General features: G+C 50.9%; 43 protein-coding genes and 1 riboswitch (2 of these 44 cut by a window edge). Of the genes, 9 read left to right on the plus strand and 34 right to left on the minus strand.

All coding sequences use genetic code 11. The features are described 5' to 3' along the window. From R2103_RS11200 to R2103_RS11300, 21 genes are all read right to left on the minus strand, one after another. On the minus strand, window positions 1-267 hold the 5' portion of the coding sequence (locus tag R2103_RS11200) for a hypothetical protein (protein WP_317531481.1). Its footprint begins 105 nt before the window's first position; 267 of the gene's 372 nt are visible here — the first part of the coding sequence; it begins with the start codon at window positions 265-267; its stop codon lies beyond the left edge, outside the window. Between the two features lie 36 nt (window positions 268-303). Further along, window positions 304-918, minus strand: coding sequence for a class I SAM-dependent methyltransferase (locus R2103_RS11205; RefSeq protein ID WP_317531482.1), 615 nt, complete (start codon window positions 916-918; stop codon window positions 304-306). A gap of 51 nt (window positions 919-969) precedes the next feature. Next, window positions 970-3,579: a hypothetical protein gene (locus R2103_RS11210; RefSeq protein ID WP_317531483.1), complete on the minus strand. Its 2,610-nt coding sequence runs from the start codon at window positions 3,577-3,579 to the stop codon at window positions 970-972. Between the two features lie 7 nt (window positions 3,580-3,586). Next, window positions 3,587-4,930 carry an ATP-binding protein gene (locus R2103_RS11215; RefSeq protein ID WP_317531484.1) on the minus strand — a complete coding sequence of 448 codons (1,344 nt, stop codon included), beginning with the start codon at window positions 4,928-4,930 and terminating at the stop codon, window positions 3,587-3,589. A gap of 34 nt (window positions 4,931-4,964) precedes the next feature. Next, window positions 4,965-10,568 (minus strand): contractile injection system tape measure protein, encoded by a 5,604-nt coding sequence (locus R2103_RS11220; RefSeq protein WP_317531485.1) that lies wholly within the window; start codon window positions 10,566-10,568, stop codon window positions 4,965-4,967. Between the two features lie 4 nt (window positions 10,569-10,572). Beyond that, window positions 10,573-13,677: a hypothetical protein gene (locus R2103_RS11225; protein ID WP_317531486.1), complete on the minus strand. Its 3,105-nt coding sequence runs from the start codon at window positions 13,675-13,677 to the stop codon at window positions 10,573-10,575. After that, window positions 13,664-13,993, minus strand: coding sequence for a hypothetical protein (locus R2103_RS11230; RefSeq protein WP_317531487.1), 330 nt, complete (start codon window positions 13,991-13,993; stop codon window positions 13,664-13,666). Before R2103_RS11230 ends, R2103_RS11225 begins: the two co-directional genes overlap by 14 nt. After that, entirely contained in the window at window positions 13,994-14,821 is an 828-nt protein-coding gene (locus R2103_RS11235; protein WP_317531488.1) for a hypothetical protein, read from the minus strand. Continuing rightward, a complete protein-coding gene (locus tag R2103_RS11240; RefSeq protein ID WP_317531489.1) occupies window positions 14,794-18,633 on the minus strand; it encodes a baseplate J/gp47 family protein in 3,840 nt (1,279 codons plus the stop codon). Before R2103_RS11240 ends, R2103_RS11235 begins: the two co-directional genes overlap by 28 nt. Window positions 18,634-18,646: 13 nt before the next feature. Then, entirely contained in the window at window positions 18,647-19,072 is a 426-nt protein-coding gene (locus tag R2103_RS11245) for a GPW/gp25 family protein (RefSeq protein WP_317531490.1), read from the minus strand. Window positions 19,073-19,087: 15 nt separating this feature from the next. Then, complete coding sequence (locus R2103_RS11250) at window positions 19,088-19,387, minus strand: PAAR domain-containing protein (protein WP_121167321.1); 300 nt, start codon at window positions 19,385-19,387, stop codon at window positions 19,088-19,090. A gap of 48 nt (window positions 19,388-19,435) precedes the next feature. After that, a complete protein-coding gene (vgrG, locus tag R2103_RS11255; protein ID WP_317531491.1) occupies window positions 19,436-21,226 on the minus strand; it encodes a type VI secretion system tip protein VgrG in 1,791 nt (596 codons plus the stop codon). A gap of 8 nt (window positions 21,227-21,234) precedes the next feature. After that, window positions 21,235-21,936, minus strand: a complete 702-nt coding sequence (locus tag R2103_RS11260; RefSeq protein ID WP_317531492.1) for a hypothetical protein — start codon at window positions 21,934-21,936, stop codon at window positions 21,235-21,237. Continuing rightward, window positions 21,937-22,101 (minus strand): DUF5908 family protein, encoded by a 165-nt coding sequence (locus R2103_RS11265; RefSeq protein ID WP_176776388.1) that lies wholly within the window; start codon window positions 22,099-22,101, stop codon window positions 21,937-21,939. A gap of 18 nt (window positions 22,102-22,119) precedes the next feature. Then, complete coding sequence (locus R2103_RS11270) at window positions 22,120-22,590, minus strand: phage tail protein (protein WP_090318285.1); 471 nt, start codon at window positions 22,588-22,590, stop codon at window positions 22,120-22,122. Window positions 22,591-22,623: 33 nt separating this feature from the next. Next, window positions 22,624-23,082 carry a phage tail protein gene (locus tag R2103_RS11275; protein ID WP_090318288.1) on the minus strand — a complete coding sequence of 153 codons (459 nt, stop codon included), beginning with the start codon at window positions 23,080-23,082 and terminating at the stop codon, window positions 22,624-22,626. Window positions 23,083-23,159: 77 nt separating this feature from the next. Next, a complete protein-coding gene (locus tag R2103_RS11280; RefSeq protein ID WP_317531493.1) occupies window positions 23,160-24,815 on the minus strand; it encodes a phage tail sheath family protein in 1,656 nt (551 codons plus the stop codon). 191 nt (window positions 24,816-25,006) lie between these two features. Continuing rightward, window positions 25,007-28,378, minus strand: coding sequence for an EAL domain-containing protein (locus R2103_RS11285; RefSeq protein ID WP_317531494.1), 3,372 nt, complete (start codon window positions 28,376-28,378; stop codon window positions 25,007-25,009). A gap of 2 nt (window positions 28,379-28,380) precedes the next feature. Next, window positions 28,381-28,803 carry a response regulator gene (locus R2103_RS11290; RefSeq protein WP_317531495.1) on the minus strand — a complete coding sequence of 141 codons (423 nt, stop codon included), beginning with the start codon at window positions 28,801-28,803 and terminating at the stop codon, window positions 28,381-28,383. Between the two features lie 17 nt (window positions 28,804-28,820). Beyond that, complete coding sequence (locus tag R2103_RS11295) at window positions 28,821-31,988, minus strand: ATP-binding protein (RefSeq protein WP_317531496.1); 3,168 nt, start codon at window positions 31,986-31,988, stop codon at window positions 28,821-28,823. Next, entirely contained in the window at window positions 31,957-32,448 is a 492-nt protein-coding gene (locus R2103_RS11300; protein ID WP_317531497.1) for a PAS domain-containing protein, read from the minus strand. The genes R2103_RS11295 and R2103_RS11300 overlap by 32 nt, the downstream gene beginning before the upstream one ends. A 224-nt stretch (window positions 32,449-32,672) precedes the next feature. On the opposite strand from R2103_RS11300, the gene R2103_RS11305 reads away from it, so the two are divergent. Beyond that, complete coding sequence (locus R2103_RS11305) at window positions 32,673-34,106, plus strand: hypothetical protein (RefSeq protein WP_317531498.1); 1,434 nt, start codon at window positions 32,673-32,675, stop codon at window positions 34,104-34,106. A 49-nt stretch (window positions 34,107-34,155) separates the two neighbouring features. Here the strand turns inward: R2103_RS11305 and R2103_RS11310 are convergent, their stop codons facing one another. From R2103_RS11310 to R2103_RS11335, 6 genes are all read right to left on the minus strand, one after another. Then, on the minus strand, window positions 34,156-35,016 hold the full coding sequence (locus R2103_RS11310) for a hypothetical protein (protein ID WP_317531499.1): 861 nt from the start codon (window positions 35,014-35,016) through the stop codon (window positions 34,156-34,158). A gap of 51 nt (window positions 35,017-35,067) precedes the next feature. Next, complete coding sequence (locus R2103_RS11315) at window positions 35,068-35,637, minus strand: DUF4255 domain-containing protein (protein ID WP_317531500.1); 570 nt, start codon at window positions 35,635-35,637, stop codon at window positions 35,068-35,070. Window positions 35,638-35,796: 159 nt separating this feature from the next. Continuing rightward, a complete protein-coding gene (locus R2103_RS11320) occupies window positions 35,797-36,147 on the minus strand; it encodes a hypothetical protein (RefSeq protein WP_317531501.1) in 351 nt (116 codons plus the stop codon). Further along, window positions 36,144-37,517, minus strand: a complete 1,374-nt coding sequence (locus R2103_RS11325) for a C13 family peptidase (RefSeq protein WP_317531502.1) — start codon at window positions 37,515-37,517, stop codon at window positions 36,144-36,146. The genes R2103_RS11320 and R2103_RS11325 overlap by 4 nt, the downstream gene beginning before the upstream one ends. Window positions 37,518-37,795: 278 nt before the next feature. Then, the gene (locus R2103_RS11330) at window positions 37,796-38,083 is read right to left on the minus strand and encodes a DUF190 domain-containing protein (protein ID WP_317531503.1); all 288 of its coding nucleotides are present in this window, start codon (window positions 38,081-38,083) and stop codon (window positions 37,796-37,798) included. Between the two features lie 129 nt (window positions 38,084-38,212). Continuing rightward, entirely contained in the window at window positions 38,213-38,413 is a 201-nt protein-coding gene (locus R2103_RS11335; RefSeq protein WP_317531504.1) for a hypothetical protein, read from the minus strand. A 336-nt stretch (window positions 38,414-38,749) separates the two neighbouring features. On the opposite strand from R2103_RS11335, the gene R2103_RS11340 reads away from it, so the two are divergent. The 3 genes from R2103_RS11340 to R2103_RS11350 all read left to right on the plus strand — a co-directional run bounded on the left by R2103_RS11340 (window position 38,750) and on the right by R2103_RS11350 (window position 41,502). Next, the gene (locus R2103_RS11340; RefSeq protein ID WP_317531505.1) at window positions 38,750-39,664 is read left to right on the plus strand and encodes a LysR family transcriptional regulator; all 915 of its coding nucleotides are present in this window, start codon (window positions 38,750-38,752) and stop codon (window positions 39,662-39,664) included. A gap of 166 nt (window positions 39,665-39,830) precedes the next feature. Beyond that, on the plus strand, window positions 39,831-40,763 hold the full coding sequence (locus R2103_RS11345) for a 5'-nucleotidase (protein WP_317531506.1): 933 nt from the start codon (window positions 39,831-39,833) through the stop codon (window positions 40,761-40,763). Between the two features lie 265 nt (window positions 40,764-41,028). Then, complete coding sequence (locus tag R2103_RS11350; RefSeq protein ID WP_317531507.1) at window positions 41,029-41,502, plus strand: DUF4145 domain-containing protein; 474 nt, start codon at window positions 41,029-41,031, stop codon at window positions 41,500-41,502. 138 nt (window positions 41,503-41,640) lie between these two features. On the opposite strand, the gene R2103_RS11355 is transcribed toward R2103_RS11350, so the two are convergent. From R2103_RS11355 to R2103_RS11365, 3 genes are read right to left on the minus strand one after another with little or no spacing between them, the layout of a single operon-like run. Continuing rightward, window positions 41,641-41,979 carry a hypothetical protein gene (locus tag R2103_RS11355; RefSeq protein ID WP_317531508.1) on the minus strand — a complete coding sequence of 113 codons (339 nt, stop codon included), beginning with the start codon at window positions 41,977-41,979 and terminating at the stop codon, window positions 41,641-41,643. Between the two features lie 35 nt (window positions 41,980-42,014). Beyond that, a complete protein-coding gene (locus R2103_RS11360; RefSeq protein WP_317531509.1) occupies window positions 42,015-42,404 on the minus strand; it encodes a hypothetical protein in 390 nt (129 codons plus the stop codon). A 38-nt stretch (window positions 42,405-42,442) separates the two neighbouring features. Then, window positions 42,443-43,963 (minus strand): helicase HerA-like domain-containing protein, encoded by a 1,521-nt coding sequence (locus R2103_RS11365; protein ID WP_317531510.1) that lies wholly within the window; start codon window positions 43,961-43,963, stop codon window positions 42,443-42,445. Window positions 43,964-44,127: 164 nt separating this feature from the next. On the opposite strand from R2103_RS11365, the gene glk reads away from it, so the two are divergent. The 3 genes from glk (at window position 44,128) to R2103_RS11380 (ending at window position 49,356) form a co-directional block, all read left to right on the plus strand. Next, the gene (glk, locus tag R2103_RS11370) at window positions 44,128-45,123 is read left to right on the plus strand and encodes a glucokinase (protein WP_317531511.1); all 996 of its coding nucleotides are present in this window, start codon (window positions 44,128-44,130) and stop codon (window positions 45,121-45,123) included. A gap of 117 nt (window positions 45,124-45,240) precedes the next feature. After that, on the plus strand, window positions 45,241-47,796 hold the full coding sequence (gene glgP / locus R2103_RS11375) for an alpha-glucan family phosphorylase (RefSeq protein WP_317531512.1): 2,556 nt from the start codon (window positions 45,241-45,243) through the stop codon (window positions 47,794-47,796). Between the two features lie 246 nt (window positions 47,797-48,042). Next, window positions 48,043-49,356, plus strand: a complete 1,314-nt coding sequence (locus tag R2103_RS11380; RefSeq protein WP_317531513.1) for a porin — start codon at window positions 48,043-48,045, stop codon at window positions 49,354-49,356. A 107-nt stretch (window positions 49,357-49,463) separates the two neighbouring features. On the opposite strand, the gene R2103_RS11385 is transcribed toward R2103_RS11380, so the two are convergent. Then, a complete protein-coding gene (locus R2103_RS11385; RefSeq protein ID WP_317531514.1) occupies window positions 49,464-49,919 on the minus strand; it encodes a hypothetical protein in 456 nt (151 codons plus the stop codon). Between the two features lie 561 nt (window positions 49,920-50,480). On the opposite strand from R2103_RS11385, the gene R2103_RS11390 reads away from it, so the two are divergent. Further along, on the plus strand, window positions 50,481-50,861 hold the full coding sequence (locus tag R2103_RS11390; RefSeq protein ID WP_317531515.1) for a VOC family protein: 381 nt from the start codon (window positions 50,481-50,483) through the stop codon (window positions 50,859-50,861). Window positions 50,862-51,071: 210 nt separating this feature from the next. After that, window positions 51,072-51,157: riboswitch (cyclic di-GMP riboswitch) on the plus strand. 257 nt (window positions 51,158-51,414) lie between these two features. Then, complete coding sequence (locus tag R2103_RS11395; RefSeq protein WP_317531516.1) at window positions 51,415-53,208, plus strand: S8 family serine peptidase; 1,794 nt, start codon at window positions 51,415-51,417, stop codon at window positions 53,206-53,208. Window positions 53,209-53,269: 61 nt separating this feature from the next. Here R2103_RS11395 and R2103_RS11400 read toward each other — a convergent pair whose 3' ends face one another. The 3 genes from R2103_RS11400 to R2103_RS11410 all read right to left on the minus strand — a co-directional run. Next, the gene (locus R2103_RS11400; RefSeq protein WP_317531517.1) at window positions 53,270-53,746 is read right to left on the minus strand and encodes a hypothetical protein; all 477 of its coding nucleotides are present in this window, start codon (window positions 53,744-53,746) and stop codon (window positions 53,270-53,272) included. A 37-nt stretch (window positions 53,747-53,783) separates the two neighbouring features. Beyond that, the gene (locus tag R2103_RS11405; protein WP_317531518.1) at window positions 53,784-54,116 is read right to left on the minus strand and encodes a hypothetical protein; all 333 of its coding nucleotides are present in this window, start codon (window positions 54,114-54,116) and stop codon (window positions 53,784-53,786) included. 153 nt (window positions 54,117-54,269) lie between these two features. After that, window positions 54,270-57,671, minus strand: partial view of a DUF11 domain-containing protein gene (locus tag R2103_RS11410; RefSeq protein WP_317531519.1) — the 3' portion only. 3,453 nt of this gene lie beyond the right edge of the window; the window shows 3,402 of its 6,855 coding nt (coding positions 3,454-6,855); its start codon lies beyond the right edge, outside the window; its stop codon occupies window positions 54,270-54,272.

Raw genomic sequence — 57,671 nt, forward strand, 5'->3', positions numbered from 1 at the left:
CACCAGCAGAATAGGTGACAGTTGAATTCCTGCCTGTATTTTCTGCTGATTCTTCTGCACGTGGGTATTGCTGATCCCAAGTAACGATAAGCCGGACGATCTAAAAATATCCTTGGCTTTAAATTGCGACATCGCCGCTTGCTTCAAATTACCCACATGATGGGCAGCCGTTTGTTCATCGTAAATCAAACATAAGTACGATAAAGCCGCCGGATAATTATGCGCTTCAGATTCGCTTAACCATTTAATCTCGGTTTTCTTCGCCATAAGTAACAGAAATCCTCTGTGTCACCACAAACAACATTATCCGTCGTTCCGATACATCAACACCGTAAAATCATCTTCCAAGTAATCATTGAGGCATTCTACGCGCGGCGACAGTACCCGGCAAAGTGTCAGAATTTCTTCCCGGTCATGTCCGATCAGTAAATCATGCTGCGGGAAGCGGCTTTTATCCAGCATGTTAAAAGCCAGCGCGATCCGGGCGCTGTTATACAGTTTGCCGATCATGGCGGTATAAAAACTGTCATCTTTACAGCGGTATCCCAATACGCCGCTGGCGATGACGTAATCGACCTGCGGTAACTCGGCGGTGCTGAAGTCGGTTTGATAAAAAGTTGTCCGTTCGATACCTTCAAAGCGCTTCCGGGCTTCGGCGATAAACTCCGGCATTTGATCGATGCCGATATAATCGAAGCCGGAGAAATGCTGGTCCAGAAATGCTTTTAAATCGCCATATCCGCACCCGGCATCGAGTATCGTCTTACCACTCAAGTTACCCACTTTAGCCAGCACTTGGTAGCGCACTTGCTGGCTATGTGCGCCGCGCCATCCCAGTGATTCGACCGTGCCGTGTTGAAATTCGGCAATGCGATGGCGGTGATAGTGCATGACGGTCGCTTTTTCAATCAAGTCCATTGTGTCTTTCCTATAAGGATCGATCCTCTGCGCTCCAAATCCATACCCGGCCTAATCGCTGATTCTAGGCCGCGATGGCTTGCGCATTTGTTTTTTCCGCCGCTGGTAAACAACAATCGCGGCCGCGATACCGCCGAAAACAACCAAAATCAACGGCAAATTGCCCGCAGAAACAGGTTCCAGCACGGGATCATAGGTTAGCAGCAGCAATCCCGTAATCAGTGCGGGCAGCAGAATAACCAGCAGATAAATCACATAAAAGTTACTGATTTTCTTATGGATGCGGCATGAATACAGATACAAGAGGGTGAATAACAAACATAACAAGCTCAGCGCAATCCATGCCAACCGGAAGTACACGCGATTTTCGCAAACCATTTTTTCCAGTATCGACTCCGGTTCGCCATGCCAAGTGGTATTTTGGAAATATCTCACCAGGCAACCGCTGACAAAATTAATTTCATCGCAGCGGAATGGCATTTCCTCGACCACCTCCGGCTCGTTGGCCCATAAAGGCCAGAACCCGATTCCGCCGAAGTTATCTTTAAAGTAGACAATATCGTCTTCCAGCTGCTTCCAATCCCTGCCGTCGAATTCGATGACCGGAACGATATGTCTAAGCAATATGCCGCGTTCGATGCCGTGCAGTTCGCCATTTTCAATATCCAGTCGCAATTTCTTCTTGGAATCCGTAGTCGGTTCCTCAATCAGAATCAGAATCTTGGTTCTCACGTCAGAACGCGCATTGGTTGCAAACGATGTATCCGCGCTGCTGGAAGGCTTGGTATTATCAACCCAGGCAAATAAATTGGCATAGCGGTAAACACCGCTGCCCAAGGCGGATTGGGGCACCAGGATATTGACAAAATAGTCGCCTCCCTGCGCAAACAATCTTTTCTGCAACTCGGTAAAAAAGCGGTTGAACAATTCAACCGACTCGCGATCGTCCGGGAAACCATCGAAATACAGCGTAATGCCATCGCCCAGCGCGGGCGGCGGAATCATGCCGAAGGTTATATTTTGCCGTATTGTGCTGAAACGATCGGTTAATTGGCTGGTGAGCAGATTCACGATATTTTCCGTCAGCGTCTCAAAAACCGCAGCTTTGGACAGATTGGACAGTTTCTTCCAGCGCTCCCAGTAGGATTTATCATTGCGGATGACCCAGTCGACTTTGCTGTTGTGTTTGCGGGCAGCCTGAATAAATGCAGTTTGCGCATCCCGGCCTGCATCACCCAGCGATAAAATCGTGCTTTCGTTATGTACATTATTCGCGTGCTTGATGATGCCGTCTTCATCAAACGAAAGCCCGTAATAAGCGACTCTGGACAGCACGCTGAAATTGACCGTTTGCTTCTCTCCAGCCAGCCAGAACGGGTAAAAACCGTACACCGTGCCGGACAAATCATCCAGCACACAACCGCAGCCGCTGCCATCCCATTGAACCGGCGATGCCGCGCGATAAACCGGGCTTTTCTTGTACAACGGTGCGATGGCAGGCTGAACCACCTGCGTATACAACCCGGCGACGAATTCATCGATCAATGCCAAATCATGGTCTTCGCAATCCTCCTTGGGATGCAGGCGCAATAAATCAATTTCCTTCAACTGCTGAGAAAAATCGCGCATTCCCTGATAGGGGCCGGTCAGCAAGTCCTCGGTCAATTTTTTAAAATCGTCATCGCTGATTTTTAACCCGGACACATAGGCATTCTGTTTATTCACATCCTGGCAGGCGCCGATGCCTGCATAAATTTTCGACTTTGCCGCCTGCTCAAACAGATGTTTATCGGGATAGGTGACACCTTTTAATGACTTATCCAGCAACGCAACGAGAACACCGTTGAGCGAAGTAAACAGCGCATCGCCCATCAGCACATCGAGAAAACTCTGACTGATGACGGCATCGGCATAGCGGTAATATTGCTGGATCACCGGCATCAATTTATCCACCAGGTCGGGATAATCCTTAAGCGCTTCGGCGATGGCCGCTTGCAAAGCTGCTACGTTATCGAATTTCTTATTGACCAGCTTGGACAATTGCGCATAGATCTGGCCTTTACCTTGCAGTATTTTGAAATCTTCCGCCGCCAGCTGATAGAAATTGATCATCGGTTGATTTTTATTCACCGTTATCGATTCCGGCTGTGGATCAATCACTTGTAGATAGAGGTACACGAGATCGAGCAGCGCTTGATCGGTTCCGCTGCGCCGCACCTTGTAATAACTATTCTTCTGCACTTCCGGCAGATCGCCGTTCCACAAGGCAAAATCGGCGCTGATCAGCACTTTTGCCTCTTCCGGAAACATATTGGCGAAGGATGCGATACGCTCCAGACGGTTTTTGGTTTCATTGACATATTGGCCGATCGGCTCAATCTTGAAATCGTGGATAAACCGTTGCAACCAATACAACGTGACCGGCCCCATTCTCCCATCTGTCAGCGGCTGCCTGCTCTGCGCAACATCCTTTTTCCAATCGCGATCGCCTTGATAAATCAACGCCAGATTGCGCTGCATGCCACTGACAGTGGATTTATCCAACCGCTTGAATTTTTCCTGATCAAGCAGGCGATCGTACTGCGCGTCCACTGCCAGCGCAGCAGAAACGCCGCAGCTTAAAAAAATGCACACCATCCAGCAAAGGAAATATTTTTTCATCGCATACTCACAGTGTTCGGCCTTCTTTTAGCAATTCTTTTATCACGCCTTTGATCAGGTCATCCTGAATAATCACATCGCGCTTCATCCGTATCGCTTGAATGGCGGCATAGCGCACCGCATTGGTAATAGCGCCGCCTGAAAGCTCATAGCTTTCCGCCAGCTTGGCCAAATCGGCGTCCGCCGCCAGCAACCGGCTGCCGGCAAACATACCTTGCCACAATCTTAAACGCTGGTCGGCATCCGGCATCGCAAAATGCACCGAGGTCTGGAAACGCCGCGCAAAGGCTTCGTCGATATTGGTTTTCAAATTGGTCGCCAGAATCACCACACCGGGATAATCCTCAACGCGCTGCAATAAATACGATACTTCCTGGTTCGCGTAGCGGTCATTCGAGCTGCTGGTTTGCGTTCTTTTACCGAATAACGCATCCGCCTCATCGAAAAAAAGAATCCAATTCTTGTTTACCGCTTGATCGAACACATTCGCCAGATTCTTTTCGGTCTCGCCGATATATTTGGATACCACCATCGACAGATCGATACGGTACACATCGACGCCGATGCTCGACCCGATCAAAGTGGCCGTCAACGTTTTTCCCGTGCCGGGCGGGCCGTAAAATAACGCGCGGTAACCCGGCTTGATATTTCGGCCCAGATTCCATTGCTGCAAAATGGTGTGCGAATGCCGCAGCCAGGTGTTGATATTGTCGATTTCATCCATCACTTCCGGATCCAGCACCAGATCGTCCCAAGTCAACGACGTGCTGATCAGCTTGGCCGGAAAATGAATACCGTAATCGGGTTTATCGTGACGCCCCAGCGTCAACCGGTTCAAATACTCCACCGTCATCATCAACATGGCGCTCAAAAAAGGCTCGCCGCTGGCGATATGTTCCACCTTGATAATCTGCTGTTTGGACAAGTAGTGATCGGGCTGAAACAGGCGCATCACGTCAAAACGCTTTGCCAAATCATCTCCCGCCAGAATAAAAACAGCCGTTTCGCAAGTGGGTAAAAATCCGCTGTGTCCCTTCCCTTTCCATCCGCCAAATTCGGTAAAACCGCGCGCGGTTTCCTGGTTATTGAGCAGGAATGTATCCAACACGTGCGGTTGAATATGCGGTAGCAGCGCTAGAATGATCACCAGGCGTTCATCGAATCCCATCGCATATTCCCGCACCAGCTGCGCGTATTCCGATTGCTCCTGAGTAATATCCGGTGGCGGTAACTGATGAATATCTTCAATAGCGCCTTCCCGGCAGAAATAAATATCACAGCGTGCTGCCAGCACCGCCTTGAACCAGGCTATTTCTTTTTCCAGCGCAGCTGCGTTTGCACGACTTTCCATCGCTGACTATGCTTCCCTTGTAAGACTCATCCGATTAGCGCCAGGTGACATGAACCGCACGCTCCATCCAGCTGTGCTTGATGACGGAAAAACTCCACGGCAAACTATCCAGCAGCATATCAAACACGCCGGGCTCGACCGTCAAATACCACATGCCATCCTCTTTTAATTGCAACTTCCCTTTACGCCGCAGGAATGTCTCGCGTAAACCGCTGATGGAGGTATTACCGATGGTTTTCCAGTTCTGAATCATGCCGCGGATCAGCCCTTCGATCGTTTCCTGTTCCTGCGCACTGATAGCGATTTCCCGGCAGATTGGAATGCCGGTCGATACGCCGCATAGAATTTTGTTCAGTGTCAGCTGATATTCCGGCGATTGCGTTTGCTCGTTGACCATGAACTGCAGCAAATGCACCGCACGCTCGGCTGCTTGGCGATCGGCAAAAGAGCCCTCCTCGGCCAGTTTCAGCATGCTGAAAAGCCGCGGCAAATACGGTGCTGCCAATACCTGCCCGGCATTATCGATATAAATTTCCTCGGTGACACCGGTCGATTCAGTTCTATTCAGCAAGGCATCCCAATCGATGGCCGCTGCTTGCTCAACCGTCAACGGTGGATTGACTCCGGTTTCGGCCAGTGGATTTTCCTTTCCGCTGTACGGCGACTCAGCCGGGGTTTCGATCACTGTCTGTAACAATAAATGAATCGCAGCAGCAGTTTTATTCCCTGCCAGCGCTTCATACCAAGTTCGTAGCGAGATCTGCGCATCGGTTTCGTCCGATACGCCGTGTGCGAGCGCCTGCAAGTAGGCCGCCGGTGTGATCTCAGCGGCATCCAGAGTCAGCAGATAACGCAGGCTGGCGGCCCATAAGCGCTGTTGCCACTGTTTCTGATTTTTTTGTCCGCTTAACCCGCTCACCCGGTAAAGCTTGTCTGTCTGCGCCAGCAAGTGCTCATTCAGCACGGCCGCTTGTGGCGCCAACAGGTAAGCAATATCCATCCGTATGGATTGCGGTAGTTTATCCACCCAGTCGGGTACGGCAATCGTGCGCAATATGCTGCGTAATCGTTGCCTGCGTTCAGCCGGTTGAATGCTTGTTTCTATGGCTGCGCGATGGGCATCGATCAGTTGTGCCTCGTACAAGGCTGCGAGTACTGTTGCGTACAGTGTTTCGTCGCCTGGCCGGGAATGTTGTTTCGTTGATTGCTGCGAAGCTGATCCGGTTGCTGATTCCGCTTCCGCTTGTTTGGCTTGTTTGGCTAGTTCGTTCCAATCTTCACCGGTATTACTGAGCCGGGAGGGTGCCTGCTGTGATTGGATTGCAATCGCTTCCAAGTCGATTTCCCGGTCGTGCAATAACTCTTCCAGCAGCAACCGGTAGTAGGCTTGCCGGTTACTGACGCGATCCGCGTGCTGCTCTATCGCTTGCAGAAAAGTGAGCCGGTCGGTAGTGTCACCGGCGGATTCCAAGTGCAGTAGTTGTTCAATCAGGCTGTGCAACTCGAATGCATCCAGTTGCGCCGGATAATTGGTTGCGAAGCGTTGCTGAAGCTGCCGGTAAACAGCGTTTGCTTCGCTTTCCGGGTTCAGCGCCTGAACGGAATGCGGGATTTCTTCTACTGTCCGCTGCCGTGCCGGTGCGCCGCCGATGAGGGTTCGCAATAACGTCGCTATCGCGCCGCCGGTTTCGCTGTGTTCCAGCGCTGCGTACCAGGCACGGAGCGTTGTATGTAAGTCAGTTTCTTCCGGAGAAACAGCGCGCACAAGCGCTTGCAAGTAGGCGGACGGATCGATCTCTGTGCCGGTTCCGGACAACAGATAATCCAGACTCGCGCCCCACAGCCGCTGCTTCCAGTGTTTCTGCATTGTTTTTTGGGGCGATCCGGGCAGCCGGTACAGGACTGTGCTATGCGCCAGCAGGCGTTCGAATAGCAGCGCCGCAGGCGGCGACAGCCAGTAGCTGATATCGAGCAGAACTGGTTGCGGCAATTCAAGCAGCCGGGGTTTGATTTGCGGCGATTGCAGCAAACGTTGCAACCGTTGCTGCCGCTCCACCATTTGCAGCCGCAGCACGCTCGAAGCAAAGCCTGCGTCGATCAGCTTCACCTGTTGCAGCGCTAATAGGATGCGGGAATACAGTTCCTCATGCACCGGCTGGGATCGTTTTGCTTCAGCGGGTTGTGCAGTGATCTGCGGCAATCTGGTTTCTTCTATATTTTCAGTTTCTCTTGCCGCCTGCGGTTTTGCCGGTTCACGGTGTACCGTGTCCGTTTGCCCCTTTGCCTGAGTGCTCACAGTGAGGTCTCTCAGTAGTGTATGCAACGCACCGGGAGTGTTACGCTGCGCCAGTGCTTCATGCCAAACCTGTAGCGTGATCTGCGCGTCGGTCTCACCCGATACATCGCATGCGAGTGCATGCAAGTAAGCCGCCGGTGTGATCTCGGCGGTGTTCAGGGTCAACAAATAACGCAGGCTGGCCGTCCATAAGCGCTGTTCCCATTGCTTCCGGCTGCTTTGTTCAATCCAGGCAGCCGCCCGGTATAGCGTATCCGCGTGCGCCAGTAGATGTTCATTCAGTACTGCCGCTGGCGGGGCTAACAAATAGACAATATCCATCCGGGCCGATTGCGTCAGCTGATTCACCCAGTCGTGTACGGCTATCGCACGCAATGCAGTCAGTAACCGTTGTCTGAGGTTCGCAGGCTGAATACCTTCTTCCATAACCGCGAGACGCTCATGAATCAGCCCTATTCTGCGCAGTTCCGCCATGACGGTGACATACAGTGTCTCAAAACCGGTTCGGGATTGCGGCGCCATTGGTTGGAAAGTTGGTCCGGTGCTCACCGGTTCGGCTGTGATCGGCTTATCCTGATTTTTATGGGTAGGATCGTTTTCAGGCAATGTCTGCTGCTGTAACGCTGCAATCGCTTTCGGATCAATTTTCCGTTCTTCTACCCGGTTTTCCGGCAGATGCTGAAAGTCAGCCGTTTGCGTTTTATCATCGGCTTCGCCTTGCGCCAACGCTTCATACCAAGCCCGTAGTGTGATCTGCACACCAGTCTCATCCGATACGCCGCGTGCGAGTGCCTGCAAGTAGATCGCCGGTGTGATATCAGCGGTGTCCAGGGTCAACAGATACCGCAGGCTAGCGGCCCATAAACGCTGTTGCCATTGCTGCCGGTTATTTTGTCCGGTTACCCGGTAAAGCTTGTCTGTCTGCGCCAGCAGGTGTTCATTCAGCACCGCCGCTTGTGGCGCCAGCAGGTACGCGATCTCCATCCGTATGGATTGCGGCAGTTTGTTCACCCAGCCGGGTACAGCTATCGTGCGCAGTGTCATGCGTAACCGTTGCCTGAGCTCAGCCGGTTGGTCGTCTGTTTCAACTGTTACATGACGCGCGTCGATCAGCTGTGCCTCGCGCAAGGCTGCGATTACTGTTGCATACAGTGTTTCGTCGCCTGCCGGGAAGGGTTGTTTGGTTGATTGTTGTGCAGTGAATCCGGTTGCTGATTCCGTTTCGGTTTGCTTGTCTTGCTTGTCTTGTTTGTTCCAGTCTACCGGGGTATCACTGAACCGGGAAGGTGTTTGCTGCGACTGGATTGCAATCGCTTCCAGGTCGATTTCCCGGTCATGCAGTAGCTCTTCCAGCAGCAACCGGTAGTAGGCTTGCCGGTCACTGACTTGATCGGCATGTTTCTCTATCGCCTGCAGGAAAGTGCGCCGGTCGGCAGTGTCGCTGGCGGATTCCATCCGCAGCAGATGTTCAACCAAGCTGTGCAATTCGATTGCGTCCAGTTGCGCTGCCGTTACATCGTAGCGGCGGCTGCGCAGGTCTTGATACAGTTGCCGCAGTTGCGCCGGGTAACCGGTTGCTAACGTTTCCAGCAGCGTGCGTAGGCTGTACTGCCCAGCAGCCGGTTGACCGGTCGCGAAACGTTGCTGGAGTTGCCGGTAAGCAGCATGTGCTTCGCTTACTGAGTTTAACTCCTGAACGGAATGCGGGGTTTCTTCTGCTGTCTGCTGCCATGCCGGTGTGCTGCTGATGAGCGTTCGCAATAACGCCGCTATCGCGCTGCCGGTTTGGCTGCGTTCCAGCGCTACGTGCCAGGCGCGCAGGGTTGTCTGTAAGTTCGCTTCTCTTGAAGAGACAGCGCGCACGAGCGTTTGCAAGTATACGGCCGGATCAATCCCTGTCGCGGTTTCGGACAACAGATAATCCAGATTCGCACTCCATAGCCGCTGCTTCCACTGTTTCTGCGTTGTTTTCCCGGACGATCCGGGCAGCCGGTACAGGGCGGCGCTGTGCGCCAGCAGACGTTCGATCAGCAACGCCGCTGGCGGTGACAGCCAGTAGCCGATGTCCAGCAGAACCGGTTGCGGCAACTGGAACAGCTGGGGTTTTATTTCTGGCGATTGCAGTAAGCGCTGCAACCGTTGCCGCCGTTCAGCCGCTTGCAACTGCAACACGCTCGAGGCAAAACCTGCGTCGATCAGCTTCGCCTGTTGCAGCGCTGCTATGATGCGAGAATACAATGCTTCATGCGCCGGCTGGGTTTGTTTTACTTTAGCGGGTTGTGCAGTGCTCTGCGAGTGTTGTGCCTCTTCTTGCCTGCACCCATTTTCTGTTCCTTTTATCTTGTCTCGTGCCGCATCCTGATGATCATTCCGGCGCGCTGGCAAGACCGAGCTTTCCGTGGAATCTGTATGCAAATTCCTTGCATAGGCATTTTCCATGGCCAGCAATGCGTCATACAGTAAGCTGCCGGTTTTCCCTTCGTTACGAGACTGCGCGGCGAATTGACGGATTCTTTTCAGCAGGGAGAGCGATTCTCGCGCTTGCAGCGGTGCAATTTCCCGGAAAAGGCGATCCAGCACAGTCACCCCATTATCCGCAGGCTGGCCGTGTTGCAGCAGTATTGCCAAGAGCTTTTCCCATACGGCATTGACCGCCTGTGTTTGAGCGGCTGGCATGGCATCCATGTCTGATATTGCCCGTTGATATAGCCGCAGGAAATCCAGCAGCGGATGCGCATGATCCGGCGTGATACGGCTTAAAACATCCTCCAAGGCACGGTGCGGAAACTGCGAAACCAAGCGGTTAATCACTACTGTTCTTTCCGCCGATGGCAAGCGTTTGAGCAGATGTACCCAAGCTGCGCTGGCGCTGTGCTCGCGCAGTATTTGCTGGAGCATTTTTTCGTGCGCATGCCGGTCCGCCGTGTCCATATACCAAGGCATCCGGCCCGTCAGCAAAAAATCCTGTAGTTTTTCCAAATCCGTCTGGATTGTACTTAACCGCTGTACCGGTAATTGCGCTGGCAACGTCTTGACCGGCATCGATCCGGATTGCGCCAAATTGCTTTGCAGCGCACGCAACTGATCACTCAATTCTTCCTGCACGCGCTGAACCAGCTCAGCATAAAAATCCACGCCGGGAATATCGCCCAGGTCAATTTCCACCCGATCCAAGCGCCAGACCGCACCGGTTTCATCGAATTCATCCAGGATTGAATCGATGGCGGGCAGCAACTTTACTGTCAGGAAAGCATTCATTTCCGGCTCGTGTTCATTGGCTAACGAGAGAGAATCGAACGAACAGTCAAAAATAAATTCATCAATGCGGTGCGCTCTCGACATAGTATTAAAGCCAGCATTCACAATCTGCTTCTCCTCTGTTCTTCAGCAGAAAAGAGATGATTCGTTCCGATGCTCTGTTTAATGGCTTGAAATTATCCTGATGATGATCGAGGTTCGCCTGCTGCAAACAAAATAACCAAGTTTTATAGCGTTGCTCGAAATCCTGCATAGGGACAAAGTCGAGCCAGTAAAACTCGGGGAGAATATGCGCGGGGAGATTCTTGATCACCGTTTCCTCGGCAAATTTACGGAATGCCGTATTTGCAAACCTTGCTGTCCAGGATGGAAAGATCACGCTGACGCGGAAATCAAAAAAATCTTCAGTGCCGGGGATACCGGCCACAACCTCTTCCCCCCGGGGCCGCAGCAGCACGTGTTCGATCATATGAAAACTCTCGCACGCGATATTCAACTGTGTGATCGCGTTGCAGAACTCATGCGCGTACCGAACCGCTTCATCCCGGTTGCGTTTGCGGCTCAGCGGCCACAAGCGGGCATTCTGTCCGGACTTCAAGCACACGGCGGTATATTCCCTGGTGCTGATCAGGCGGAAATTTTTTATCTCGACTCCATCCTTAAAAACGCCGTAACCAAACGGCGGGAGCTTTGCGGGAATGGCAATTCCGGCAAATTTTTCTTGCTCGAACACGATCGGAATCGCACGATCTTCCATTTTCTCCGGTAAAAATTGCACATGTTCCGCCAGAATATGATCGGGAATCAGACGGCTGTTTCTTCCAATGAGAACATCGGTAATCAATGCAATGCGATCGAATGACTGCAATCCCAGCAGAATACTGATCCGTTTATGCGCACCGGCGAGATTCTCTTCCAGCTCACCATGATGAGCGTGCAATACCGGTTTCAAGTAGTTAAAACCCTTCGCCCGGTCACGCGTGATTTCCCGGATGCATTTCAGATAATTGATTTTGTTTTCGATCACCCACTTGCCTGGATCGGCGCGCCGGTAACAATCGAATTGCTGCAATGAGCGTTGCGGATATTGCTCGCCATACATCGCCAATACCGTATCCAGCACGCGATTCCTGCGCTCAGAAAAGTCATCATGATTCGCCAGAATACCGGCAAGAACGGTTTGGCTATACTGCTTGCCGCCCGCATACAGCGATTCGATACCGGGAATATTCCGGTCATCGAGAAACTGGGAAAAATAGGACTGTTCCAGCCCGGAATCGAGCGAAAACAAGCGCGGCATTTCTTGCAGATGCTTCAAGTAATCCGCCATCAATTGCTCGTACGGAAAGAGATATGCTTTGAGCTGCTTTGCCTTTGCTTTTACGCCGGGTGATTCCGATTGCGGAATACCGTAACGGTTAATCCCGTAAATGGCCGGAAAATGATTCTGAATCGAGTAATAATCGGGCGATACCCGCCGCTCTCCTTTGGGTAGCGGAATTAAATGCGCAAACGACGGGCGGTTATTTCTGAATGCATGGTATGCAAAAATTAATTTTTTCAGTTCCAGACGCGTTTCTTCCAGCAACGCTTCGTCTTGCGCATTCTCGTAGGGCGTAAACCCCGCCTTGCCGTCATGATTCTTGCGGCTCACATCCTGAGGAAGCACCAGCCGCAATAGTTGTTTCGGTTTGCCGGATTTGGGGAAGCACAAATCGGGAAATTCGTAGCGCGATGAGTCATAGGAAATACTGGTGAACTTCTTGTTTTCCTGGTTAATCAGGTACAAATCGTGCACCTTGTTCACACCGTCGATTTGACTGATCAGGGCAATCAAATCGACTACGCTAAGAATCTCCTCCGCGCCTTCAAAGCACCGGTCGCTGATAAAACCGTGCCGTGTCAGCGGGCCGGAAAAAATCTGCTCGTAATTGCCCGCCTGGCTCAGAATCGATTCATAGCGGTCAATCTGAATGCCGGAAGAAATATAGTGGGCGCATTGGAGGAAGATTTCGGCATAAATTTTGGCGCGATTGTGAGCCGGTTGTATTTCGATCTCGCCCGCCAGAAAATAGGGTATCGTGTGGATAATTTCGGCGCGATGAATATCTTCGCAAAGATTGCGATGCGCGGCAAAAACAGAGTGGATTTTTTGTATGACCGCCTTTTCATCGAGTTTCCCGGTGCGTTGATCCGGCGTATCAATTTCCGAAAACAAGCCGTCGCCGATTCCCGCCAATATGTTATCCAGTCTGGATAACACACCCTCGAAGCGCGACAAGGGAATGGCCAGCTTCGCCAGCAACTCGCCGCCATTGGCTATCCAATCATCCGGGTTTGATTCGATCGCAGCCAGGATATTATTTAACGCATCGTTGAGTTTCGCATAATGGAATACCGCATCCAATTTGAACAACACTTCGTTCAACCGGCTACTCAAATCCGCGCTGAGCGATGAGTCCATCATGACCGACCAGATGGAGCCGATCTTGCTCCAGATATCGTCGACACTCGATAAACTCGCATCCAGCTGATGCAGGATATCGCCTATTTGCTCAGCCAGTTGCTCGGATGCCGGGAACGGCAAGTCAATATCAGCCGCAAAATCGTACCCACGTTTCAAGTTTTCGTGGCAGGCATCCAGTTGATGGCCGAGTTGATCCAGCAGCGAACGGACATGCTCCGAAGCGGCATTGATCCGTTCCAGCTTACCGGATAGTTCGCTCAGACTCTCGCTCTGTTTGGGTGGATCCGCCCGGCTTTGAATCAGCTCATCGTCAAGCTTCACAAATATGGTGTAAAGACCTGCATTCTCTTCCGTTGCGCTGGGTTCGAGCCAGACATAATCGATTTCCGGAATAGCGTCGTAGAGAATTTTTTGATAATCGATTCCGGTTACTGCGGCGCTGGGAAGAATTTCTTCCGGCGAGTAGAGCGCTTGCTGCTGATAATCGATCGTTCCTTTTTCACCGGTCAAATAATCCGGGACGGTAAATCCGGAACGGTAAGACAGATCGGTCAACCCATAGCAGAGTTGTTCCAGAATCGTGACGCCGGGATCATGCAGGTTATAGTCGGTCCAGATGTCACCGGATAATTCCTGCACCTTACCGATGGCTTCCTTGCGTAACGTTTCAAAATCCAATCCATCGGGATCGATCCGGATACGCGGTATTTGCTCAGAGGCCGGCATACTCTTGCGAAGCTGCGAATGAATGCGGGTTGCTCAATTGCGCTTGGATTTGCTGATTTAAACCGGTCAGCAATGCATGGACGCGATGATAAGGCAAATTTCCCAATGCCTTGATGGCCAGTGACAGTTCCGCTTCGGCAAACACAAAGCGCTGCGGTTCCTGCGGCGCGATACCCGGCGCAAACAATGCATTGGCTTGCTGATTTAATTTACCGATCAGTTCGAATACGGATTTGAACGGCAGCTCGGCCAGCGCTTCCAGCAGCAGATTACCTTCCTGCAAGCTCAAATGAATGACTAGCATGCGCGCGGACATTTATTTGTCTTCCTGTCTTTTGCGTAAAACCTTGGGGTACGCCGATTCCGGCTCTTTTTCGCTTTCATACATCACCGGGTCATACCATAACCGGGTAATGTAATAATTCACCCAGATCTTGTCACCGTATGACGATTCCACACGAAGTTGCAGCGTGTATTCAAAGTTTTCGATATTCGCGCCGCGCTCCCAGCGTAATTCCAAGCGATTGCACTTTGCGCCATAGTGCGCCTGATGATAGGTGATGTGGCTCTTGTCGTTATAGGCATTGAGCGCAAAAGCATGCATCAAGGCGTACTTGCCGTCGGCATCCTTACCACCGACACCGGCCATCACTTCGAAGGCCTGACAGCCGGTCAGCGTTTCGGTGATATCGTGCCAGTTTCCATCCGCGGGTACCGGCAGCTCTCCGCGGCGTCCGACTCTGCCATGCGAAGCGATGGTACCGGCGACATCCAGTTCAAAGCGGGGATTATCGGTATTGATACCGACACCGGCTTTTACCGCATCGCCGGACTCGGCGTTGCTGCCATCGGTGCTGCGCAATGTCAGAATATGCGGGTTATTTTTATTACCGAAGCTCAAATTTCCCGTTGCATTATCGATACCGGCAGACCACATGGGGCTGAGCGTCGCCATGCTCTGATAAAAACTCATCAGCTTGCCGTCACCCAGCTGAAAAATTTTCAACCCCTCTTCGGCTGTCTTCTCGAATCCATCATCAATCAGATTCAGCGTCGAATCGATTAAATCGGCAAATGCCACTTCAGAAGGCATCCTGCCGTTCTTGAATTTGGCTTCTAGTGTTTTTCTATCTTTTCGCGCCATTTTTCGTCAGAAATTATAAAAGTACTGCCAATTTCGAGTTCGCCGATGCCGGTCATTTCCGGCTCGATTAAATCGTAGCGATCGTCCATCTCGATAAAATGCTGCTGGATAGGCGCCACGATACTCCAGGGATATACCGGAACAATATCTTTCACTTCCGAATCCTCCGTTTTATCGGCGCTATCAAACAGATCGAAATAGTCTTCACCCGCCGGTGCAATACGCAGTATCGAAAGATTGGTAACACGATCGACATAATCGAGGCTCTGAATAAAAGACTCAATCTCATGTTTACTGACCATCCAGCCAAAGTGGCGGGTATATCCCACGGTCTCGTTCCACGGCGACAGAAAATCCGATATCGCCCGGTTCAACCGCTCCAGATACATACCGGCCAGTAATGGATTTTTCAGCTTGACCGTGCAGCGCACCTGGATGACTTCGTACACCGGGTTAAGGATATGCGCGGTCACAAACGGCGGCACATACTGGTTGATAAAATCCTGTATTTCTTCAATCAGGTGGCCATTCAGCAGCGGTTTCTGCGTGACGCTTTCATTCCGGGCGAGATAAGGCACCACCACAATCAGCACATGACCGGGACTGAAGCGCTGCTTGAACACAAAATCAGGGTTCATGCCGGGAAAACACTTCACCTTATAGATTTGCGGAAACTGCTCCAGTATCAGCAACTCATAATCGGCTGGCAGCAACGCGCGCTTCTTATGCCTCAACCGCTCGCTGACGCGGATGCGCAGCTGAGCGCGGTCTTCCGCCAAACGGCCGCCAAAAGAGGGTTGAATTTGTTTGACGGCGCCTATGCCCGGAATTGATTTGCGCGCACGCAACACCGCACCGGCAGGCAAGCGGATGGTATTGCCGGGCACGGCATCCTGTTCCAGATACCGGCTGGCTCTTAACGCCTGCGCATGGATTGAATACAAACTGCAAAATTTGTCCAGATCGTGATCGGACGACACCCGCAACCAGGATAATCCGGCCGGTAATACGGTATTATCCTGGGAAATATCCGCCGGAATATTCAACGTGATAATTCCCGACCGCATGAACCGCTGCGTGGAATCGGATACGATTTCTTTAGCGCTGAGCGGAAACCATTGGTTATCCGCCAGATAAAACCACTGCATTTCCTTCAGCGAATCAGCTTCTATCGGCAATGAGTTCTCACGCAAATAAAAATAAAGCGTAATCACACCACCGCCGGTCAATCCTTTCAAACCGATCAGCAAATTCCCGGAGTGGAGAAATTGCGGCAATAAATAATTCGCTTGATCGGCTCGCACAGTGACATTCTTCCACCCCAGCGGATGCAAATAGATCATTCTTTCCCGCAGCGCTGCAACGCAATTGACTTCTTCCTTGCCCATGATCATTTGCGCAGAAGCTTTATAGTTGACTGCGATGGATGTAATCATCGGTGTGTACGGCGGATTTGGCACGCGTTTAAGAAACTTGGCATGTTTCTGTTTAGCGTTGAAAGTCAGTACATTAGCCAATTCCGTGGGATAATCGCGATGACCGAATGCTGGCCCCGGCCCCGTCAGGGTGAATTTGAAGAAACCGCGATGGGTGGAGGGCGTGTAACCAAATTCTGTCAAAGCATTGCGATATTCAACAGGACTCCAATAGGAAATGACCGGTGCGCACGACAATTTACGGTACGCGCTGACTTCGCTGCCGCCATCCAAACCGGTTTTAATGTGAAACAGGGAACTGACAACCGCCGCTTTGGCATTCTCCGGCAGCCATTTGCCATTGGACAGTACCGTTGTGCTGACGCGGAAGTCGGTATCGTCGAATGTTTCATAGCCCTGGTAATGGGTTTTAAAACCGCCGATACCGGCAGGCAAACCGCCCCACTGGATTTCGACGTTGAAATCCGATAATTGCTTTCCGGCTGCTTCCGGGCATCCCACGATCAGATACGAACCAACCTCCGGCAGCGGACCAAACGGCGCAAACGGCGCGAGCGGGGATAATTGTCCGATGTTATTGTGCAATTGCACCGTGCGGCATCCTTCCACCGCGACATCGATGCGGATCCGCTCCAACTCGAGCTTGCTCAGAATCCCATAGGGATATAAGTAGCTCTTGGGATTCAAAACCAATCGCACCACAGGCAATCCGGTTTCATAACCCTCGCCGTGAATTTTGCAATCGTAGGGAACGACCGCCGGAAAGTTTTCCGGCAGGAAAAAAGTCAGCGTCAGGCTGTTTTCTACTTGTTGCTGCGCAATGCCTGAATAGGATGGCAGATATTCCGCGATCTCCCGCCATCCGCCTGAGGTCGACAAGCTGATGATGAAAATATCCCGGAATGCTTTAAAAAAAGCTTGCTGCTCGAGGATCGGCGTTATTTCACCGGCGCTGCCGGACGGTTGCATGGTTGCCGCGATTTTCCGGATCCATTGTTCCAGAGTGATTCCCGGTCCAGCGGCGTATTTCATGTGAATAGAGACCGTACGGCGTCCTTCTTGCAGCCACAGCGCCTTGCTGGCCAGCGCGAATCCGATGCGGGCATGCTGCAGCAGAATGGTTTCCTCACCTTCTTTCGGCGCGCCGAATAATGGGTATGCCGGGAGATTTTCGCCGTTCAGCACACTATCGCCGCTTAAAACCGGCACGTCGTTCAACCAGCCGCCGGTAGGGATCTGCCGGGTGATCGCACTGGCTCGATCATTCAACACGACCGATTCGTTCAAACCATTTTCGGGAAAATTCAGCGGATCGCGCTTAAAAAATAACGTATGAATAGCGCTCACCGAGGCATCGTTTATCAGGACATCGTCGTCAGCGGTATAAACAATATCCTGCTTGTTCTCATCCTTACCGGCGAGAAATTCCGTTCCTTTCGGTATCAATACGGTGTGATTCTTTTTGTTCGGAACGAGCGCCAAATAAACATGATCGGGTGTGAAACCGCGCGGTTGAACCTTGAGCACCTGATCGTAATAAAAATCGACATAATTCAACGTGAAGCGATTAATTTTATTGTGCAGTTTCTGAAACAGCTGCAAGAAGGCAAGCAGCAATCCCGCGGCGGGTTCGTGATCCTTGCTGGTTAACGAAACGGACAATAATTTTTCCGCACTGCCTTGCACCATCTCAATGGCTTTGACAAACGCATAGAAACTGGACCGGATAGGAACGGCATCGGCCACATCAACCGTTGCATTGGCGTGACTGAGCGTGGTTTCTTCCGTCACTTGCAACAATGTCATTAAATCGCGGGAGAAAATCGTTTCGAGCGTGTGATGCGCGACATGCTCAGCCAAATATTGCCCGAGCACATCGATATCTTTCCTGAGTCCGGTAATAACGCTTTCCAACACCTTGCGCAATTCGGTACCGATGGCATTTTTTGTCCGCGACAGTAATTGCAGCCACCGGTCCAACAACCTGACCGCAGTATAAGACGACAGCATATGCTGGCTGATTTCTCTTGCGGACAATGCACGCAATGCCTTTGCCAATTCATCGTCAGCCGTATTGCTCTGAGCGGCGGCGGCGCCGGTCGCCAGCTTATCCAGATCAACAGCCAGAATCGTGGCAATGACAACCGTCTCGTCCAGTGAGAAAAAATGCGCCCAGGTTCCGTCTTCCCGGTTATTCAAGTTATAAAACTTCATCACTTGCGCATATTCAACCAGCAGCGCCAATAAGGTGTGAAAACGCATATCGGCGACGTTGAAATAATCCTTCTCCAGCGCCGGTAATAATCTTTTCTCCTGACTCTTACCGTCACTGATGTGCAGATGATATTGTGTTGACCAATCGGTGCGAAGCTTCATTCACCCAGAAACCCTATAATTTAACATTCGTGCCTTCAGTGAAATAAAACGGGTACACGATATTGTGGCGGTTATTTGTGGCTCGCACGATGTAGGCGATATTTATCTTGATCAGGCCATTCAAGATATCTTCACTGTTACCGGAGTCCACCCGGATATTTTCCACCACAACGCGAGGTTCAAAAAAAAGAATCGCGCGCTTGATCAGGTCAACCATGACCGTGACCGCCGTCTCATTGATCTCTTCAAAGACCTGACTTTTTAAACCACAGCCGTACGTGGGTTGCATCACGCGCTCACCGGGATTGGTCGACAGAAGGATATACAGACTTTCATGGATATCCTCTTCAGCCGACACTGTCCGCATCGATCCATATTGACCGAACTCAGGCGGAAATCCCCAGCCGGCTCCCAGGAATGATTTATCGTCGGCGCTCATCGCTTGGCCTCCATGCTAGCCGCCGATCATCACCGTCGGAAAACCCAGCACGATGGTACCGCCGTGCGCCGTTGTGTCGCCCATCCGGGCAGCCGGACGGTTGCTGATCATGACCGTCGCCGAGCCTTTCACAATACTGTCGGGCGGGCCGACGCAGACGCACATATCCCCTACCACGGCGGCCGGCATATTGCCGATCAATACAGTGGGCACGCAAGGACCGCTGATCGGGCCGCCCACATGAGGAATCGGCGGCACGCCCGGTGTTTGCATCGGGCAAGTATGCATATCGGTGATACGCGCGGCTGGGGGCATCGTTAAATTCCTTTCAAAACAATTGCAATCCTGAGCATTCAATACAGCTTAATTGATCATCACAATAGCGCCTTTTACCGTGGTCTGGCCGCTGGCCGACAGCTCGGCGGTAGCGTTGCCTTTGGCGCTGAAACCGACGTTGGCTTGATGATTGATATTCAGTCCTTGATTCTTGATATCCGCTTTCGCCGTCAATTCGATATTGCTCACCGCGTCGATGGTTACCTTGCCCTTGGCGCTGATCTTGATGTCTTTCGGGCTGTCGATAGTAATGCCACTGGAATTGAGCTCGATTTTGTTGGAATTCTGGTCTTGCAGCAGAATCGATTTCTGATCATCACTGATGACGATTTTGTTATTGCCGGGTGTGGTTACGGTGATCACCTTCTTGTCGTCGTCGAATTCCAGCTTCAGCTTACTGCGCGTCACCACGGCTTTGGTGAAATTATCGGCGGTCAATTCGTAAGGCATTTTTTGTTTGCTGCTGTACAAACTGCCGAGAATGACCGGATGCGAAGGATCGTCGTTGAAGTATCCCAGCACCACTTCGTCGCCGATCTCCGGAATGAAGAAAGCGCCAATACCGCTGGAACCGTAGAAACTGGCCAACCGCGCCCACACGCCATCGGTCTCTGCCTGCAAAACCGGCACGGATACCTGAATCTTATATTGCCCTTCCGGATCGGCATCGAGCTTTTTCACCACACCGATGTGCAAACCGTTAACTCCGGGCACCCAGCCCGAAGCAAGCGGCGCCTCGGTTTTATACTGCTCGGCGAACCACTGCGGCGATAGGCCGAACTCAATTTCCGTCACCCAATTGCCCTGCCTGATGTCATGTTTCACCGCCGTCACCAGCACTTTGCCGTTAAAGCGGTTACCCACGCCTTTCAATTCAACCAGAGTACCAAGCTTCACTTTGGCGCTCCCTTGAAACGCCGCGTAACCTCGGATACGCGCCAGACCGGACTTGATTTGCTGCCCCTTGGCCCACCCGGTGAGCGAAGCATTCTCCAGCGGCGCATCGGTTTGCAGGCGGAAATAATCCGGCGCCATCACGCCCGCCAGAACACCCGCGGCGAGATCACCCTGACCGGTTAACTGTTCGGGACTCGCCTGCACTTCCTGCACGGCTTGGCTCGCTGGATCCCAGGCAATGCCTTTCACCACGGAAAATTGCGCAGCAGCATCGACATCCGCGCTGAACGCCATCAAATCGATACCGTACGTCAGGGTCAGAACCGCTTCACCATCAACCTGCGGCGCTTTGACCGTTACTTTTCCGGCATCGATCGTCACCAGAAAACCATTAACTTCCGCCCGCGTCAGCAAATAATCCCAGTCGCTGCAATAGTACTGCACCAGTTCCTTATAACTCACCGTCGTATCCGTCACATCGGAACTCAGTCCGCTGTGCGCGCCGATCAGCTTACTGATGATGTCGCTATCCTTCGAATCGACAAAATTGGCGTTCTTGCGGCCCACCGTCATGGCGACCGAGCTGTCCTTACACTGCACGATCAGCCGGGAAAAATTATCGCCGTCCATTTTTATGCCATGCTTGACGACAATACCTTTGAACACAATGCTCGTCTGATTGGCATAACCGGCATTGATCGTGATCACCGCGCCGGGTTTAAAATCATTCGCATCACTGACCGGAAATTTGTTGTTCGGCATATCCCCGTCCAGTAAAACGATCTTGGCGCTGGGAATTTTATTGACCCCGTACATGATTTCGATCGAAACGACCTGAATAGTATCGGCTATGGCATTGCCATCGCTCAAAATGGTCACCGATACGACACCCGTGCTGCCCGTTAATGGGGAATCTGCCATAAGTAAACCTAGCTTAATGGAGGGAACTGAAGCTTAGTTCCGGGTTTAAGATCACGAAAATCCGTCAGACGATTAATCTTTGCAACATCGATATAGTAGTTACAGTCCTGATAAACCCGGTAACACAGCAGCGGCAAAGTATCTCCGGCTTTCACCTCGATCAAGTGCGTCAAATCCGGGGACTCTTGCGCGGCTTCCTTGGATATTTCCTCTTTGCTCTGATATTCGACAAAGGCCAGTGTGACTTTGGCGCGCAATGGCACGCCGCTGGGTTTGAACAAGGTATAGTCAAATTTCAGTGACTCCACCCGTCCGTAGAAAAGCAACTCGCCCCACTTCACCTGCACAATCGGCGCTTCGTGCTTAGTCCCTCGGTAGCGATACACAACGTCTTTCAATAATTCGATCTGTTCCTTGACCGGAACCGGATCGCTGACGACCGAGAGCGGATTGGCCGAGACAGCCCCGGTGGCATCCAGTATTAATTCCTTGAGAACAAATTTTTCCGGGTGGCTTGCATCGTACTTGGTTTCAGTTCCCGGTTGCCCCAGCACCTTGTTTTTTGAATAGCTCAGCTTGAACGTTTGCTCGTAACCGGCGGGATTGATCATGGCTTCAAATTTTTTCAGCGAGCCATCGACGCTTATTTTGCCGTTATTCACAGCGCAGGGCGAAATCGTCAACAGCGCTTTGGCGCCGCCCAGCGACATTTAGCGTTCCCCCTGTTCGCGCAGAAAATCCGCGATCATGCGGCGGCATTCCGCCAGCACTTCTTCTTTCAGCAACCGGTGCTCTTCGGATAAGTCGAGATCCTCGTTCCCGGTGCGCTGCACGATATTGGACTTGATCAGCAGTTGTTTAATCTCTATCGCCATGGGGTATGCTTACGCCTGCTAGATAATGCGCATGGAAACGGTATAACTCAGAATGATCTTTTCGATGGCGACTTCGTTTTTGGTGGAGCCGAAGCTTTCGACTTCCCATTTCAACGGGTAAGCCGAATCGAAAGACCAACCACGAATCGGCATTTTGTCCTCATTCATCAGATACACCAGAACAGGCAATGGCTTAATCGCCAAATTAAAACCGGATTCGAGCGTCGATTTGCACCACACCACCAGTGGCGAAGTCAATGGCGCAATGCCGCGCTTCAAGGATAAATTGGGATGCTTAATGCCTTTCGGCAGCTGCCGCACGAACCGGTTTTCACCGCCTTCGACAACCGACTCCACTTCCATTTCCGTTTCGATTCCGGACACTTCCTGAAAAGAAGTATCGGCCGACAATCCGGCCGGTGGCCCGATCACGACCTTAAAATAGAAAGCAGAGGGTGGATAAACATTTCCGGATAATGAAATATTCATGAGTCACCCATCTGCTGGCAAGATTTAAAAACACTAACTGTTGGCGATCGTCAGGCCTTCATGCACGATTTCGATGGATTCTATCGCCACTTCGTTGCCTTCCGATTTTAAATCGGTGCCGGTAATCTTGGTCGGCCAGGCGTTAGTGAGTGTCCACACCATCGTCGCCTTGCCGCCTTCATCCAGCAAACTGATGGTGACCGGCAAGCGCTTGATGGTATTCATCTTGATCTGTTTAAACCAATCCCAGAATTTGTTATCGCCTTTGAAAACGCCTTTCTTCATGGTGATATTGCCGACTTTCTTCATCCCCGGCATCTTGATCACGGAGAATTCCGGGCTATCGCCATGGCGGTATTTGATTTCTTCCGATTGGATATCCAGACCGCTGACCTCCTGAAACCGCATGACTTGAGAATCCCACTTAACCTGAAAATAAAACTTTGGCATAGGCCAAACTGTCGTCGACTGAGCTGATCCATCATCTGCCATAATGCACTCCCAATTTTATGATTAAGAAATAAACGTTGTTTTTGTCAATTGCACCGATTAACGCGCTGACTTTCCGATTAAGATTTCTGCATTTGCTGCTGGAAGGTAATTTCAATGAACTCTGCCGGGCGGCTCAATGCAACCAGCACGGTTACTTTCAACATACCGTCCAGAATATCCTGCGGCGTCATGGTTTCACCCAGGCCGACAAACACGCCGAAGGCATCTTCCGGTGTTGCACCGGCCAAACCGCCGCGCTTCCAGATACTGGTCAGGAAGTTACTGATCATGCTTTTAATCGTTACCCAGGTGCTGGAGACATTGGGTTCGAATACATACGCTTTGGTCGCCAGTTTAATGGACTCTTCCAGCATGATCATGGTACGGCGCACGTTGATATAGCGCCAATCCAGGCTGTTGCCATCGAGCGTGCGGGCGCCCCAAACCAAGGTGCCTTCGCCGATGAACGTCCGGATCGCATTGATCGATTTACCTGCGGTTGTGACGTTCAAGTCTTCCTGTTGCGCATTGGTGATCTCAACGGCGGGTGAAATGACCGCGTTCAGGCTGACATTGGCAGGTGCTTTCCACACCCCGCGTGAATTGTCGACCATGGTATAAACACCGGCCATGCCCGCGCTGGGCGGCAGCAGATTGAGCTTGAGTTTGATGCTGTCGATGATGCTTTTGTACAGCGGGCAAACGGCTGTCAGAATTTTGTGCAGATCTTCATCGGTCGACATCTCTGCATTGCTACTTTTTAACTTTGCTTGCAGATCAGTAATTTCTTTTTTTCTGGCCGCATCCAATTTATCATTAGCCAAATCAGCGCGTGCTCCTATTTCCGTGATCTTGTCAGCAATCTCCGTTTTTTTCTTGCTATCCACTGCGCTAGTGTTTAACTCGGCGCGCAACACTTCCCTTAATTTATCCAAATTGGAAACATTGGCAAAGCTCAGATCACTGGTCTGAACAATGGAAGTATTAAGCCAAGGATAATAGGCCGCGGCGAAATCCAAGCTGTTCGTCCCAAGGTCATTCCTGAACTTCGCGATGCATCCACTATCCTGTGCTTCCTTATAGCCATCAAAAACATCCAATATGGCAAAACGATTTTTCATCACTTGTCCGCAGTGACTCAAGGCTGCCTGTTGCAGCCCGATACAATCGGGCTCAGCCAGTGACATCGCATCAGGAATCACCACCATCGTCGGTTCTTGTTCTTTCAACAAAACATCGATCCCCGCTTTCAGCTTCGGTTGCACGATAGCATCAGCATAGCTGCCGACCGAAATCACATAGCAAGCACCGCCGCCGTTTTGGAAAAACAGCATCATGCTGTGATACAGAAAATAGCGGGAACCCTGGAGCCCCAGCGTATATTCCTTACCATCATTTGAGAAATCAGACTCAACGGCAGCTGCCGGTACAGTATTTTTCTTATCACCTTTATCGGGAGCCGCTTCAGCATCAGCATCTTTTTTCTCAGCTGTATCGGGAGGCGCCACATCGGAAATTTGATATTGCGCTTTAGGCGATCCGCCAAAGAAGCTGATAAATTCCGACATGGATGAAATACGCCACGCCTTATTTAATAGCGATTTTCCTTTGTTATTGGCTTTCTCCGTATAACCGATAAATGCCGGTACTGCGGTTGCCACTTCCACGACAGAATTCGGAAACGCGCTCTTTTCAACAATGTAAACACCCGGTGTCTTATATTGCCCCATCATCAGCTCCTTTTAATTGGAAATGTAGCGTTCATCGGCCATTGTTATCATTCAACTTGATAAATACAGCCTACAACCTTGTTTAGATTGAACATAGAGCAGCTTATCCGATGTAATATTAATTCTCAAGCGTTACGTAAAGAATTCGCGAAATTAACATCTTCAATTCCTACTTCCAGCAGAACGCGCAATTTTTACGGCTGTGCGGCGTGCTCCCGTAGCCAAGCTTCAAGTTCCTTTGCCGGTGCGGGGCGGTGAAACAGGAAGCCTTGATAGTAATCACAACCATGCTGACGCAGGAAAGCCAGCTGCTGCTCCGACTCGACGCCTTCCGCCAAGACACTTAATTTCAGACCGCGCGCCATCGCGATGATCGTGGCGGCAATCTCGCGGTCATTGGGATCGTGCGCCAGGCCCCGCACGAAGCTTTGATCGATTTTGAGTTTATCGATGGGAAAGCGCTTCAAATAAGTCAATGACGAGTAGCCGGTGCCAAAATCATCAATCGCCAGCTGGATTCCCGGCGCCTTCAAGGTTTTCAGCGTATCGATCGAGCGTTCCGCATGCTCCATGAACATGCTCTCGGTCAACTCCAATTCCAGGCACGCTGCCGGAAGTTTCGTTTCTTCCAGCACCCGCTGGATCACTTCAGCCAGATTCTCGGATTGAAACTGCCGTACCGACAAATTGACCGCCATCACGAGCGGCGCAAAACCGGCATCAATCCAGGCCCGTCCTTGCGCACAGGCGGTCCGCAACACCCACTCCCCGAGCGGCACGATCAATCCGGTTTCTTCTGCAATCGGGATAAATTTTCCCGGCGGCACGATGGCTTCTCCCGGCGGCTGCCATCGCACCAAAGCCTCAACCCCGACTGCCCGGCCGCTATGCGCGTCGATCAACGGCTGATAGTGCAGAACAAACTCCCCGGCGGCAAGCGCATGGCGCAGGCGGGTTTCCATGACCAAGCGTTCATTGGCGGCAATGCTCAACGCTTCCGTATGGTAACGATAGGTGCTGCGGCCTTCTTTTTTTGCCAGATACATGGCCATGTCCGCATGTTGGATCAACTCGGTGACGTTGCTGGCATCATCCGGAAAAAGGCTGATACCGATACTGGCATTAATGAAGATCTCATGACCGCTGGGCAGTGCAAAGGGCGTCGCAAGCAAATCAATCAAGGTCTGCGCGACAGAAGCAGGTTCGCTCGGTTCCTTGATATCTTCCAGCACCAGCAAAAACTCATCGCCGCCCAGGCGCGCCAGCGTATCTTCCTCGCGCAAACGCTTTTTCAGGCGCGCAGCCAGCATAATCAAAAGCTCATCTCCGATAGGATGCCCCAGGCTGTCATTGACGTTCTTGAAGCGATCCAGATCGACATACAGCGTCGCTATGCGCAGATTGTGCCGTTGCGCCCGTTCAATGGCATGATGCAGACGCGATTGCACCAACAGCCGGTTTGGCAAGCCGGTCAATGGATCATAATGCGCCAATTGCGCCAGCTGTGCCTCAGATTGCTTCATCTGCGTAATGTCTGCAAACACGCCGACATAATTACAGGGCTCATTCCTGTCATTAAACACGGTGCTGATCGTCAGCCATTGCGGATAAATCTCGCCATTCCGGCGGCGGTTCCAGATCTCCCCGCTCCAATGGCCCACGGTCTTCAGACCGGCCCACATAGCTTGGTAAAAGGGTTTACCGTGATGCCCCGACTTGATGATCTTCGGATTCTTACCCAGCACTTGTGCTTCACCGTAACCGGTAATTTCGGTATAAGCGCGGTTAATGGCCAGAATGCGCGGCTCCAGGTCGGTGATGACGATCCCTTCCCGGCTGGACTCAAACACCGCCGCCGCCTGTTTTAATGTTTCCGCAGCGTGGACCTTTTGCACCGCCACGGCCGTGATCGACACGAACTCATTGATCAGCATCAAATCGGCAGGCGTCGGCTCGCGCGGGGTACGATGATAAATGGCAAAAGTGCCTAGCACATTGCCCGCTTCATCTTTGAAGGGTATCGACCAGCAGGCATGAAGATTGGCTTTGCGCGTCGATTCCAGAAAAGGCTGCCAAAACGGATGGTGACCGATGTCGGTAACAATCACCGCTTCGCCGCGCCACGCGGCCGTCCCGCATGAACCGATCCCTTCACCAATCATCACCCGGTTGATAGCGTCGTTATATTCATCCGGTAAACTGGGCGCCGCGCCGTGCTTAAGACGGCCCGCATGCTTATCCAGCAGCAGAATGGATACCAGCATGCCGGGATTGATCACCTCAAGACGTTGCGCGATATCATTGAGAACCACGGGCAGCGGTTGGCTGGCAACGATCAGATTCAATGCGGATTGATGCGCCTGGCGTATCAGTTCGAGCCGCTTATGTTCACTGATATCGAGCCAGGCGCCAACAATTTCGGCAGGTTCGCCGTCAGCACCTCGCACCAATCGAAGCTCATCGAGTATCCAGACGATTTGCCCGGATCGATGCAGGAACCGGTAGTCGTGCGTGAGCTGGCCTTCACTCAGCAACACCGGCTGGCGAGCCAAAGCCGCTTCAAGATCATCCGGATGGATATGCGAGCGCCACCAATCCGCCGCCAACGCCTCTTCTTGCGTATAGCCCAGCAAACGTTCGATATTCTCACTCACCCAACTGGGGCGCGGCTTTCCTCCGGAGAATTGCAGGCTGTACAAAATTGTCGGACTGGCGGCCAGCAGATGCGAAAGGCGCTGGCTGGTTCTTTTCAAGCTGATCCGTTCGCGGGTCAGTTCCGCCTGGTGCTGCACTTTCTCCAAAGTGGCGACAATCTCATACAGATAGCCTTCGTGCTTGGTTAAATAATCATCCACACCCAAGTGCAGCGCGCGCGCGGCCACCATCTCGCTACCCTGGCCCGTCACCAGGATGGTAGGAATATTCAGCTTGCGCTCATACCGCAACAATTGGAAAAACTCCAAACCATCCATACTGGGCAAGTGATAATCGATCAGCAATGCATCGAATTGCGCCGCCTGCTTCACCGGATCATCGGGCAGTAGTGCAAGCGCATCTTGCACGCTACTCACTGCGGTCATCTGGATATGCGGCGCATGCAACACAAAATGACGGCGCATCAGATCGATATCGAATACGTTATGCTCAAGATACAACACGCGCAGGACCGGGTGACTGCGCTCCAGATTGTCGCGAAAATGCTCCCGTGCGTTACGTAATATCCGCGGCAGCCGTTCCAGATAATCATCCCGTTTGATCAGATAATCATCCGCGCCGGCCTTGAGCGCGGCCACGGCGGAATCCTGATCGCCCGACCCTGTGAGAATGACTACCGCGATGACCAAGCATTGCTCCCGGACATGCGTCAATGCATCCAAACCGGAGCCATCGGGCAGGGACAGATCAACCAGCAGCACGTCATGACAATCCGGTCCGGCAAGCCGCTTGAATCCTTCAGCCAGGGTATTCACCACATTCAATTCGATATCCGGCGCGGTCCGGCGCAGGGTGCGCAGGGCCAGATCGGCATCGCTGGCGGAATCTTCGATATAAAGAACGCGCATCATGATTATTGGGGATGCTCGTTGAGAACACACCAATACAGTTCGATGTGCTGCGCCACGTCCATGAAGTTATCGAACCCCACCGGTTTTACAATATAGGAATTGACGCCCAAATCGTAAGCCGCCTGGATATCTCGATCTTCTTTCGAGGTGGTGAGAACAACAACCGGAATGCGGCATAGCACCGCGTGTTCTTTCAATGCCCGTAACACCGTCAGACCGTCAACGCGCGGCAAATTCAGGTCCAGCAGAATGACGGCCGGCTGGATCTCGCCCGATTCCCAGCGCGGTATCCACGCCAAGGCCTCCTCGCCATCGCGCGCGACCAACACAGGATTAATAAGCTTGCGGCGTTGAAAAGCGCGTAGCGTCAGATCAACATCAAGCGGATTGTCTTCAACCAGGAGAATCGGCGGGTATAAGCTCATCGTTATCGACTCCGTCACTATTTCAGGTTTTCCGCCATCGCGGTCAATTCCAGATAGAAGGTCGCGCCTTCACCCGGCGTGCTTTGTGCCCATACCCGTCCTCCCATGCGTTGCATAGCCTTCTTGACTAAAGCCAGACCGATCCCGGTACCGGGGTAATCTTCCAGCCGATGGAGACGTTCGAAAATCTCAAAGATGCGCTGATTATACTTCATGTCAAAACCGATACCATTATCGCGGACCCACAGGATCACATGTCGATCATCCCGGTCAGCACCAAACTCTATGCGCGGATGAGCCGCATGCTGGCTGAACTTGATCGCATTCTCCAGCAGATTGCGCAGCACCATAACCAAGCCGTCGCGATCACCATTGACCATCAATAGCGGCAAATCGCAAATGACTTCGATCTGACGCGCGGCAATCTCCCCGCCACACTCCGCAATCACCCGATGGGTTAATGCTGTCAGGTCCAGCATATTGGACTCCAGTTTACGCCGCTCCATGCGTGAGTAAGCCAGCAAATCATCGATCAACTCATTCATGCGCGTGACACCCGCGCGCAGGTTGGTGATGAATAAACGTCCTTCGTCATCCAATCGATCGGAATAGTCTTCTTCCAGCAACCGGCTATAGCCTTCGACACCGCGCAGCGGCGCCTTCAAATCATGCGAAACGGAATACACAAAGCTTTCCAGTGACTGGTTGAGCATCTTTAATTCGGCGGTACGCTCCGCAACCCGTTTTTCCAGATCGGCATTCAGTTGCTGCAACGCCGCTTCGGCTTGTTTCCGGTAAGTGATATCCTCGGTAAACATAACGATCCCGCCGACTGCACCACCGGCTTTATGCCAAGGCCGCACTTCCCAGCGTAACCACTGCACACTGCCATCGGCCCGTTCAAAGCAATCTTCCTCGGCGCGGACGATTTCACCGGCCAGACAGCGGCGATGGATCGCTTTCCATTCTTCGCCGATCTCAGGAAAAGCATCGTAATGACATACCCCCAATAAATCACGATCCCCCATGTTGTAATCGTTACGCCAGCGCTGACTGAACGCAAGGTAGCGCATTTCCCGGTCGAACATGGCTAACGAGGCGGGTGCGTATTCAATGAACAACTTGAGTTGTTCCTTGCTTTCCTGCAGCGCCATCTCGCCCAGCTTACGCTCGGTGATATCTTGCACGGTTCCGCGCATGGCAATGATACGACCGTCAGCATCGGGTACTGCTTCTCCGCGCGAGATCGTCCAGCGATGCTCACCATCCGGCCGCACCACCTCCGCATCGCACTCAAATGCGGCACCATCGCGCCAGCATTTCTGTACTGCGGCAGCCAGCTTGTTCCAGCTATCCACGGTGTAAAAACTCGCCATTTCCTGATAATCCGCAGGCGGCAAAGCTGTATCACGGCCATAAATCAGGTAAAGCTCCTCGGACCAGGTTTGTTTATCCACGCCGTTCCAGGTCCAATGTCCGAGGTTGGCGATGCGTCTCGCCTCTTTGAAGTTTGCTGCAATTTCCTTGCGGCTCTGAATGTCTTCAACCACAGCGATAAAATAATCCGGCGCGTTATCGGGCTTACGCACCAGGGAAACGTGAAGATTGATCCAGATCACACGGCCATCCTTGCGAATATAGCGTTTCTCCATTGCATATGCGGCGATTTCACCGGACAACATGCGCTTTACGTTATTGATGTCTGCCTCCAGATCATCGGGATAGGTGACATCCTGAAATGTAAGCGCCATCAATTCATCCTGACTGTAACCCAAGATAGCGCAAAGCTTGTGGTTGACACGCAACCAATATCCTTCCAGCGAAATAATAGAAATTCCGACGGCGGCTTGTTCAAAAGTAGCCTGAAATCGTGCTTCGCTTTGCCGCAGCTGCTCTCTCACCATTTGTCTTTCGAGCACCAGTTTATCAACGCGCACCAGGAGCTCATCCACGGCAAAAGGCTTGTTCAGGTAATCCTGCACGCCGGATTTCAGCAGTTTGACACAGAGATCGTCATCGGCCTTGGCGGTCAGCATGATGATGGGCACGCCATCCAGCTCCGCATGCTGGCGTATTTGCTGCACCATTTGTTCACCATCCATCTCCGGCATCATTACATCGGAAAGAATCAAATCGGGCGCCAGTTTCAGTGCTTGCTCCAATCCTTCACGGCCATTGAAAGCACTGGCCACGCGATAGCGAGGCTGCAACATATCGGCAATGAAGCGATTCATATCCGCATTGTCTTCAACAACCAAAATCAAGGGCAAACGGGTGGCGGTTACCGGTAACGAGGTTCTTTGCGCCGGGCCTTGAAGCTCATCCATGACTTCATGCACAATGATCTCGTCCAGGGAAACTGGTGCGTCCCGTAATACCGAACCGGCTGGCGCGGTGCGCGGCAGCGTGATCCTGAATAGCGCGCCACCCCCGGGCGATTCTTCGAGTTCGAGCTTGCCATACAGTAAATCGGCAAAATCCTTGACGATAGCCAACCCTAAGCCGGTGCCGCCATGCTGCCGGGTTACGCTGCTCTCCACCTGCATAAAACGTTCAAACACATGCTCGCGCATTTCCGCCGGTATGCCGGGGCCATTATCCTGAACTTCGATCTGCGCGCACGCTTCGTTGGTAACAAGCCGGATGAAAATACAGCCTTTATCCTGCGTGAATTTGAATGCATTGGACAGCAGATTGAGCAGGATGCGTTGCAGCTTCTCGCTATCACTTTCGACCGCACAGGCTTCCGGGGTGATAACCTGGAATGCGATATCGCGCTCCTTCGCCAGCAATTCAAAGTAACTTGCCGTGACTCGCACCAGCTCCGCCAAATCGAACCGCGCCCAAAAAACCGGCATGCGCCCTGCCTCAAGCTTAGCCGCATCCAGTAAATCGGTGACATGGCGGTAAAGAATGCGCGCGTTACGCAGCATCAATCCGGTTTCATGACGCTCTTCCGCGGAAGCGTTGCTGCCGGTAAGCCACCGCATACGGTTCTCCAAAGGAGCAATGATCAACGTCAGCGGTGTGCGTAATTCATGACTAATATTGGCAAAAAACTGCGATTTCAGGTGATCCAGCTCAGTCAAACGCTGATTCAATTGTTCCTGCTCTTCCATGGCGGCTTTCAGGACGCGATTGGTTTGCTTCACTTCAGCCGCACGCTGCACGATCTCCGCTTCCATGCGCTGCGCGCGCTTTCACCTTGCCCGGTTGCACTTTATGGTCATGACTAACGATGTACTCAGTCACATCTTCCGCATGATGAAAGATATAAGCGACACGGCCTTCGGCATCCAGCACCGGCGTGTTCACCGGGCTCCAGTATTTGAGCTCGAATGCCCCGCTACCGTCGCGTAACGGAATATCGTACTTTTGCACATTCATGACATCGGTTTGTTTCTTACTCACTGCATGGTCGAGTGAAGCACGTAAATCACGCACGCTGGTGGATGCCTGATCTTCCGGGTTGGCGGGAAAAATATCGAAAATGCTTTGACCCACAATGGCATCGCGCTGAGTGCCCGTCACTTCGAGGTATTTATTGTTCACCGCGACGATGGTGAAGCCGGAATCCGCACGCAGGATCAAATACGGATGCGGGCTGGATTCGAATAACTGCTGATAAGGTGGAATTTCAGACATGGACATCTCACATCATTATTAAGTGATCAGCAATTATTAGAAGGCACACTATAAGGATGTGATTTCTATTTAACAAGTCAGATTTTGCCAGTAGGATTTTTACTACGGAAAACTAAACCGCTGGATACAAGTTTCACGGCTTGGAAACAGGATTTGTATGAAACAGACCCATCCTGTATGGTTAAGTCTCTTCCACAAATCCTATGCCAATCATTGCGTGACCTATGGAAAAAGTACGGCAAAACAGGAATCAGCAATCGGCTAGCGAAGCCGCTGCCAATCATGTTTCACAGCACAAGAATGAAAACCGTGGCGCGCCGGAATTTGTCGACAACCGGCCCGAAACAGCAGCGCAAAGACGGCTCATTGAAACGATAGGCAATAGCCCGAAAGCACGAGAAGCAGCACAACTCAAGGCAGTCATCCGCGGCGTATCCCACTCGAAACAAGTCGCGCAACGCGCTACCGCCATCAAACACGAAGCCGGCTCGATTAAGTTCGGTATGCCGCAGGAAGAACAATTGGTCGGAAAGAAAATGGAAGCGGAACTGGATGCCGCCGATCCGGTCGTCGGCACCGCCACCGGAACACAATGGACATGGACGCGGCGCCTGCGCAATCTGTTTCGAGGAGCAGGTGTGGTCCGGGGGCATCTGCTCAATCATGATTTAGGCGGACACGCTACCCCGGAAAATTTGTATCCGATCTCTACCAAAGCAAACTCGGATCACTCGGCGCACGTTGAGCAGCCTGTCAAGAAACTGCTGAACGAAGCGGCTGACGATATCAAAAAGAACAACGGCGGACATCTGATAAAGGACGTAAAAACGCATTACATCAACTACTCCGTCACTGTTGCCGAGGACAAAACCGACGATCCGACCAAGGCAACTTTCAAATGCTCGTTCGGTGTCGGCACCAATCCAAAAACACAACAGGATATCCGCTCCGAACTGGACACCGACAAAGACCGTTACAGCGCATCCGCAGGCTTGATCCCCGGGCAAAGCAAAATAACACCGCTATCCGGTTGGGCACATACCGGTAAATTTCAACCGGGAAAAACGGCCATCGATACCACCAGAATCAGCACCACAGTCCCCACTAAATTATCAAGCTTGCCAGGGCCGGAGCTGGTCAAAGGCAGCGCACCCAACTATCAACTGATGCTTGAATCTCTGTTAGTCTGGGATTCTAAAATAGCTGAACGGACAAAACACACCACCACGTTTGCCACATACCGGGTAGACCAAGGTCCGGTCCAGAAGCACTTACTTGGACTCAAATCGTTTTGCGATGATCTTGAAGATATCGGTGCCGGTCTCAGCCAAGCGAATTTGCCTGCCATTGAAAATATTTTAATGGATGCCACTAAAGCAGCTGCAAAAAGTATCTCGCCGCTTAAATTACCGCGCAGCGCAATGAAGCAGCCCTACAAGCAGATCGCAGCGAAGGCCAAAAACGATATGCATTTACTTTATGTTTATTACGCAGTTAAAACTGGGCAACCCAATGTCAGCGTCAAAGATATTAAAGGAATCCTGCAGGCCAATTTCGCTTCAAGCACAAGTAAAAAAGAAGTAATACTTGCGCTACTAAAATTAGCGGATCTTAAATTGGTTAAAGTTAAAAAGGGACAGGGATGGAATACAGTGTAAGCAAACCTGTTCCAATCGGATCGAACGATCATTATCGCGGCACGTTCATTTAACTGATATAAATCTCCGAAACCTGCTCTATCTTTCCTGCCATCAGGTCACCATGCACCTGCTCCACACTGGCATTCGGCAAACGCTTGACCAGTATCCGATCTCCCATGCCGGTCGATTCCTTCAATTGCAGACGCTGATGAGGTTGTTCATGCAGCGGAATCGCCTTGGACGATAGCAATTGAACCGCCTCACGATTTCCAGGCAACAGAGTGCTCCCCAAGTTTTCAAACTGCAGGGTATTGTCCAAATCCGCGATGAACACATTGCGCTTGGATAAATCGCCAAGAATGTAGTATTTCCAGTACGTCTGATTGGTGGTGAAACGAATATAGAACTTGCGCGCGGCGGCGTCCAGCTTGTTCGAACACAGTCCTTCCGCTCCGGCGGTAATGCGTAGCTGCACAATAAAAACCGGCTTGACGAGATAATCCTTGCGCTCCAGTATGGCGGGCAAGGGATCGGCTGTCAGCTTTAACCAAGCATCCGCGGCGGCATACGCATCAGGGTGCAGCATTTGTTTATCCGCCGCATCCCGAGTGACTCGTTGCGTATCGAAAAAAAGAATCGAATCATCGGGTGGAGCGCCGGGAGCGGTATAGCGGAAGAAGTTGCTGTCCTTGGAAAAAACTTTAAAAGCCAACACCAAATCGTCTTCCGCATGAAGACGCAGGATGTCGATTTTTTCCTCATCAAAGTAAACCGCAACTCCGCTTTCCGACGCCTTGAGCAACAACCCCGTTCTTCTCAATAACACTGCACAAGATTCGCTGGGAATGAATTCCAGGGTTCTACAGCTCTGTCCCGAGAAATAGGCATGTTCGACAGTCACGTTGGCGAGTAAACGATAAGCTCCCATATTGTGCTCAACCTCTGGCTAGTCTCCCAACAATAAACCATGTTTGAAACATTATTGCACCATCGGCTTCGGCTCACCCACAACCGGGATACGGCCAACGACATCTTCGGTATCGAAAGCCACCATGCGTACCTTGTACAGAATGGAAGGCAGATATTTCCCTCCCAAGGAACCCCATAAGTTACTGAGATCCTGGATTGAAAGATTTTCGATATCGAGAATCAGCTTTTCGATACGCCCATCCATCTCGGGCGCGGTTTGATGATTGATCACGTGATTTTTCTGAAAAAAAATGATCGTGCTGGATAAAAATTTCAGCGCTTCGGGATAATTATTGCCGGTAAAGTTCGCCGCCATCATCAGGTGCAAATTGAAATAGAGCGGCGCGCTGCTCTGCACTCCCCTTTCGCCCATCTCATGCGCGCTGACTTGCCGGAACGGCACGGAATCTTTCTCGATATTCACCAAAAAAACAACCAGCTTATTATTGACATTGACCGCCACCGTACCGTCTATCTCCAATAAATTGGAAACCACCACCACATCTTCACCTAGATTATAAGTACGGCGCAAATATTGATTCAGCTGTGTCGCAAGGAGTTGCACGGCCACGTTGATCATAATGGATAATCGAAAATCCTTGTTATGGGTGAATAAGACGAATGGTTACCGAACGAATCAACCGGCTGAAGGCACACACGGCACTCCCGCTTTCATGCGCGAATGTACTGGAAGCCCGTTTCACTGTCAAACGCATGCCCACCCGGCATTCCAAGCGGTTTACAGCGCAGCAACCGTCCATTCGGGAACTTCAGCCCCCTTCAGCAGCAAGCGGAACGGCATTCCGCCGGGTTTGAGAAAGGGGGGCATTTGCGCATCTTTGCGGATACACCCGTTGCCTTCGCACTGCAAAATGATATAAGTGCAGCGATGCCCCCAATTGGCCTTAGGCTCAAGATCGGCAAACACAATCCAAGCATCCCACGGAACATCGATCAGAGCATCCCCGAGTTCAATTCGTGTCCCGGCGCGAACCGTTTCATGGCTGACATAGACAATCGCATTCAACAATGTTGCATCGTCCAAGACAGCACACACACGCTCAAAAATGCCCCGATCAGATTCCATCATCTACCCAATGTTTTTTTGACCATATCACCGAGAACCGCCCGCAGCTCTTTCTCTTGCGCCGCAGAAGTATTTTCGAGTTTGCTCTCGATATCCTTCAATTGCGGCATCAGTTTGCTGTGCACCATATCGTAAAATTCAGGAATCGGTTTCCTGATGTATATAGGCTGCAAAGCCTCCACCAGCAAGCGGCAATAAACCGGCCAAATGTACGAATAGCGCTGCCCAAGAAAACAGTTTCCGGCGGCCGCCGAGGACTGGCTGAACACCGGCGTATCATAGGGATCGTGCACCGAATCGGCGTAGTTGTGGGCTTCACGCGCGGAAACTTTGCCCGATCCATCCGTATCGGGATTGGATGCCAACGCGCCGCCGTAGGCGGTATTCCCGGCCATCGCGGCAATCCAATCGCGTGCAAATGGATCGAACTGCGCGCCGCCGATCGAATTGTTCAACTCCAGACAAGCGGACGAAACACTGGTGTGCGTGGCGGTTGATTTCGCCAGAATCGGCGCGTTAAAACCGCCGGCATGGCACTGCTCCATCATTACCATCATGCAATAGTGCTTGGGCAGCGTCGCCAGCGTATCGGCAAAATCGTGTGCCAGGTAGTCGGCGCCGCTATAAGTGCACAGGTAAGACTGCGTGCCATTATGACCGCCGTGATTGTTGGTATGGATCAACAACAGATCATCCGGTTTTAATTTTGCCTTGAGTGTATTGAAAACCGTATCCAGATCGGCTTTTGTTCCCTTACCGTTGACCGGCATCCGATAGGCGGAACTGTCTCCCGGCCAACTCACCACTGGATGCGGATTACCGTTATAGTTGATCGTGCCGTCGTAGTTCAGCACAAAGATATTCGCCGCCGGAAAACCGTAAATATCGCGCAACGTGCGATAGAGAAACTCCAGATCGTTGGTATGCCGGTTGTTTGAAGCGCCCGAGAATAAAACCGCATAACGTTGACCTTTCGCCCAGCGGATCGGACAGCGCAGCCACGGCAAAACGGGATAATAGATTTCCGGTTCCGCGATCTTGATGGGGGTATGAAACGGCTGAAAAGTCTTGGGAGGGTCAGCCGTCATATACGGCGGGAACTGGGCCTCCACTTCATTGTACAAATCCCCGGTTTCCGCATCGTGCAACAAGTAGCGGCACGGATGAGACCAATTGAATTGCGGTGCGTCATCGGCGAAAACCATGATGGAATTGCGTTCCATGACGATGCGCTGCTTGTACGCCAGAATCGCTTCGCCCTTTTTGAGTATTTGGTTTTCGATATGGAGATTGGTATTGCGCGCAGCGCTCCAGGAAAGATTGCTGACGATACCGGATTTGATTTTGCTGATTAATGCAGAATCTCTTGCCATGATGTGCCTCCCGTGGATAGAAAAAATAAAGCTACTTTTTCATGAGAAATGAACGCACTAAGAAAGAGTTTGATTATCCGCTAGCAACAGGATCGATCAATCAAAACTCTATTCCAGTGTGATCCAATCAACACAATAAAACAAGATATTTTGATGTGATCCGTTTCTGCGTGCGACTATGAGGCGGATCGTGAGAATCGGGGAAGCGGACTAACGAAATATAGCAGCTGATGCCAGCCACTCAGCTGGCATAAAAAATGGGGTTTAATCCATCCATTTCACCCAGGCATTTGCGCATGACAATTTGAAATCAGGCACATACCGCCAAAGCCTTTCATTGCCGCGCCGAGTTCATTCAACACTTTCTGCGCCCTATCCTCCTTGCAAGCGAGAATGACCACAATGTTTTCAGCGGGTGTCAGAACATCGTCGGGATGGCGGATACCCCGCGATCCGATACCGCCAGCATTCTTGAAAACGGTATATCCACGCACCTCGGATCTCTCCAGCAATTCCGTCAACTGATCGAGATACTCGATTCCAATAACGATTTCGAATCTTTTCATTACGATTGAATCTTCCATCGATTCCTCTCCAAAACTTCAATTAATGATTACTCACCAATCCGGACGCCCCCGTGGGCATATTTCAATGATTTTCCAGGCACAAGCACGGGGGCGCAATCCATACTCCGTTTAGCCCGAGCTGTCATCTCTTATAGCTTCAAGATAAACAGGACGACCTGTTTCCACCTGGGCAACCTCATAAACCCTGTAGTGTTTCTTCGTCGCAGACGGCTCTGTAAAAGCGGCCAAGTAAAACGTAATCGTGTAAAGAATCGTGATTGCATAAACTACAACCAACTGCGGTGCTTTAAATAACTCTTTAGTTTCCATTTATTACTCCTCTTTTAGGATGTTTACCGGTTATTCATACCAACCGGCAAAAAGCGCATGGCCGGTTCGAATAAATATCCAGGCTCATAATACGTTCTTTCAGGTTGACAATAAAACTACTACCTTATCAACCAATCACTCTCACACGAAATGATCAAAGAACAAACAAAATAAGGATCGACATATAATAATCTTTTAAATGCAACAACAAAAACCCTACCACTTAAAGATACAAATTAAATATCTCACCTTGGAATAGATAATATAGATTGAATGTCTAGGTGATAAGTCCAATAAAGCGAAACATTTTGTTTCCGAATTAGATACAATGACACGATGCAAGATCTAAATCTTTTCGTTATTTTTGCGCGGGTGGTAGAAACGGGCAGCTTTGCCGAAGCGGCGCGGCGCATGGACATCTCGCGTTCAGCGGTCAGCAAAGCGGTCGCAAAACTTGAGAAGGATCTCAGCACCCGCTTACTTCTGCGCAGCACGCGGCATCTCAGCCTGACGGAAGCGGGTATCGCGCTGTCGGAACATGTGAAACGCATTCTGGAAGAAGCCGAACACGCCGAGCGAGCCATCAATAGTCTTCATGATGAACCGCGCGGAACCCTGAAAGTGAGCACGCCGAGCTCATTCGGAACGCGCCATATCGCACCGGCACTGCCTTGTTTTCTCGCGCGCTACCCAGAGATCAAAGTCGACTTAACCATTACCGATCATCCGGGCGATTTGATTGAAGAAGGATACGACGTGCAAATCCGCGTGACCAATGAGCCCGACCCTAATCTGGTAGCGCGCAAGATTGCGCCTGTCCGCCGCATATTGTGCGCAACCCCGCAGTATTTTCAACAACGGGGCACACCCCAAACCCCGGCGGATCTTGTGAACCATAATTGTCTCGATTGCGCGCTTTCACCCGAACAAGGTTATTGGCGCTTCGACGGGCCGGAAGGCAAGATCAAGGTTCCGATATCCGGAACCCTACGGATCAACGATAACGATGCGCTCGCGCAAGCCGTGCTGTATGGATTGGGAATAGCCTTGCTGCCTACGTATACGATTGGCATGGAACTGCAAAAAGGGCGGCTGCAGACAGTGTTGCCGGACTACCTATCGGTAGAGCGTCATATTTACGCCTGCTATCTCCCCAGCCGGCATTTACCCATAAAAATACGCGCTTTTATTAATTTCCTAGCGGAACACGTCGGCGACATGCCTTATTGGGACCGGTCTTTAGTAAAATGAATATTGTGTTCAATCCAGAACCTGCCAATTCCTTTCACTTGCATCATTTGCCGCATTATTTATATGAAAATACATGATGAGAATTAATTTTGACCAAAGCTGTGCGGCAGTGCATATAAGATTATTGGACAAAATGTCTTATTTATTAGGTTAGGTAGAACGCGATATGCCGTACCCAATCGAGAACAAGCTTGTGGTAGCTGTGTCGTCGACAGCGCTGTTCGATTTCGCAACCGAGCACGATCTGTACATGCAACTCGGCGTGGATCAGTTCCGCGCATACCAGCGAAATCATCGAACCGAAATCCCGGCACGAGGAGCTGCATTCCCATTTATCCAACGACTTCTGAACCTAAACCGCATCTACAGCGATGAACATCCTATCGAAGTAGTAATTCTCTCCCGGAATCACGCCGATGCCGGCTTGCGCGTAATGGACGCTGTCGCTCATTATGGATTAGAAATTTCTCGATCTTTCTTTCTCGCCGGCCAACTTCCCTACCCCTACATGACTGCCATCGGGGCAGTGCTATACCTGAGCACTAATAGCGAGGAAGTAACTCAAGCCATGGCAAAGGGATACCCCGCAGGCTACGTGTTGCCCTGTGAGACGATTCCTGAAGAGGAGGATCAACAGCTGCGGATTGCGTTTGACTTTGATGGCGTGATTGCAAGCGACGAAGCGGAGGTTGTTTATCAAGAATCAAACAATCTGGATATGTTCCATGAGCACGAGAGGCGCCTAAAAGATGAACCTCTCCAAGCGGGGCCTCTGATGCCACTCCTCATGAAGATTTCCGAATTTCAGAGATTGGAACGACAAAAGGCACAGACGATGGCCGCTTACACCCAAGCGCTACGAATCGCGATCGTAACAGCAAGAAATGCCCCTGCTCACGAGCGATTAATTAACACGCTTGCGAGTGCTGGGATCGACGCGGATGAGCTTTTCTTACTTGGCGGGATAGAAAAGAAGAAGGTACTTGATATACTGAAGCCACATATCTTCTTCGACGATCAGATAGGCCATCTGAAACCAGCATCAGTGTCAACACCATCTGTGCATGTGCCGTTTGGAATCACAAATCATGCAAGCTAATCAGCTGTTGGAACAGATGCTTCCGTGCCACGCGCCCCGACACCGTGTAGCAACACATTAGACTTCCCAACTCACTATGCCAAAACTTCAATCGAATAAGGCTCACTGCAACGCGTGCGGCGGATCCCGAAACCACCGAATATTGAAGAAAGTAGTTAATTCATGGGAGAACGAACTAAACGAACACTATACAATCTGGAGCGAGGACGAGTATGTTTTGCTCCAGTGCTGCGGGTGCGATCAAGTTCGGTTGCGACAGCGTTCAATGTTCAGCGAGGAAACCGACGACGAAGGCCGACCGTTAGTCACTGAAACCTATTATCCACCAGCTCTGTTTCGGCCGCATCCAAAGTGGTTTAATCAGTTGGATACCGAATGGCACATCACTATACTGTTGAAGGAGATTTACGCAGCCCTTCAAAACAGTGCACCTGCCCTCACATCCATGGGCCTTCGAGCGGTCATTGAAGCAATAATGATCGACAAGGTCGGTGACAACGGTTCTTTTGCAGGGAATCTCAATAAATTCAAATCGGATGGGTTTATCTCTGACGTCCAGCACTCCGCTCTTTCGGCAGCTCTTGAGTTAGGGCATGCGAGTATCCATCGAGGACACATCCCGAGCGAGTTCCAGCTTGAAATTGCGCTGGATATCACCGAGAACATAGTTCACGGCTTGTATGTTATTGGGCATCATGCACAGGAAAGCGTGAAGAGTCTGCCGCCGAGAAAAACTTAACCCTTCACTCGAGACGATCGTCTCGGCTCAAACGTCAGGCATCAAAACCACCACTGATGCTGCCTTTGAGTTAATGTTCTAGTCTAAGGTACGGATTTTTCCAGAATTCATCATCATTGACTTCATCGCGACAAAAACTCACCGCGCATGAATCAATTGACTCGGCGCAGGTACGGTTGAAGTCATTCTCGGCGCAGTCCAGTGCGTGCTCCAGCGTACGAACGGCATATCCCGGTTCACCGCGGTATGTGTGGTTGCCGCATACAGGTCGCAATTCACGCTTCTGCTGGTAATTTCATTGGTCCATTCTTCGCGGATTTTCTCGGGTGCCAGCGTCGCGACGGTTAGCCGTTCGCATAGTTCGTAGTTGGCCGACCATTGGTTGCGCAATTGCCGTTGCGCAGGGTCGCCGCCGTGGATCGAGTATGAAGCGCAACCGGCCAGCAGCAGGATGGGTACGACGAGTAGTGATTTCATGATGGTGTGCATAGGAATGTGAAGTAATCCATTTTTTACCAAATCTTGGTGGCCGCAAAAGCCACGCCGTTTGGCAGAGAGCAAACATAATTGGGATTAATCGGGCGGCATGATTTCTGGGTCAGCGTTAATGTCGTCGCAGAAGTAAAGACGACATCGGTGACGGCATCGATATTGTCGTTGATTAAACGCGTCAGCCGCACCGTGCCGTCCTTGATGTCGCCCCACGATGCGCCCCAGCGCCGATTGCCGTCGAAATCGGGTGGATTGAGACCAGCAAAGATCAACCGGCCGTTATTCTCCGAGATCATTAAATAACCCGCTTCCGGCAAATCGTCTATCGTCCAGATACCGTCGTAAGTACCGGCAGCGTGAACCAGTCCAGCAGGCAGGCACAAAAGCAAGGCACCGATGATTTTTCTCATTGTCTTCTCTCCTCAATATAAAGACAAAACCGCCCCAACTAACGGCGCTTTTGTCCTAAGATCGACCCCAACACCCCACGGGTAATTTCGCGCGCAATCGACGATCCGACCGAACGGGCAGCGCTTTTCGCAAAAGCATCGAGCACGCTTTCGCGGCGTCCGCCGCGTTTGCTGGACGAACCCAGCAGCAAATCGCCCAGACCAGCCAAGATTCCCTCGTCCGCCGGTTTGCGCAAGCTTCCAGCCGCCGTGGTTTGCGCTGAATTGCCGTGCGGTTTTTCCGCGCCACTGCGCGCTTGCAGCAGCTCAAAAGCGCTTTCGCGGTCGATTTCCTGTTCGTACACACCGGCCACAATCGACGACTCTATCAATTCCTTGCGCTCGTCCGCCGTGATCGGGCCGATTTGGCTGACCGGCGGCAATATCATCGCGCGTTCGGTCACGCCGGGCGAACCGCTGGCATCGAGGAAAGAAACCAGCGCTTCGCCGACGGAGAGTTCGAGGATCGCTTGTTTGACGTTCAGTTTCGGATTGGGCCGCATGGTTTCGGCAATCGCATTCACCGCTTTCTGGTCGCGCGGGGTAAAGGCGCGCAACGCATGCTGCACGCGGTTGCCCAACTGGCTCAACACCTTCTCGGGAATATCGAAAGGATTCTGCGTCACGAAATAAATTCCCACCCCCTTGGAGCGGATCAGCCGCACGACTTGCTCGATTTTCTCCAGCAACGCAGGCGACGCCATGCTGAACAGCAAATGCGCTTCATCGAAAAAGAACACTAGCTTAGGCTTCTCGCGGTCGCCGGTTTCCGGCAGATTTTCGTACAACTCCGACAGCATCCACAACAAAAAGGTGCTGTACAACCGCGGCGAGTTGAGTAATTTATCCGCCGCCAGAATATTAATGACACCCTTGCCGTCCAAGGTCTGCATCAAATCCTCGATATTCAGCATCGGCTCGCCGAAGAATTTGCCGCCGCCCTGCTTTTCTATTTGCAGCAAACTGCGCTGAATAGCACCAATGGAAGCGGGCGACACGTTGCCGTATTGCGTTTTAAACTGATCCGCATTGTCGCCGACAAATTGCAGCAAGGCGCGTAAATCCTTCAAATCGAGCAACAGCAGACCATGATCGTCGGCCACTTTAAACACCAATGTGAGCACGCCTTCCTGCGTTTCGTTCAGATTCAGCAAGCGCGACAACAGCAGCGGCCCCATATCGGAAATCGTCGCGCGGATCGGGTGGCCGTTTTCCTGCAACACATCCCACAGCGTCACCGGAAAGCCTTCCCATTGCGGCACATCCAGTTGCAGCATATCCAAGCGGGCTTGCATTTTTGCGGACAAGGTTCCGGGCTTGCAGATGCCGGTCAAGTCGCCTTTGATGTCCGCCATGAATACCGGCACGCCAATATTGGAAAAACTTTCCGCCAGCTTTTGCAGCGTCACCGTCTTGCCGGTTCCGGTCGCACCGGTAATGCAGCCGTGGCGCGTTGCCATCGCGGGTAACAATGCCAAATCCGTTTTGGAATTTTTAGCGATAATCAGTGGATCGGTCATAGCGTTTTTTTACCGAAGTACAAGAAAAATGTCCCAAGTGAGTGATTGTAAGCAAAACGGTGGCAAAGGCAATCGAAACATCGCGTATGCGCCGCGGTATACTATCGTTCCGGCTTGTCACTTTTTCCACTCATCTTAAGAAGATTCCAGGGATTGACCAGCGCATGAATACACAACTCCTCTACGGCGACATCGGCGGCACCAAAACCATCCTGCAACTGGCTGAGATTGCGGAAGGCGGCATCCGGGAATGCCGCACTCAACGCTACGACAGCGCGGCTTTTGCCACCTTTTCCGATATTCTGCAAGATTTTCTCGGCCAAGCAACAACTCAGCCCCCGCCCGCAGCGTGTTTTGCCGTAGCCGGACCGATCGCCGCGCAACAAGCCACCCTGACCAATTTACCTTGGCAGATCAGCAGCGCGCACATCGCGCATGCCTTCTCGATTCCATCGGTCAAACTGATCAATGATTTTGAAGCCGTTGCGCTGGCGATTGAAAATCTACCGGGCAGTGACTTGATTACACTACAAGCCGGACAGCCGCATGCGCAGGCGATGCGCGTCGTATTAGGCGCTGGCACCGGGATGGGGGTGGCGTGGCTCACCCCGGCAAACAACCGCTACTTTGCGTGGCCCACCGAGGCAGGGCATATCGATTTCGCGCCGGTCACCCCGCTGCAAATCAGCTTGCTGGAATCGCTGCAAAATCGGTTCGGGCATGTGTCGGTAGAACGTTTGTTATCCGGTGCCGGACTCACGCATATTTTTAAATTTTTGCAACAGAGCACAGCGGCATCTTCCGATTTACCGCTCATCCAGCTCGGAGAAGACAGCGGCGCCGCCATCGCTGCGCTGGCACAAACGCAGAGACACCCCATCGCGATCCAAGCGCTCGAATTATTCGCCGCGATTTACGGCGCGTATGCGGGCAATCTGGCACTGGCGGGTTTATGCCGCGGCGGTGTTTATATTGCCGGTGGCATCGCGCCGAAAATTATCGATATACTCAGCGCCGGGGGTTTTATGCATGCGTTTCACGCAAAAGGAAGATTCTCGGCATTACTGCACGAAATTCCGGTGCATGTCGTCACCAACCCCGCAATCGGCTTACTGGGTGCCCGGCAGGAAGCCTTCCGGTTGCTCGATAACGGCCCGTAAATTCCCTGAAATCCGCATCCAACATACCACGCTAGCGGATTCCCGGCCTCAAATTCAGTCAATTAGCCGGTGCTGGGTGTATCATAGCAACGATCATTCTCATCAAGGAGAGCCTGCATGTTTCCGCGTACCGCCTTCACCATCACCGTTAATCCCAAAATCCCCCCCCGTCTGAAGCGCCTGGAAGAGTTAGCCAATAATCTCTGGTACAGCTGGGATCGCGCCACGCGCACGCTGTTTTCCCGGCTCGACCCGTATTTATGGGAAGCGGTAGGCCATAACCCGAAGGCATTCCTGAAACGCGTGGACGAATCGGCGTTGCTGAAAGCAACCGAAGACCGGGTTTTTCTCGCCACTTACAATAGCATCCTGTCGACGTACGACTCCTACCATGATGCTTCGGCACTGCAAAACAGCAATGGCGGATTGAACTCGCAAGATCAGGTGGCTTATTTCTGCTTTGAATTCGGTTTCCACGAAAGCTTGCCGATTTATTCCGGCGGTTTGGGCATTCTCGCCGGTGACCACTGCAAAGCCGCGAGCGATTTACATTTGCCTTTCGTTGCCATTGGGCTGCTGTACCGCCAAGGGTATTTCTTTCAAACCATCGATAGTAAGGGCAACCAGCAGGTCACCTATACCATTTCCGATTTCGAAGATCTGCCCGTCACCCCGGTACTGCGCCCGGATGGCTCGGGCTTGCAGATTGAAGTGCCCTTATTGCAGCGGCAAGTGACCGCAAAAATCTGGCAAGCGAAAATCGGCCACGTCACGCTTTATCTGCTCGACACCGATTTGCCGGAAAACTCGCCGCAAGACCGTTACATCACGCACAATCTATACGGCGGCGACAGAACCATGCGAATCGAGCAGGAAATTATTCTCGGCATGGGCGGTGTGCGCGCATTGCAAGCGCTCGGCATCCAGCCGACGGTTTGGCATATCAACGAAGGACATGCCGCGTTCATGATTCTTGAGCGGATTTACAACCGGGTGCAGCAAGGGCTCGATTTTGCCAGCGCCCTGGAAAGTGTCGCGGTCAACACGGTTTTTACCACGCATACCGCGGTGCCTGCCGGGCACGATTATTTCAACGCGGAAATGATGCAAACCTATTTTGACAATTTTTACCGCGGATTGAATATCACGCAAGAAGAATTCATGGCGCTCGGCCATGTGCCCGGAAGTCCGGATTTCAATATGACAGCGCTCGCGATCCACGGCTCACGCACACATAACGGCGTCAGTAAGATACACGGCGGCGTGTCGGCGAATATCTGCCGCGATTTGTGGCCGCAGATCGAGCCGGAAGAGAATCCGATGTCGTATATCACCAACGGCGTGCATGTGCCGACTTTCCTGGCGCAGGAATGGTCCGATCTGTTCGACCGTTATCTCGGCCATGAATGGCGCAACAAAATGTGCGACACCGAGTATTGGTCACGTATCGATGCGATACCTGATCATTTGTTCTGGAGTGTGCGGCAATCGTTGAAATCGCAAATGTTTTACGGCATCCGCTCGCGCATCACCGAGCAGAATGCCCGGAATCGCGGCTCCGAAGCACATCTTGACCGGTTGCTGAAGTTTGTCGATCCGATCAACCCGAATGTTCTGACACTGGGGTTTGCGCGCCGCTTCGCCACCTACAAACGCGCCACGTTGTTATTTGAAAACCTCGACTGGCTGCGGAAAATTATCCTGGATCAGGAACGCCCCGTACTGTTGCTCTTCGCCGGTAAGGCACACCCCGCCGATGTGCCGGGACAGGATCTGATCCGGCGCATCAGCCAGGTTGCTAACTTTCCAGAGTTTGAGGGACGGTTGTTGTTAGTTGAAGGCTACGATTTGCGCTTGGCCCGAAGGCTGGTCGCCGGTGTCGATGTCTGGCTGAACAATCCGATCTATCCGCTGGAAGCCAGCGGCACCTCGGGCATGAAAGCGGGTATCAATGGCGCGATCAATCTGAGCGTGCTGGATGGCTGGTGGGGCGAAGGTTACGACGGCAAAAACGGCTGGGCGATCAAACCCGGCCCGGAGGATATGGAAGGCATCGTGCGTGACCAGGAGGAAAGCCGCGCGCTGTATGAAATCCTGCAAGACCAGGTGATTCCGTTGTATTACAACCACGGCAAGCTCGGCTATTCGCCGGGTTGGGTCAAAATGGCCAAGCACTCGATGATCTCGCTGCTGCCGCGCTATAACGCGACCCGTATGGTGGATGAATATGTTACCCAGTTCTACCGCCCGGCCAGCACCAAGGGCGCGCTCTACTCCGCCAATCAATTCACGGAAGCAAAAAATATTGCCGCCTGGAAAGCCAAAATCAAACAGGCGTGGCACGGCGTCACGTTACGCCGGCTGGATGCCCCGTGCGAACGCATCGATTTTGACGAAGCGTTGAATTTCAAGGTTGCGGCGAAACTGAACAATCTGGCGCCCGAGGATGTCGTCATTGAATTATTGATCTGCCGCCAGTTCAAGACCACACGGTTATGCAATTTCAATCATTTCAAGTTTACCTTTACCGGCATTCAAGACTCCGGCGAGCATTTGTTCGAACTCAAACTAACCCCGGAATTATGCGGCAAGCAGGAATATTTCATCCGCATTTATCCGTATCACCCGCTGCTGACGCATCCATTGGAGATGGGATTGATGGTGTGGTTGTAACCGGCTGAAATCAGGATCTCAGAAATTATCCGGTGAATACGATAACCGCTACTCCGGTTGCTCCGGAGTAGCATCCCGTAATGCAGCACGTGGGCTCGTTCGCGGTATCTATTCACCATGAAACTGGTAAAATCAGTTATTATCCGCGCGGTATTTTCAGGCCGTCGTAACTCATTAATGAACCACTATTATCGCTAGTGCAAGATGAAATATTCAAAATGGCTGTTGCTTGCTGCGACAAGCAGTATGTTTCAATTTATAGCTTCCCCGGTTCCACTCTATGCCAGCAACTTAAGCAATCTAAAGAATTTTATTAAAGACAGTCGAGTGGAAGTCGGCGGATGGGTTAATGGCGGCGCAACCTTTAATCCAAGCCAGTCAGATGGCTTCAATGGACCGGTTGCTTTCGCCGATCAAGCCAATCGTTTTCAGTTGAATCAATTCAATACGTTTATTCAACGTCAAGTGGTTTCCGAAGCCCACAAATGGGATTTTGGCGGGCGGTTCGATTTTCTGTTCGGAACCGATGCCGTTTTTACTCAAGCCTTTGGTGTACCGGCTTTTGACGTCAACACCGGTGAAGCGCTAAAGCGCAGCAACTGGGATCTCGGGTTGTGTTGCGCCTCTACCAAAACCTACGGCATCGCGCTGCCGCAAGCTTATTTGGAAGCCCATGTGCCCATTGGCACAAAAGGAATTAATATCAGAGCCGGTCATTTTTACTCTCCTACCGGTTTTGAAACAATTCCAGCACCCGACAATTTCTTTTATACGCGCGCTTATTCTTTTAATGCGGGCGAGCCTTTCACACATACCGGTTTACAAGCCAGTTATATCATCAATAAAAATTGGTCTGTTCTGGGCAGCGCTGTGACCGGCAGCGCCACCGGGGGCTGGGATGGCGGCTGGGACAAACAGCTTGGCAACTGGAGCGGAATTGCCGGTTTCACCTGGAAAAGTGATAATCAGACCACATCGTTCAATGCCACCGGCACTTACGGCGAAACTTCAACACACAGCAGTGAATCGTGGGGAATGTTTAACCTCGTACTGCAACACAGAATCAATCCCAGAACTTTATTGGTCTTGCATCATGTGCATGGGTTCGCGGACGGCATTCTATTGAATAATCTGAAATACGCCAATGTCGTCAAAGATGCCCAGTGGATGGGGTTGGTCACGCATCTATATTATGATCTGACCGAAAATGTATCGATCGGGTTTCGTGGCGAGTGGTTTCGCGATAGAGACGGATTTCGCAATCCTTCGCCATTCCGGGTCGCGGCGGCAACCAATATCGTCAATGGCGTACCGGTAAGCTATGCGGGAAATATCAACAACGTTACGGTTGCACCTGCGGACTATTACGCGGCAACAGTGGGAATGAACTGGAAAGCGGCTAAAACGTTAAAACTTCGCTGGGATCATCTGAAGAAGCTTACCATCCGGCCGAATATTCGCTATGACAGTGTCGATGCCTATCGTACTGTTGCGTACAAACCGTTTGCTGGCCATAAGGATCAAATTTTGTTCTCGCTGGATTTTGTGCTGCCCTTCTAAGAAACAGTTTTAAATCAGCGTTGTGACTGGAAATCGATGTTGCAGGTTTTTTGTTGCAGGTCTTAAAGACCAACCACCGAAAAATTCGGTGGTTGTTCGTTACTTACTCAAAGGCCTTTGTTCACAGAACTCTCTGGACTCTTTGAAGTGAGGTCACGATCTTGATTAGCTTTCGCTTTATTTATTACTTTGCCCTTTTGCTCTAACGCCATTTTTCTATGGAAATCAGCATGTATCTGAATTTCCCGCAAAGTCTTTTCGTATTCACGAACGTTTGCTTTTGCATGCGATTGAGCTTCTAGTCCTTGTCTACCAAAGTAATAAGGATGCGCTTCATACTCCTTGAGAACTTTTTTATTCTCCCGCAACCTTGCTTTGGTTTCTCTCCCTATATCCTCATAATACTTGACTAGAGCATCATGATCATTATTGGAAATTCCGACCGGCGCAGCGACGGAACTCATTTGTGCGCAAGCGGATAAGATGGAAATTGTTAAGAATAGTGAAAATAATTTCAGTGCTTTTTTGATGGATTTTTTCCAATCATATATCAATAATGTCATTTTAACTCCTCCAAGGTTCAGTGTAGGTTGGGAAAACTTTTGTGTATGACTGCAATGCCATTGCACTCGACATCATAGAAACCCTCCGCGCTCGGGCGTTTGTTGAAAAAATCACGACACTTGTGATCATATTTCTCTCCTCCATTAAATTTATTAATCAGAAAAAAACTATAGTTTCTTGGTAAGGAAAATAGTGCGTTTTACCAATCAAAGCCACAGTTCCCGTTGTAGTTATCATTAACCACAATCCATTCAAGGTCATGAAATATAAGACCTTTTTCAATGGATGATAAATTTTATCATAATCAAAAATGAAAGCCAACAAAATATCTGACTTTTTTACTCGGGAATAGTTCAAGAAGGAAAAACAGCATAAAAAACACCAAAATAACGCAACAAGTAAATGTTCTACATTTAGATAGGTCAGTGGTAATCTTGTTCAATGCCAATCCGATTGATTGAACGTTTGGATACCCAATAGAGAATCAAGATCGAGAATATTCAAGCCTTGGTTAAGTTAACAATCCATTCGAAACTTAAGTACTCAAAGGAGAAATGCATATGAACAATAATCCCGTAGGCTGGTTTGAAATTTACGTGCAGGATATGGAGCGCGCCAAGCGTTTTTATGAATCGGTGTTCCAAACAAAGCTGGAACAACTGGATAGTCCTGCGGGCATGCCGGTTGAGCTGTGGAGTTTTCCCATGCTGAAAGGTCAAATGGGCGCATCCGGCGCGCTGGTCAAAATGGCAGACGGGCCATCCGGCGGAAATGCTGTGCTGGTCTATTTTTCCTGTGCGGATTGTGCTGTTGAGGCTGCTCGTGCAGCCTCTGCGGGAGGGCATTTGATCCGTGAAAAAATGTCCATCGGTCCCTATGGCTTTATCGCTTTGATCCGAGACACCGAAGGCAACATGATCGGCTTGCATTCAATGCAATAGCCCTTTCTGCTTTCAACCGCAATAAACCCCGCTACACGGAGCGAGGCATCAAACCGGCCGGAATCAAATTATTTGTTACGCACCCAAGCGCGATTTAACCGCCTTTATTTGCTCATCCCAGAAATACTCCCTCAAGTATTCTTTCTATAAACCGAAACTAGAAAGCGAAATCTTACAGAAAAATCATTAATTTTCTGCACATCTTGAATCATTTGAAAAGGGCAAACCTCGTGAAAGCGGGGGGCGCAAAGTCTAGGTCTACAGGGCAAATGCCTCAGGATAGCATGACTGCCAGATTATATTGTTTGCTAAAACACAAGATCAGTTCTAGTCAAAAGTGGATAAGCATATAACATATGACTACATTGAGCAGTTTCTCTCCAGAGTCCTCCCTGATTTTTAGAGGATTTAATTCATGGAAAGTAACAAACAATCTTTACAAGCCGTACCTTCATCACTGCCTCATAGCCACCCATCACATTCTCTAAGTACCCATAGACCTGGCCTAACGAAACGCACAGTCACAGCTACTTCTCAGATTGGAATATTTCTTTTGACAGCATCATTATCTGTTACTTTAAATGCTTCACCACCAGAACAAGCAAATGATCACGCCATAGATAATCGCTCTAGCACTGCATCAGCCCAAAGTGTGCATTTTAAAAGCAACACTACAAAAGAATGGGCGAAAGGTCGGATTCTGGTAGTGCCACGTGCCGGTCTTCCTGCACAAGCTTTTGCAAATATTCTGAAAGATCATGAAGGCAAGGCCAGAAAAATTGGACAAAGCGAATTGTATATCGTTGATGTACCGGAATATTCTGAAGAAGGCATCGTTGCCACGCTTCAGCGCCATCCGCACCTTAAGTTTGCTGATCTTGATCACGCCGTTACCCCGGCTTTTGTTCCCAATGATCCAATGTATACCAATGCATGGCAGCACCCCATAATTGGGTCACCAGCTGCATGGGATATTACTCAAGGCAGCGGTATTACCATCGCAATCCTAGATACTGGGATTGATAACACACACCCTGATCTTGCCTCAAAACTAGTATCGGGCTGGAATTTTTATGATAACAACTCAAACTTCTCGGATGTGCTAGGCCATGGAACCGCTGTCGCTGGTACTGCTGCGGCAGCAACCAACAACAGCGTTGGTATAGCAGCAATCGCCGGTCAATCTATGATCATGCCCCTCAGAATAACTGACTTGAATGGCATAGGTTACTCTAGCACGATATCTCAAGCCCTGATCTATGCGGCGGATCACGGAGCACGTGTAGCTAATGCCAGTTTTGAAGGACTTTCTAGCAATCTATCCATTCGAAATGCAGCACAATATATGAAAGATAAAGGAGGTTTGGTAACGGTTAGCGCCGGAAATACCGGAACACTGGAAAGCTTCACGGTCACTACGAGCATGCTAGCAATAGCAGCCACTGATTTATACGATAATAAAGCAAATTTTTCGAGCTATGGTGATTACGTTTCACTAGCGGCGCCAGGGCAAAATTTCTATAGCACCCGGCTTGGCGGCGATTATATGCCGGTAGCCGGTACTTCTTTCTCAAGCCCATTAACTGCTGGCGTTATCGCACTCATGATGTCTGCCAATCCACAATTGGGCAGCGTTGACATCGAAAATCTGCTTTTCTCCACAGCCGTTGATCTCGGCGCAGCTGGTAAGGATGTCTATTTCGGTTATGGCCGAGTTAATGCCGCTGCTGCGGTACTGGCTGCAAAAAATGCAACGCCCACAATCGACTCGACAGCTCCTGCAATCTTCATCATCGATCCACTCGGCGGTGCCACTGTTTCCGGGTTGATTCCTGTCGATGTCGATGCAACCGATAATACCGGCGTGGCGCGCGTAGAACTGTGGATCAACAATACTAATATAGCCACGGACACCTCATCCCCATTCGCGTTTAGTTGGGATACGGCAGGAGCACCGAATGGGACCGCAAAAGTTGAAGCGCGCGCCTATGACACAACCGGAAACTTGAGCACCACCAACATCTCGGTCAATGTTAGCAATTCGATCGTGACACCCAGTGTGGACACACAAGCTCCAGCAGTTACCATCGTAAACCCCGTTGCAGGCAGCGTCACCGGAACCGTCACCATCAGCACCAGTGCATCTGACAACAGTGGTCCGGCTGGCATTAAGCAATACATTTACATCGATGGCGTACAAGTTACCACAGGTACTGGAAGCACCTTATCGTATAGTTGGAGTACCCGCTCCAAGAAAGTGAAAGCGGGATCACACACCATCCAGGCAATCGCAAAAGATGCAGCTGGAAACTCTTCTTCGGCTTATGTAGCCGTGAACGTCAAATAGAAGCACGCAACGGATGAATTAACGATCCCCCATAATCATCTGGGGGGTCGTTTTTTTAGCGCTAGTGTGTCTTCTTGGACCAAGGAAACCGGAAACCGCCTTTTCCACTTTCTTGTTTATCGCTTTCTTCCTTGGGTATCGCATCGGTATCCGATTTTTGAGCCACGGATTCAGATTGTTCAACCCTTTTTTGCTGTACTGCCGGTTTATGAACATTGGGACTCAAACCCAATAATTGATTCAATTGCTGCGACAACTGATTTGCTGCATCGACACTAACCGCCATCCGGCAAGACATTTTTGCAGTAATCGTATCCGATATCTTTTCACCCGAAGCAATTTTTTGATTCAATAACTGCATGGTTTGCGGATCCATGAACCCAAAATCCACCATGACCACACCCTGCCCGTTCTGTACTGAAGCCAAATTGGCATAAATAGGTTGCGCTGTCTGCTCTCCTCCCTGCATAGCGACTTTTACTTGCAGCGCATGCCCAGCGCCATTTGTTTCAGCCGGCATATCGTTTTTTTCTGTCATGCTTTTTCCTATCTAAATAAAGCCTGCACTTTTATTTTCAGGCTTTTCTTTGAAAGAGCTGATTCAATTGATGCGCTAAATTGGTAGCAGCCTCAACGCTAATCGCCATTCGGCAAGACATTCTAGCACCAACCGCCTCAGGTGCTTTCTCACCTGAGCGAGCCAATCGGTTTAATGCGTTGATCGTTTGCGGATCAAGAAATCCAAAATCGACAATCACCACGCCTTGCCCGCCTTGTACGGAAGTAAAATTGGAATAAAGCGGTTGACCCGTATGCTCACCTTGCTGCATCCGTATGTTCACCTGCATCGGCTGAGCTCCGGCAGGATCTGTTTTAATTTCTTTTTGTGCATCATTATTGTCTGTCATTAGATTCCCCAAAAAATCTAGTCAATTAGATCATTTTTGCTATGCCTTGAGTCCCGAGTAATCAGAAACAAGTAGTATAAATATTTTAAAAAACCCCTCCCAGCAGTTAGCTAGAAGGGGTTTTTACTATCCATCCGAGAATAATTTTCTGCTTTAAAGCAAAGCGTCTATTGTAGGATTGGAACCCACGATATAATCAAAATTGACCTCCACAAACTTGGTAGGACCGCCCCAAGTAATATTTTGATACGGTTCCGTGGCATCTTTAACGCCATCCTTATCTTGATCCCAGAAAGCTGTGTAACTTGCTGATTTACCAGGAGCACTGACTGTCATGAATTCCCAGCCATCAGCATCGGTAGTTGCCGAACCGACTTTACTGCCTTTACTATCAAGCAGAATTACATTTTGCCCACCGATCGGATTATGATCATCAGCGGTATGGATAAATCCGCCCACACCTTTCAGATTCTTGAAAATATTCTGATTCTGAATCGTATCCTGACCCAGTACGCTATTGATTAAACTTGAAAATCCGTAACTACCAAAATCTTCAATCGTTTGATAAGGATTTCCAGAACCCGGTTTCATATCGTTACCACCGGTACTGTCTACAAACTTAGTCCAAGGACCTGTTTTTTCCAGACCGTAATCCAAATGGATATTCGCGTAAATGAAGCCAGACGCAGGGACAGTCACATCAAGCGAAGCGGTATAAATATCACCGAATCCAATTTTTCCATCGCCATTGGTATCTGTGAAGCTACTAATTGCAATTTGTTCTTTACTAATTGCAATTTCACCGACCGGGTCGAAACTTATCATACCGTTGCTATCGGTATGTATGTCAACACCGCTATAAACATGAATCGGTGTTGCACCTTGAGTCACGAATGGATAGGGAATATTTAATTTGATATGAGCAATATCACCCGCATTTCCCGTAGCAAATGCATTGTAATAGAACTGCCCCGGATTACTATCCGTTACCTTGTATGTACCGCTGCTAATCCAAGGTGTCGGCGTGGCTATCAAGTTAAACTGCTGTCCCGCTACCGCAGAATTGGTATCAAATTCACTTAAAGCAGAGTTCGTAACATAACCCGATTTAATAACAGTGGCAGTATCAGTGTCTGAAACTGCTGTATTTTCATCATCATGCCCATTTACCGTCACTTTATTCACTAAAGTACCAACATTACTTAAATCTACGCCAGTCTTGGTATAAGTGAATGTAAACGATTCATCCGGATTCAATACAATCGGATTACCACCATTTGCTACCAAAGCGGCCGAAGTCAGATCTCCCAGTTTGTCATCAATCACCGAGGAAACTGTGATGGGATCGGTAGAAACATTGGTTGATGGAGCCGTGATCGTATATTGATACGTCAATGTGATATTAGTATTTCCATTCGCTGCTTCCATATCATGGAATATATTATCCCCATTGGCATCTACCAGTTTATCCACCGTGATTGTCGGTGTGGCGTTAGTAAATGTGACCTTTGCAGTATCAGTTTCAGTATCAGAGTTATCATCATCATCACTGGCCTCCGCTGTTACCTCGTTAATAAGAGGCGAATCAACGTTCCCCGCTGCAATCGTAGTAGCTAACGTGTAGACCCAGGTTTCATCCTGATCGAGCATACCATTACTATTTGTATCACTTCCAACTAGTAGAGTACCCAGATCAAGAATGTCACCGAGCTTGTCATCACTCAACGAATCCAAACTCAATGCTTCCGCATTATGACTGGTTACGGCGTAGCGATAGGTCACTGCCTTATTATCAATACCCTCTGAGACTGACTCACTATCATTGAAGCCAGTGCCGGTTGACGCATTACCGTCACCGTTGACATCAACGGTTTTGATTACGCTGATTTCAGGCAGAATATCCAGCGCCGTCACCGTGTGATCATCGGTATCACTGATCGTCGGTGTGCCAGCGTCATCGTCCTTGCCTTCTACCGTTACCGTGTTGGTGTGTTCTTCACCGGCATCCAGCACCAGATTGCCCGTCGGGTCAAAGCTGAAACTGAGCGATTCGCCCGGATTCAGTACGATGGCCGTTGCACTTGGGTTTGTTTCCTGGTATTTCGCCAGCGCCGCAGCAAACAACGCTGTGTTATCCGCCGCACTGAAGGTGTTGTCGCTCAGTGAGGTGATCGTCACAGGGTCGGTCGATGCATTCGTGGCGTCCGCTGTGATGGTGAAGTTGTAAATTACGTTTGCTCCACCTTCGCTGATCGTCGCAGGGCCGCTCTTGTCTATCGTGATCTTCGCAGCCACGTTTTCACCGGTTACGGTGTGATCATCGGTATCACTGATCGTCGGTGTGCCAGCGTCATCGTCCTTGCCTTCTACCGTTACCGTGTTGGTGTGTTCTTCACCGGCATCCAGCACCAGATTGCCCGTCGGGTCAAAGCTGAAACTGAGCGATTCGCCCGGATTCAGTACGATGGCCGTTGCACTTGGGTTTGTTTCCTGGTATTTCGCCAGCGCCGCAGCAAACAACGCTGTGTTATCCGCCGCACTGAAGGTGTTGTCGCTCAGTGAGGTGATCGTCACAGGGTCGGTCGATGCATTCGTGGCGTCCGCTGTGATGGTGAAGTTGTAAATTACGTTTGCTCCACCTTCGCTGATCGTCGCAGGGCCGCTCTTGTCTATCGTGATCTTCGCAGCCACGTTTTCACCGGTTACGGTGTGATCATCGGTATCACTGATCGTCGGTGTGCCAGCGTCATCGTCCTTGCCTTCTACCGTTACCGTGTTGGTGTGTTCTTCACCGGCATCCAGCACCAGATTGCCCGTCGGGTCAAAGCTGAAACTGAGCGATTCGCCCGGATTCAGTACGATGGCCGTTGCACTTGGGTTTGTTTCCTGGTATTTCGCCAGCGCCGCAGCAAACAACGCTGTGTTATCCGCCGCACTGAAGGTGTTGTCGCTCAGTGAGGTGATCGTCACAGGGTCGGTCGATGCATTCGTGGCGTCCGCTGTGATGGTGAAGTTGTAAATTACGTTTGCTCCACCTTCGCTGATCGTCGCAGGGCCGCTCTTGTCTATCGTGATCTTCGCAGCCACGTTTTCACCGGTTACGGTGTGATCATCGGTATCACTGATCGTCGGTGTGCCAGCGTCATCGTCCTTGCCTTCTACCGTTACCGTGTTGGTGTGTTCTTCACCGGCATCCAGCACCAGATTGCCCGTCGGGTCAAAGCTGAAACTGAGCGATTCGCCCGGATTCAGTACGATGGCCGTTGCACTTGGGTTTGTTTCCTGGTATTTCGCCAGCGCCGCAGCAAACAACGCTGTGTTATCCGCCGCACTGAAGGTGTTGTCGCTCAGTGAGGTGATCGTCACAGGGTCGGTCGATGCATTCGTGGCGTCCGCTGTGATGGTGAAGTTGTAAATTACGTTTGCTCCACCTTCGCTGATCGTCGCAGGGCCGCTCTTGTCTATCGTGATCTTCGCAGCCACGTTTTCACCGGTTACGGTGTGATCATCGGTATCACTGATCGTCGGTGTGCCAGCGTCATCGTCCTTGCCTTC

Origin of the sequence: Nitrosomonas sp. Is24 (assembly GCF_033063335.1) — a bacterium.
GTDB lineage: Bacteria > Pseudomonadota > Gammaproteobacteria > Burkholderiales > Nitrosomonadaceae > Nitrosomonas.

Excerpts from the sequence above, each read along its gene's own strand:
- R2103_RS11205 (WP_317531482.1), bottom strand. The coding sequence starts at position 918 with ATGGACTTGATTGAAAAAGCGACCGTCATGCACTATCACCGCCATCGC.
- R2103_RS11210 (WP_317531483.1), bottom strand. The coding sequence starts at position 3,579 with ATGAAAAAATATTTCCTTTGCTGGATGGTGTGCATTTTTTTAAGCTGC.
- R2103_RS11215 (WP_317531484.1), bottom strand. The coding sequence starts at position 4,930 with ATGGAAAGTCGTGCAAACGCAGCTGCGCTGGAAAAAGAAATAGCCTGG.
- R2103_RS11220 (WP_317531485.1), bottom strand. The coding sequence starts at position 10,568 with ATGTCGAGAGCGCACCGCATTGATGAATTTATTTTTGACTGTTCGTTC.
- R2103_RS11225 (WP_317531486.1), bottom strand. The coding sequence starts at position 13,677 with ATGCCGGCCTCTGAGCAAATACCGCGTATCCGGATCGATCCCGATGGA.
- R2103_RS11230 (WP_317531487.1), bottom strand. The coding sequence starts at position 13,993 with ATGTCCGCGCGCATGCTAGTCATTCATTTGAGCTTGCAGGAAGGTAAT.
- R2103_RS11235 (WP_317531488.1), bottom strand. The coding sequence starts at position 14,821 with ATGGCGCGAAAAGATAGAAAAACACTAGAAGCCAAATTCAAGAACGGC.
- R2103_RS11240 (WP_317531489.1), bottom strand. The coding sequence starts at position 18,633 with ATGAAGCTTCGCACCGATTGGTCAACACAATATCATCTGCACATCAGT.
- R2103_RS11245 (WP_317531490.1), bottom strand. The coding sequence starts at position 19,072 with ATGAGCGCCGACGATAAATCATTCCTGGGAGCCGGCTGGGGATTTCCG.
- R2103_RS11250 (WP_121167321.1), bottom strand. The coding sequence starts at position 19,387 with ATGCCCCCAGCCGCGCGTATCACCGATATGCATACTTGCCCGATGCAA.
- vgrG (WP_317531491.1), bottom strand. The coding sequence starts at position 21,226 with ATGGCAGATTCCCCATTAACGGGCAGCACGGGTGTCGTATCGGTGACC.
- R2103_RS11260 (WP_317531492.1), bottom strand. The coding sequence starts at position 21,936 with ATGTCGCTGGGCGGCGCCAAAGCGCTGTTGACGATTTCGCCCTGCGCT.
- R2103_RS11265 (WP_176776388.1), bottom strand. The coding sequence starts at position 22,101 with ATGGCGATAGAGATTAAACAACTGCTGATCAAGTCCAATATCGTGCAG.
- R2103_RS11270 (WP_090318285.1), bottom strand. The coding sequence starts at position 22,590 with ATGAATATTTCATTATCCGGAAATGTTTATCCACCCTCTGCTTTCTAT.
- R2103_RS11275 (WP_090318288.1), bottom strand. The coding sequence starts at position 23,082 with ATGGCAGATGATGGATCAGCTCAGTCGACGACAGTTTGGCCTATGCCA.
- R2103_RS11280 (WP_317531493.1), bottom strand. The coding sequence starts at position 24,815 with ATGATGGGGCAATATAAGACACCGGGTGTTTACATTGTTGAAAAGAGC.
- R2103_RS11285 (WP_317531494.1), bottom strand. The coding sequence starts at position 28,378 with ATGATGCGCGTTCTTTATATCGAAGATTCCGCCAGCGATGCCGATCTG.
- R2103_RS11290 (WP_317531495.1), bottom strand. The coding sequence starts at position 28,803 with ATGAGCTTATACCCGCCGATTCTCCTGGTTGAAGACAATCCGCTTGAT.
- R2103_RS11295 (WP_317531496.1), bottom strand. The coding sequence starts at position 31,988 with ATGGAAGCGGAGATCGTGCAGCGTGCGGCTGAAGTGAAGCAAACCAAT.
- R2103_RS11300 (WP_317531497.1), bottom strand. The coding sequence starts at position 32,448 with ATGTCTGAAATTCCACCTTATCAGCAGTTATTCGAATCCAGCCCGCAT.
- R2103_RS11305 (WP_317531498.1), top strand. The coding sequence starts at position 32,673 with ATGGAAAAAGTACGGCAAAACAGGAATCAGCAATCGGCTAGCGAAGCC.
- R2103_RS11310 (WP_317531499.1), bottom strand. The coding sequence starts at position 35,016 with ATGGGAGCTTATCGTTTACTCGCCAACGTGACTGTCGAACATGCCTAT.
- R2103_RS11315 (WP_317531500.1), bottom strand. The coding sequence starts at position 35,637 with ATGATCAACGTGGCCGTGCAACTCCTTGCGACACAGCTGAATCAATAT.
- R2103_RS11320 (WP_317531501.1), bottom strand. The coding sequence starts at position 36,147 with ATGATGGAATCTGATCGGGGCATTTTTGAGCGTGTGTGTGCTGTCTTG.
- R2103_RS11325 (WP_317531502.1), bottom strand. The coding sequence starts at position 37,517 with ATGGCAAGAGATTCTGCATTAATCAGCAAAATCAAATCCGGTATCGTC.
- R2103_RS11330 (WP_317531503.1), bottom strand. The coding sequence starts at position 38,083 with ATGAAAAGATTCGAAATCGTTATTGGAATCGAGTATCTCGATCAGTTG.
- R2103_RS11335 (WP_317531504.1), bottom strand. The coding sequence starts at position 38,413 with ATGGAAACTAAAGAGTTATTTAAAGCACCGCAGTTGGTTGTAGTTTAT.
- R2103_RS11340 (WP_317531505.1), top strand. The coding sequence starts at position 38,750 with ATGCAAGATCTAAATCTTTTCGTTATTTTTGCGCGGGTGGTAGAAACG.
- R2103_RS11345 (WP_317531506.1), top strand. The coding sequence starts at position 39,831 with ATGCCGTACCCAATCGAGAACAAGCTTGTGGTAGCTGTGTCGTCGACA.
- R2103_RS11350 (WP_317531507.1), top strand. The coding sequence starts at position 41,029 with ATGTTCAGCGAGGAAACCGACGACGAAGGCCGACCGTTAGTCACTGAA.
- R2103_RS11355 (WP_317531508.1), bottom strand. The coding sequence starts at position 41,979 with ATGAAATCACTACTCGTCGTACCCATCCTGCTGCTGGCCGGTTGCGCT.
- R2103_RS11360 (WP_317531509.1), bottom strand. The coding sequence starts at position 42,404 with ATGAGAAAAATCATCGGTGCCTTGCTTTTGTGCCTGCCTGCTGGACTG.
- R2103_RS11365 (WP_317531510.1), bottom strand. The coding sequence starts at position 43,963 with ATGACCGATCCACTGATTATCGCTAAAAATTCCAAAACGGATTTGGCA.
- glk (WP_317531511.1), top strand. The coding sequence starts at position 44,128 with ATGAATACACAACTCCTCTACGGCGACATCGGCGGCACCAAAACCATC.
- glgP (WP_317531512.1), top strand. The coding sequence starts at position 45,241 with ATGTTTCCGCGTACCGCCTTCACCATCACCGTTAATCCCAAAATCCCC.
- R2103_RS11380 (WP_317531513.1), top strand. The coding sequence starts at position 48,043 with ATGTTTCAATTTATAGCTTCCCCGGTTCCACTCTATGCCAGCAACTTA.
- R2103_RS11385 (WP_317531514.1), bottom strand. The coding sequence starts at position 49,919 with ATGACATTATTGATATATGATTGGAAAAAATCCATCAAAAAAGCACTG.
- R2103_RS11390 (WP_317531515.1), top strand. The coding sequence starts at position 50,481 with ATGAACAATAATCCCGTAGGCTGGTTTGAAATTTACGTGCAGGATATG.
- R2103_RS11400 (WP_317531517.1), bottom strand. The coding sequence starts at position 53,746 with ATGACAGAAAAAAACGATATGCCGGCTGAAACAAATGGCGCTGGGCAT.
- R2103_RS11405 (WP_317531518.1), bottom strand. The coding sequence starts at position 54,116 with ATGACAGACAATAATGATGCACAAAAAGAAATTAAAACAGATCCTGCC.